49 protein-coding genes, 2 tRNA genes and 1 pseudogene (2 of these 52 only partly in view) are annotated in these 57,671 nt (G+C 65.6%); 22 read left to right on the forward strand and 30 right to left on the reverse strand.

Going from position 1 to position 57,671, the window contains the following annotated elements:
• Together AC4ELS_RS29625 and AC4ELS_RS29630 are read left to right on the forward strand one after the other, a co-directional pair.
• Positions 1 to 312: the final stretch of a serine hydrolase domain-containing protein gene (locus AC4ELS_RS29625; RefSeq protein WP_064957421.1), read on the forward strand. Its footprint begins 870 nt before the window's first position; the window shows 312 of its 1,182 coding nt (coding positions 871-1,182); the start codon falls outside the window, past its left edge; the stop codon is at positions 310 to 312.
• Positions 313 to 363: 51 nt separating this feature from the next.
• A complete protein-coding gene (locus AC4ELS_RS29630; protein ID WP_055115627.1) occupies positions 364 to 1,191 on the forward strand; it encodes a hypothetical protein in 828 nt (275 codons plus the stop codon).
• Between the two features lie 24 nt (positions 1,192 to 1,215).
• On the opposite strand, the gene AC4ELS_RS29635 is transcribed toward AC4ELS_RS29630, so the two are convergent.
• From AC4ELS_RS29635 to AC4ELS_RS29650, 4 genes are read right to left on the reverse strand one after another with little or no spacing between them, the layout of a single operon-like run.
• The gene (locus tag AC4ELS_RS29635; protein WP_498886913.1) at positions 1,216 to 2,892 is read right to left on the reverse strand and encodes a cation:proton antiporter; all 1,677 of its coding nucleotides are present in this window, start codon (positions 2,890 to 2,892) and stop codon (positions 1,216 to 1,218) included.
• 37 nt (positions 2,893 to 2,929) lie between these two features.
• Positions 2,930 to 3,724, reverse strand: coding sequence for an Fpg/Nei family DNA glycosylase (locus tag AC4ELS_RS29640; RefSeq protein WP_064885551.1), 795 nt, complete (start codon positions 3,722 to 3,724; stop codon positions 2,930 to 2,932).
• A gap of 3 nt (positions 3,725 to 3,727) precedes the next feature.
• Complete coding sequence (locus AC4ELS_RS29645) at positions 3,728 to 4,207, reverse strand: ribose-5-phosphate isomerase (RefSeq protein ID WP_055115633.1); 480 nt, start codon at positions 4,205 to 4,207, stop codon at positions 3,728 to 3,730.
• A gap of 21 nt (positions 4,208 to 4,228) precedes the next feature.
• Positions 4,229 to 4,783: a TetR/AcrR family transcriptional regulator gene (locus AC4ELS_RS29650; protein WP_448449048.1), complete on the reverse strand. Its 555-nt coding sequence runs from the start codon at positions 4,781 to 4,783 to the stop codon at positions 4,229 to 4,231.
• An 84-nt stretch (positions 4,784 to 4,867) separates the two neighbouring features.
• Between AC4ELS_RS29650 and AC4ELS_RS29655 the strand changes: the two genes are divergently transcribed.
• Complete coding sequence (locus tag AC4ELS_RS29655; protein ID WP_448449049.1) at positions 4,868 to 5,794, forward strand: aldo/keto reductase; 927 nt, start codon at positions 4,868 to 4,870, stop codon at positions 5,792 to 5,794.
• On the opposite strand, the gene AC4ELS_RS29660 is transcribed toward AC4ELS_RS29655, so the two are convergent.
• The 4 genes from AC4ELS_RS29660 to AC4ELS_RS29675 form a co-directional block, all read right to left on the reverse strand.
• Positions 5,747 to 6,706, reverse strand: coding sequence for an isopenicillin N synthase family dioxygenase (locus AC4ELS_RS29660; protein ID WP_448449050.1), 960 nt, complete (start codon positions 6,704 to 6,706; stop codon positions 5,747 to 5,749). The two genes, AC4ELS_RS29655 and AC4ELS_RS29660, sit on opposite strands and share 48 nt — an antisense overlap.
• Positions 6,703 to 7,143, reverse strand: a complete 441-nt coding sequence (locus AC4ELS_RS29665) for a nucleoside deaminase (protein WP_448449051.1) — start codon at positions 7,141 to 7,143, stop codon at positions 6,703 to 6,705. The genes AC4ELS_RS29660 and AC4ELS_RS29665 overlap by 4 nt, the downstream gene beginning before the upstream one ends.
• Positions 7,140 to 8,537, reverse strand: a complete 1,398-nt coding sequence (locus AC4ELS_RS29670; protein ID WP_448449052.1) for a purine-cytosine permease family protein — start codon at positions 8,535 to 8,537, stop codon at positions 7,140 to 7,142. The genes AC4ELS_RS29665 and AC4ELS_RS29670 overlap by 4 nt, the downstream gene beginning before the upstream one ends.
• Before the next feature lie 66 nt (positions 8,538 to 8,603).
• Complete coding sequence (locus tag AC4ELS_RS29675) at positions 8,604 to 9,233, reverse strand: mycothiol-dependent nitroreductase Rv2466c family protein (protein ID WP_064885539.1); 630 nt, start codon at positions 9,231 to 9,233, stop codon at positions 8,604 to 8,606.
• 281 nt (positions 9,234 to 9,514) lie between these two features.
• Between AC4ELS_RS29675 and AC4ELS_RS29680 the strand changes: the two genes are divergently transcribed.
• The 3 genes from AC4ELS_RS29680 (at position 9,515) to AC4ELS_RS29690 (ending at position 12,983) form a co-directional block, all read left to right on the forward strand.
• On the forward strand, positions 9,515 to 9,919 hold the full coding sequence (locus AC4ELS_RS29680) for a DUF732 domain-containing protein (protein WP_064885537.1): 405 nt from the start codon (positions 9,515 to 9,517) through the stop codon (positions 9,917 to 9,919).
• Between the two features lie 38 nt (positions 9,920 to 9,957).
• Entirely contained in the window at positions 9,958 to 12,549 is a 2,592-nt protein-coding gene (gene pepN / locus AC4ELS_RS29685; protein ID WP_498886905.1) for an aminopeptidase N, read from the forward strand.
• Between the two features lie 95 nt (positions 12,550 to 12,644).
• Positions 12,645 to 12,983, forward strand: coding sequence for an HNH endonuclease (locus AC4ELS_RS29690; RefSeq protein WP_064885557.1), 339 nt, complete (start codon positions 12,645 to 12,647; stop codon positions 12,981 to 12,983).
• Positions 12,984 to 13,069: 86 nt separating this feature from the next.
• Here the strand turns inward: AC4ELS_RS29690 and AC4ELS_RS29695 are convergent, their stop codons facing one another.
• From AC4ELS_RS29695 to AC4ELS_RS29705, 3 genes are read right to left on the reverse strand one after another with little or no spacing between them, the layout of a single operon-like run.
• Complete coding sequence (locus AC4ELS_RS29695) at positions 13,070 to 13,540, reverse strand: DUF5130 domain-containing protein (RefSeq protein ID WP_055115660.1); 471 nt, start codon at positions 13,538 to 13,540, stop codon at positions 13,070 to 13,072.
• The gene (gene ctaJ / locus AC4ELS_RS29700; protein ID WP_055115662.1) at positions 13,527 to 13,760 is read right to left on the reverse strand and encodes an aa3-type cytochrome oxidase subunit CtaJ; all 234 of its coding nucleotides are present in this window, start codon (positions 13,758 to 13,760) and stop codon (positions 13,527 to 13,529) included. The genes AC4ELS_RS29695 and ctaJ overlap by 14 nt, the downstream gene beginning before the upstream one ends.
• A 59-nt stretch (positions 13,761 to 13,819) precedes the next feature.
• Entirely contained in the window at positions 13,820 to 14,464 is a 645-nt protein-coding gene (locus tag AC4ELS_RS29705) for an HNH endonuclease (protein ID WP_064930599.1), read from the reverse strand.
• A 162-nt stretch (positions 14,465 to 14,626) separates the two neighbouring features.
• On the opposite strand from AC4ELS_RS29705, the gene AC4ELS_RS29710 reads away from it, so the two are divergent.
• From AC4ELS_RS29710 to AC4ELS_RS29725, 4 genes are all read left to right on the forward strand, one after another.
• On the forward strand, positions 14,627 to 15,013 hold the full coding sequence (locus AC4ELS_RS29710) for a globin (RefSeq protein ID WP_169618815.1): 387 nt from the start codon (positions 14,627 to 14,629) through the stop codon (positions 15,011 to 15,013).
• Between the two features lies 1 nt (position 15,014).
• Positions 15,015 to 16,565 (forward strand): glycoside hydrolase family 13 protein, encoded by a 1,551-nt coding sequence (locus AC4ELS_RS29715; RefSeq protein WP_448448269.1) that lies wholly within the window; start codon positions 15,015 to 15,017, stop codon positions 16,563 to 16,565.
• A gap of 98 nt (positions 16,566 to 16,663) precedes the next feature.
• Positions 16,664 to 17,008, forward strand: coding sequence for a hypothetical protein (locus tag AC4ELS_RS29720; RefSeq protein ID WP_064880412.1), 345 nt, complete (start codon positions 16,664 to 16,666; stop codon positions 17,006 to 17,008).
• 56 nt (positions 17,009 to 17,064) lie between these two features.
• The gene (locus AC4ELS_RS29725; protein WP_064880414.1) at positions 17,065 to 17,535 is read left to right on the forward strand and encodes an AbfB domain-containing protein; all 471 of its coding nucleotides are present in this window, start codon (positions 17,065 to 17,067) and stop codon (positions 17,533 to 17,535) included.
• 7 nt (positions 17,536 to 17,542) lie between these two features.
• Here AC4ELS_RS29725 and AC4ELS_RS29730 read toward each other — a convergent pair whose 3' ends face one another.
• The 9 genes from AC4ELS_RS29730 to AC4ELS_RS29770 form a co-directional block, all read right to left on the reverse strand.
• Positions 17,543 to 18,202 (reverse strand): DUF8185 domain-containing protein, encoded by a 660-nt coding sequence (locus AC4ELS_RS29730; RefSeq protein WP_064880416.1) that lies wholly within the window; start codon positions 18,200 to 18,202, stop codon positions 17,543 to 17,545.
• Entirely contained in the window at positions 18,199 to 18,606 is a 408-nt protein-coding gene (locus tag AC4ELS_RS29735) for an acyl-CoA thioesterase (RefSeq protein ID WP_082449025.1), read from the reverse strand. The genes AC4ELS_RS29730 and AC4ELS_RS29735 overlap by 4 nt, the downstream gene beginning before the upstream one ends.
• On the reverse strand, positions 18,603 to 23,444 hold the full coding sequence (locus AC4ELS_RS29740) for an NAD-glutamate dehydrogenase (protein ID WP_448448268.1): 4,842 nt from the start codon (positions 23,442 to 23,444) through the stop codon (positions 18,603 to 18,605). Before AC4ELS_RS29740 ends, AC4ELS_RS29735 begins: the two co-directional genes overlap by 4 nt.
• A gap of 99 nt (positions 23,445 to 23,543) precedes the next feature.
• On the reverse strand, positions 23,544 to 25,217 hold the full coding sequence (gene ettA / locus AC4ELS_RS29745; protein WP_064880420.1) for an energy-dependent translational throttle protein EttA: 1,674 nt from the start codon (positions 25,215 to 25,217) through the stop codon (positions 23,544 to 23,546).
• A gap of 110 nt (positions 25,218 to 25,327) precedes the next feature.
• Positions 25,328 to 25,777, reverse strand: coding sequence for a single-stranded DNA-binding protein (locus AC4ELS_RS29750; protein WP_064880422.1), 450 nt, complete (start codon positions 25,775 to 25,777; stop codon positions 25,328 to 25,330).
• Between the two features lie 164 nt (positions 25,778 to 25,941).
• Positions 25,942 to 27,978 carry a bifunctional copper resistance protein CopD/cytochrome c oxidase assembly protein gene (locus AC4ELS_RS29755; protein WP_064957430.1) on the reverse strand — a complete coding sequence of 679 codons (2,037 nt, stop codon included), beginning with the start codon at positions 27,976 to 27,978 and terminating at the stop codon, positions 25,942 to 25,944.
• Between the two features lie 64 nt (positions 27,979 to 28,042).
• Complete coding sequence (locus AC4ELS_RS29760; protein ID WP_448448267.1) at positions 28,043 to 30,418, reverse strand: glycerol-3-phosphate 1-O-acyltransferase; 2,376 nt, start codon at positions 30,416 to 30,418, stop codon at positions 28,043 to 28,045.
• Positions 30,415 to 32,031, reverse strand: a complete 1,617-nt coding sequence (locus tag AC4ELS_RS29765; RefSeq protein WP_064880428.1) for an HAD-IB family hydrolase/lysophospholipid acyltransferase family protein — start codon at positions 32,029 to 32,031, stop codon at positions 30,415 to 30,417. Before AC4ELS_RS29765 ends, AC4ELS_RS29760 begins: the two co-directional genes overlap by 4 nt.
• 41 nt (positions 32,032 to 32,072) lie before the next feature.
• Positions 32,073 to 33,542 carry a wax ester/triacylglycerol synthase family O-acyltransferase gene (locus AC4ELS_RS29770; RefSeq protein WP_064880430.1) on the reverse strand — a complete coding sequence of 490 codons (1,470 nt, stop codon included), beginning with the start codon at positions 33,540 to 33,542 and terminating at the stop codon, positions 32,073 to 32,075.
• A gap of 136 nt (positions 33,543 to 33,678) precedes the next feature.
• Between AC4ELS_RS29770 and AC4ELS_RS29775 the strand changes: the two genes are divergently transcribed.
• Positions 33,679 to 33,752, forward strand: a tRNA-Arg gene (locus tag AC4ELS_RS29775).
• A gap of 121 nt (positions 33,753 to 33,873) precedes the next feature.
• Positions 33,874 to 34,274 (forward strand): annotated as a pseudogene (locus AC4ELS_RS29780) (helix-turn-helix domain-containing protein); the annotation flags it as partial.
• Between the two features lie 49 nt (positions 34,275 to 34,323).
• On the opposite strand, the gene AC4ELS_RS29785 reads toward AC4ELS_RS29780, so the two are convergent.
• Both AC4ELS_RS29785 and AC4ELS_RS29790 read right to left on the reverse strand, forming a co-directional pair.
• On the reverse strand, positions 34,324 to 38,523 hold the full coding sequence (locus AC4ELS_RS29785; protein ID WP_418025014.1) for an NACHT domain-containing protein: 4,200 nt from the start codon (positions 38,521 to 38,523) through the stop codon (positions 34,324 to 34,326).
• A gap of 281 nt (positions 38,524 to 38,804) precedes the next feature.
• Complete coding sequence (locus AC4ELS_RS29790) at positions 38,805 to 39,950, reverse strand: Fic family protein (protein WP_418010332.1); 1,146 nt, start codon at positions 39,948 to 39,950, stop codon at positions 38,805 to 38,807.
• A 231-nt stretch (positions 39,951 to 40,181) separates the two neighbouring features.
• Here AC4ELS_RS29790 and AC4ELS_RS29795 point away from each other — a divergent pair.
• Together AC4ELS_RS29795 and AC4ELS_RS29800 are read left to right on the forward strand one after the other, a co-directional pair.
• A tRNA-Arg gene (locus AC4ELS_RS29795) sits at positions 40,182 to 40,256 on the forward strand.
• Between the two features lie 140 nt (positions 40,257 to 40,396).
• Positions 40,397 to 40,885, forward strand: a complete 489-nt coding sequence (locus AC4ELS_RS29800; protein WP_064880434.1) for a universal stress protein — start codon at positions 40,397 to 40,399, stop codon at positions 40,883 to 40,885.
• 10 nt (positions 40,886 to 40,895) lie between these two features.
• Here AC4ELS_RS29800 and AC4ELS_RS29805 read toward each other — a convergent pair whose 3' ends face one another.
• Complete coding sequence (locus AC4ELS_RS29805; protein ID WP_499050546.1) at positions 40,896 to 41,729, reverse strand: MBL fold metallo-hydrolase; 834 nt, start codon at positions 41,727 to 41,729, stop codon at positions 40,896 to 40,898.
• A gap of 83 nt (positions 41,730 to 41,812) precedes the next feature.
• On the opposite strand from AC4ELS_RS29805, the gene AC4ELS_RS29810 reads away from it, so the two are divergent.
• From AC4ELS_RS29810 to AC4ELS_RS29845, 8 genes are all read left to right on the forward strand, one after another.
• The gene (locus AC4ELS_RS29810) at positions 41,813 to 42,595 is read left to right on the forward strand and encodes a FadR/GntR family transcriptional regulator (RefSeq protein ID WP_499050548.1); all 783 of its coding nucleotides are present in this window, start codon (positions 41,813 to 41,815) and stop codon (positions 42,593 to 42,595) included.
• Positions 42,596 to 42,652: 57 nt separating this feature from the next.
• The gene (locus AC4ELS_RS29815; RefSeq protein WP_499050551.1) at positions 42,653 to 44,242 is read left to right on the forward strand and encodes a class I adenylate-forming enzyme family protein; all 1,590 of its coding nucleotides are present in this window, start codon (positions 42,653 to 42,655) and stop codon (positions 44,240 to 44,242) included.
• Positions 44,229 to 45,002 carry a class II aldolase/adducin family protein gene (locus tag AC4ELS_RS29820; RefSeq protein ID WP_499050553.1) on the forward strand — a complete coding sequence of 258 codons (774 nt, stop codon included), beginning with the start codon at positions 44,229 to 44,231 and terminating at the stop codon, positions 45,000 to 45,002. Before AC4ELS_RS29815 ends, AC4ELS_RS29820 begins: the two co-directional genes overlap by 14 nt.
• Before the next feature lie 21 nt (positions 45,003 to 45,023).
• On the forward strand, positions 45,024 to 46,292 hold the full coding sequence (locus AC4ELS_RS29825) for an amidohydrolase family protein (protein ID WP_498887844.1): 1,269 nt from the start codon (positions 45,024 to 45,026) through the stop codon (positions 46,290 to 46,292).
• A gap of 3 nt (positions 46,293 to 46,295) precedes the next feature.
• Positions 46,296 to 47,255 (forward strand): D-2-hydroxyacid dehydrogenase family protein, encoded by a 960-nt coding sequence (locus AC4ELS_RS29830; protein WP_207549035.1) that lies wholly within the window; start codon positions 46,296 to 46,298, stop codon positions 47,253 to 47,255.
• 306 nt (positions 47,256 to 47,561) lie between these two features.
• A complete protein-coding gene (locus AC4ELS_RS29835) occupies positions 47,562 to 48,002 on the forward strand; it encodes an MmpS family transport accessory protein (RefSeq protein WP_413784897.1) in 441 nt (146 codons plus the stop codon).
• The gene (locus AC4ELS_RS29840) at positions 48,002 to 50,878 is read left to right on the forward strand and encodes an MMPL/RND family transporter (RefSeq protein ID WP_498887850.1); all 2,877 of its coding nucleotides are present in this window, start codon (positions 48,002 to 48,004) and stop codon (positions 50,876 to 50,878) included. Before AC4ELS_RS29835 ends, AC4ELS_RS29840 begins: the two co-directional genes overlap by 1 nt.
• Positions 50,879 to 50,900: 22 nt before the next feature.
• A complete protein-coding gene (locus AC4ELS_RS29845; RefSeq protein WP_082941552.1) occupies positions 50,901 to 51,467 on the forward strand; it encodes a TetR/AcrR family transcriptional regulator in 567 nt (188 codons plus the stop codon).
• 1 nt (position 51,468) lies between these two features.
• On the opposite strand, the gene AC4ELS_RS29850 is transcribed toward AC4ELS_RS29845, so the two are convergent.
• The 7 genes from AC4ELS_RS29850 to AC4ELS_RS29880 all read right to left on the reverse strand — a co-directional run.
• Positions 51,469 to 52,332, reverse strand: coding sequence for an alpha/beta fold hydrolase (locus AC4ELS_RS29850; protein ID WP_499050557.1), 864 nt, complete (start codon positions 52,330 to 52,332; stop codon positions 51,469 to 51,471).
• 100 nt (positions 52,333 to 52,432) lie between these two features.
• Positions 52,433 to 53,083 (reverse strand): dihydrofolate reductase family protein, encoded by a 651-nt coding sequence (locus AC4ELS_RS29855; RefSeq protein WP_499050559.1) that lies wholly within the window; start codon positions 53,081 to 53,083, stop codon positions 52,433 to 52,435.
• A gap of 78 nt (positions 53,084 to 53,161) precedes the next feature.
• Positions 53,162 to 54,736 (reverse strand): long-chain-fatty acid--ACP ligase MbtM, encoded by a 1,575-nt coding sequence (gene mbtM, locus AC4ELS_RS29860; protein ID WP_499050562.1) that lies wholly within the window; start codon positions 54,734 to 54,736, stop codon positions 53,162 to 53,164.
• Complete coding sequence (locus AC4ELS_RS29865) at positions 54,733 to 55,032, reverse strand: acyl carrier protein (protein ID WP_269085837.1); 300 nt, start codon at positions 55,030 to 55,032, stop codon at positions 54,733 to 54,735. Before AC4ELS_RS29865 ends, mbtM begins: the two co-directional genes overlap by 4 nt.
• 45 nt (positions 55,033 to 55,077) lie before the next feature.
• Entirely contained in the window at positions 55,078 to 55,701 is a 624-nt protein-coding gene (locus AC4ELS_RS29870; RefSeq protein ID WP_418010969.1) for a GNAT family N-acetyltransferase, read from the reverse strand.
• A 559-nt stretch (positions 55,702 to 56,260) separates the two neighbouring features.
• Positions 56,261 to 57,046 (reverse strand): dihydropteroate synthase, encoded by a 786-nt coding sequence (gene folP / locus AC4ELS_RS29875; protein WP_499050563.1) that lies wholly within the window; start codon positions 57,044 to 57,046, stop codon positions 56,261 to 56,263.
• Positions 57,047 to 57,056: 10 nt separating this feature from the next.
• Positions 57,057 to 57,671, reverse strand: partial view of a mycobacterial-type methylenetetrahydrofolate reductase gene (locus tag AC4ELS_RS29880; RefSeq protein WP_499050566.1) — the 3' portion only. The gene runs 276 nt beyond the window's last position; the window shows 615 of its 891 coding nt (coding positions 277-891); its start codon lies off the right edge, out of view; its stop codon occupies positions 57,057 to 57,059.

Below are 57,671 nucleotides of genomic sequence, written 5' to 3' on the forward strand. Positions count from 1 at the left end.
CTGCTCACCCGGGAGCACATGGAGCGCTGCCGCGTCTCGCAAGGCGGTTTCGACGCCGACGTGGTGTTGGGTGCGCGGGTCGCCGACCATGGCTGGGGTCTGGGCTACATGCTCAACCAGCGCGGGGTGGCCGGACCCAACACCGGCATCTTCGGGCACGGTGGGTCGGGGGGTTCGTTCGCCTTCGTCGACCTGGAGCACCGGATCGGATACGCGTACGTGATGAACTATTTCGACGCCACCAAGTGCAATGCCGACCCTCGTACGGTCGCCCTGTCGAACGAGGTTTACTCCGCTCTCGGCGTAATTTGAGTTCCCTTCGAGAACCCGGAAGCACTGGTTCACGTCGGTACGCTGGACGCCATGAACAGCGTTTTGCTGGTACTCATCGTCCTGGTCATCGCTGCGATCGCGTTCGCTGTCTACAGCTCGTCGCAGGCCAACGGTCGCCGCTCCGCGGAGTCACTGGCCGACGCCAAGGCTGACGCCCGCCGGCTGATCGAGCGTCTCGGCGGGCAGGTGCTCAACCTGACCGGCTCCGACGACGCGTCCAAGCAGGCGCTGGCCGACGCCTCCGAGCGCTACACCGCGGCGTCCTCCCAGATCGATCAGGCCACCACTGCCAAACAGGCCGCGCTGGCCAAGGAGAGCGCCATCGAGGGGCTCTACTACGTGCGCGCGGCTCGCACCGCGATGGGCATGGATCCGGGTCCGGAGCTGGAGTCGTTGACCGGGCAGCGCGCGGCCGGCGAGGTCACCGAGGACCGCCGGGTCAACTTCGAGGGTCGTGAGATCGAGGCCTCCCCCACCCCGTCGCAGCGCACCCCGAACTACTACCCGGGCGGCCGGGTGGCCGGACGCCCGGTGCCCGCCGGCTGGTACTCCGAGCCGTGGTGGAAGCCGGCGCTGGTGGCCGGCGCCTGGGGCCTGGGCTCGGTCCTGCTGTTCGACGCGATGTTCTCGGGTATGCACGGAGTCGGCTACGGCGCCCAGGGATTCGAAAATGGTTACGGTGACGGCTATTCCGATGGTTTCGCGGCCGGCCAGGACGGTGGCGGCTTCGACGGTGGCGACACCGGCGGAGCCGACGGCGGCGGTGACTGGGGCGGCACCGATGCCAGCGGCTGGGACAGCGGCGGTTTCGACGGTGGCGGCTTCGGCGACTTCGGTGGAGACTTCGGGGGCTTCTGACCCGTCCGCCGAGCAGAATCTCTTTTAGAGACGGCTCTCCAGACGTGCCGACACACCGGCCTCCTGCAGATCCAGACGCTCCAGCATGGCCCGCACCGCTTCGTCTTCGATCCGGCCCTCGTCGCGCTCGGTGATGAGCGCCCCGCGTTGCGCCGCAAGCACATCCCGGTAGAGGCCCGAGAACACCGCGGCCCGTTTGGTGAGCGCCTCGGGGTCCGGCATCTCGTCGGCGTCTTGTGAATGCCGGGCGATCACCGCGCGAATCTCGGTCACCAGATGGGGATCCAATCCATCCGGCGGGTCTGCCTCGAAAGCGTCGAGCACCTCGTCGGCCGCATCGTGCACCACCCGTTCGGCCTTGATTTCCTCTTCCCGGTCGGCGGCATGGTCGTCACAGAACCGGGACAGGTTCAGCCGGCGGATCAACAGTGGCAGGGTCCAGCCCTGGATCAGCAGGGTGCCCACACTCACCACGAATGCGATCGCCTGGATGGTGGCGCGTTCCGGAAACGGTTCGCCGCTGGCGGTGGTGGCCGGGATCGCCGCAGCCGCAGCCAATGTGACCACGCCGCGCATCCCGGTCCAGGACACCACGAGGTTCTCCCGCCAACTCAGCGAGCGGCGGTCGATCATCCTGCGCCAGCGCGCCTTGGGCTTTCGTCTGCGCAGACCAACGGAGCCGTCGGGAACGGCCGTGCTGAACTTGCTTTCGACGTGCCGGGACAGCTTGTTGCGGCCGAACATCAGGAAGACCGACAGCGGCCGGATGAACAGCACGATCACCAACACGATGATCGAGGCGATCGCCACCTCGGCCAGCGACTCGTGGGCCTCGTTCAGGTGTTCCAGGACGAACCGCAGATGCAGCCCGATGTAGGCGAACACGAACGCCTCGAGCAGCACGTCCAACGAGTTCCAGACGTACCGCTCCTGCAGCCGGGTCTGGTACCCCGCGCCCATCGCACCGTTGCCGACGACGAAGCCGGCGACCACCACCGCCAGCACCCCGGAGGCGTGCAGTTCCTCGGCGGTGATGAACGCCGCGAACGGGACCACCAGGCCCTGCACGGTTTCCAGGCCCGGATTGTCCAGATGCTTGCGGATCCACAGCGTCAGATATCCGAGCAGGGCCCCGACCAGCGGACCGATGGTGGCGCTGTAACCGAACAGCAGGAACGGGTTCTCGATGAAGGTGTGGCTGCCTGCCACCTGGGCCACTGCGATGGAGAACAGGGTCAGCGCGGCCGCGTCGTTGATCAGGCTCTCACCGGTGAGGATCGCCATCACCCGTTTGGGCAGACCGAGCTTGCGCCCGACCGCGACGGCGGTCACCGCGTCGGGCGGCGCGACGATCGCACCGAGCACCAACGCGAGCCCGAAGGTCAACGGCACCAACACCAGCCAGGACGACACCGCTGCGACGGCGAAGGCCGTCACCACGACGAGCCCGACACCGAGGCCAAGGATCGGGCGGATGTTGCGGAAGAACGTCGGGAACGAGAAGTCCAATGCCGCTGAATACAGCAGCGGTGGCAACACCACCGTCAGCAGAATGTGGGAATCGAGTTCGGGAGGTTCGAAGCCGGGAAGGAACGAGACCAGGCTGCCGATGACAACGATGATCAGGGCGGGTTCCTGGCCACGCCGATGCGCGGCTGCGGTGACGAGAATGGCTCCGACGACGACGAGGATCAATTCCACCCGGAGATTGTCCCGTGCCGGTGACGCCGGCGCGCACTCACACCTGGCAGTCGGGGCACCAGAACAGGTTGCGGGCCTCCAGTTCTGCGGTGCGCACGCCTGTGCCGCACACCCGGCACGCCTCCCCTGCCCGGCGATACACGTAGGTGCGGGGCCGGCCAGGACCGTAGGACGGTGCCCCGTGATCGTGCTCGGGGCGGACGACGACGATCTTGCCCCGCCGTACACCGACCTTCATCAGCTCGACGAGATCGGTCCACATGTCGATGAATTCGGTCTGGCCCAAGTGCGTACCCGGCCGGTACGGGTCGATGTGATGACGGAACAGCAGCTCGCTGCGGTACACGTTTCCGACGCCGGCGATCACGGACTGGTCCATCAACAACGCACCAATTGACCTGCGCGACTTGCTGATCCGCGTCCAGGCCAACGAAGGGTCGGCGTCTTTGCGCAGCGGGTCGGGACCGAGCCGCGCGACCACATCGGCGATCTCGGGCTCGGCGATCACCTCACACACCGTGGGGCCACGCAGATCGGTGCCGTACTCGGTGCCGACGATCCGCATCCGGACCTGGCCGACCGGCAGTCCCAGCGGAATCGGTGCCTCGGTGAAGGTCCCGTACAGACCGAGATGGATGTGCACGACGTGTCCGCCGGCGTAGTGGTGGAACAGGTGCTTGCCCCAGGCGTCGGCCTGTTTGAACACCTGGCCGTTGACCGCGGCCGCACCGTCGGTGAAGCGGCCCTGCGGGCTGGACACCACCACCGGCGCCCGGCCGAACCGCTTCTGGTGCAGCCGGGCCAACCGGTGCAGGGTGTGCCCTTCGGGCATGGGTCAGGCAGGCGCGCCGGGAACCGGCGGGGCCACGTGGTCCTTCTCGTACTCGGCCAGGATGTCGATGCGGCGCTGGTGGCGCTCGGCTTCCGACCACGGCGTCGACAGGAACGCGTCGACGATGGCCAACGCCTCCTCCTCGCTGTGCATGCGGCCGCCCAGGCCCATCAGCTGGGCGTTGTTGTGCTCGCGGGCCAGCTTGGCGGTCTCGACGCTCCAGGCCAGGGCACAGCGGGCACCGGGCACCTTGTTCGCGGCGATCTGCTCGCCGTTGCCCGAGCCGCCGAGCACGATGCCCAGGCTGCCCGGATCGGCGACTGTCTTGACCGCGGCGTCGATGCAGAACGCCGGGTAGTCGTCGTCGGCGTCGTAGGTGTAGGCACCGCAGTCGATCGGCTCGTGGCCGGTCTTCTTGAGGTGCTCGATGATGGTCTGCTTGAACTCGAATCCGGCATGGTCGGCACCGATGTAGACGCGCATGTCGGTAACCCTAACTGGTCATCACCTCTTCACAGCACCAGCTCGGATACCTGCCAGGAGCAGATCGAGCATTCGCTGCGCCTGCTCGGCCGAGCCGCCGGCCAGGAAGATTCCGAGCAGGCTGGCCACCACGTCCTCCGCCCGCACATCAGCATTCAGGCTGCCATCGGCGACACCGGCATCGAGCAGGGTCTGGACCGCACCGGTCACGCTCGCCTTGGTGTCGCGGTGGTCGACCGCGCCGGATTCGAAGATGGTGCGTAGCGATTCGGCCATGCCCTTCTTGGCGGCCACGAACGTCGCGTAGCGGTCCATCCACCGGCGCAGCGCCGCCGGCGGTGGGTACCGGCTGGACAGGTCGGCCGCGGACGCGGAGACCTCGGCCAGTTCGGCGCGGTAGACGGCCTCGATGAGGGCCTCGCGGCTGGGGAAGTGACGGTAGAGCGTCCCGATGCCGACACCGGCCTCCCGGGCGATGGCCTCCAGCGAGACAGGACCGTCCGACGTGGCGAACGCTGCCGCGGCGGCCGCAAGCAGGCGTTCCCTGTTGCGTCGCGCGTCGGCCCGTTCAGCCATAGCGGAGGACCCTCCGTTTTGTTAGCGTGGTGAAACGGAGGTCCCTCCGCATCGCTTTCGAGTATGACATCCCAGGAGCTCACCATGACCACATCGCATCCCGGCGGCACCGGCACCATCGGCGGACACAGCGTGGCTCGGATCGGCTACGGCGCCATGGGTCTCGGACGCGAGCTCCCCCACGACGACGCGACTGCCGTGTTGCACCGCGCCGTCGAGCTCGGCGTCAACCACATCGACACCGCATCGTTCTACGACGACGGCGTGGTGAACCGGCGCATCCGGGACGCGCTCGCCCCGTACCGGGACGATCTGCTCATCGTCAGCAAGGTCGGGGCCCGGCCCGCCACCGGACCGATACCTCTCGCACTGGCCCAGCACCCCGCGGACCTGCGCCGCGCCGTCGAACTGGACCTGGCCGGCCTCGGGCTGGATCAGATTCCGGTCGTGAACCTGCGGCGCGCCGACATCGGCCCCGGGTTGGTCGCCGAGGGCGAGCAGATCGTCGATCTGGACGATCAGTTGGCCGAGATGATCGCGCTGCGCGACGAAGGCAAGATCGGGGCGATCGGGATCAGCAACGTCGGCCTGGAGACCCTGCGCCGTGCGCTGCCCGCCGGGATCGTGTGCGTGCAGAATGCCTACAGCCTGCTCAACCGCAGCCATGAGGACGAACTGGCACTGTGCAGTGAACAGGGCATCGCCTGGGTGCCGTTCTTTCCCCTCGGCTCGGCGTTCCCGGGCTTTCCGAAGGTCGCCGAAAACGCTGTGGTGCAACGGATCGCCGCGGACCTCGGCGTCAGCGGCGCACAGATCGGGCTGGCCTGGTTACTCGCGCACGCGCCCAACACCCTGCTCATCGCCGGGACCACGTCGGTCGCCCACCTCGAGGAGAACCTGGCGGCAGGCGACCTCGTGCTCAACGAGCAACAACTCGCCGATCTCGATGCCGCCCACACAGAGCTACCCCAGGGTGATGGCGTCCAGGCGTTCCTTGATGAAGGACGCTGACGTCACCGGCTCCAGACCCGAGACCGTGCCGATCGGCGGCTCCAGCGGAGTGACGAGCGCGTCGTGGTTGGCCTCGTAGAAGTAGATCAGCGAGACCAGGTCCTCCTCGGGGGCGTGCGGCTGGGGCGGCAACACGCGGTGCCGGCCCGACGGCCACCGGCGCCCGCTCCAATACTCCAGCAGGTCACCGATGTTGACCGTGAGCGATCCCGGCTCCCACGGAGCGTCCTCCCACCCCTCCTGCTCGGAGTACACCTGCAGCCCGCCGGCACCGGGCTCGCGGTCCAGGATCGTGACGGTGCCGAAGTCGGTGTGCGGCCCGATCCGGAACTGTCCGGGCTCGGGCTCTCCCACCACGCTGACCGGCGGATAGTGGTTGATGTTCATCGTCCACGTCGGCCGGTCCGCAAGTGCGACAAAGGGATTGACCGTCAGTCCGAGGGCGTGGGCGAACAACGCCAACAGTTCGTCGGAGACCTTGCGCATCGCAGCGGTGTACTCGTCGACCAATGCCTGCAACGCGGGCACCTCGGCCGGCCACACGTTGGGGGCGAACCAGATCCGGTCCACCTCGGGGTCCCCGGTCGCGGTCTCGGCACCCAGGCTGTAACTCTCCTTGAGATCGGGCGGGGTCTCGGTGCCCTCGGCGTAGCCGTTGGCCTCGGCCCCGGGTCCGATCCAGCCGTGCCCGCCGACCGGTACCGAGTAGCGCTGTTTGACCCCGTCGGGCAAGGCGAAGAACTCGCGGCTGGCCGCACGCACCTTGCTCGCCAGGTCGGTGTCGACGCCGTGTCCGGTGACCACGATGAACCCGGCGCGCTGCAGGCCGGCGTCGACCTCGGCGGCCACCGCGTCGGCCTCGACCCCACCGGCGTACCAGCGAGACATGTCCACAGTTGCGATGGCGCTCATTCGCCGATGTCCTCCGCCCACAGATCCGGCCGCTCGGCGATGAAGTCCTCCATCATCGCCACGCAGCGTTCGTCATCGAGCAGGGTGACAGCGACGCCGTGCTCGGCCAGCCAGTCGTGCCCACCGGTGAAGGTCCGGCTCTCTCCGATCACCAGGGCGCCGATGTTGAACTGACGGACCAGCCCGCTGCAGTACCAGCACGGCGAGAGGGTGGTCACCATGATGGTGGACCGGTAGCCGCGCTGGCGCCCAGCGGCCCGGAAGGCGTCGGTCTCGGCATGGATCGACGGATCGTCGTTCTGCACGCGCCGGTTGTGCCCGGCGCCCAGCAGTGTTCCGTCCGAGCTGAACAGCGCCGCGCCGATCGGAATGCCGCCCTCGGCCAACCCTTTTCGCGCCTCGTCGACAGCGACGTCGAGCATCTGCTCGGGGGTCATGCCGCCACCTTCCGTTCCGCGGTGAGCTGGGATCGGCACAACAGCAGATAACTTGCCCCGGCGATGAGGAAGCCGACGAAGAACGTGATGTCACCCAACTGCGGAACCTCCCGCGCGATGTAGCCGACGAACTTCGTCTGGTTGCAGAACAGCGTCACCGAGACCACCAGGCCGAGCAGGAACGACGCCAGGCCGGGCCAGTTGGTGTAGGACCGGTCGTAGAGGAAGTGCGCCACGGGCTGATCGCCGCGCAGGTACTCGTCGGCGAACATCACGCCCAGCCAAGGTCCGATCCAGTAGGCGATGATCAACAGGAACGCCTCGTAGCTCGCCGCCGCGTCGGCCAGCGCCCACCAGGCGATGAGAAATCCGACGATCCCGAAGAAAGCGGTCGCCAGGGCCCGCGCGATGTGATGCGGCAGCTTGATCCCGATGGTCACGAAAGCCATTGCGCCCGAATAGATGTTGATTGCATTGGCGGCAATCGCCCCGATCGCGATGGCCAGCAGGGTCAGACTGGCCAGCCACGGCGCCAGCTCCGCGGTGAACGCGGAGGTGGGGTTGTCCGAGACGGCGGGACCGATGGTCACCGACGCGGCACCGACCGTCTGCAACAGCATGCAGGATACGAACAGCCCTGCGGCGGCGAAGAATCCGGTGCGTGGGCCGGCCTCGGACCGTGGGAGGTAGCGGGTGTAGTCAGCGGCATACGGCGCCCACCCCGCGACGTAGCCGAACGCGGTGCCCACGGTGAGCAGGAAGCCGCCCGTGCCTCCGACACCGCCCGTGACCGCCGGGGCGCCCAGGTTCGCCTTGCTCAGTATCACCACCGAGGTGATGGCGAAGATGACGGCGAGTACCGGGAACGCCCAGCGTTCGAAGGCCTGCACCAGGTTGTGCCCGAACACCGCCAGCGCGGTCTGCACCACGACGACGAGCACCAGGGCCAGCACCGGTGCGATGCCGAACAACGTGGACAACGCGAATGCCCCACTGACGCTGTTGGTGGCGAACCATCCGATGCCCGCGGTCACCGTCATCAGCAGCGAGGGCACGGCGTTGCCCCGGAAGCCAAACGCCAGCCGGCCCAGCACCATCTGCGGAACACCGTGCAGCGGCCCGCGTTTGGACAGGAAGTAATGCGCAAGCGCGCCGAGTCCGGTGCCGAGCCCCAGGCCGGCCACCGCTTGCCAGAACGTCATGCCGTAGACGGAGACCGCCAGCACACCCAGGAAGATGGTGGCGAACTCCAGGTTCGGCGACGTCCAGGTCCAGAACAACTGGCTGGGTTTTCCGTGCCGGTCGGCGTCGGCGATGTGCTCGTTGCCGCCCGGTTCCACGGCGGCGATTCGGTCCCGGTACGAGCCGTCGGTGCTGGGCTCAGCCGCTGTCATCCGTACACCGTGGCGTGAGCCACGGTGTACGCAACCGGAATCGCGATTTTGGGTGAAGTTCACCCGTCACTCGAACTGCGGCGCCTCGGTACGCGACCGCTTGAGCTCCCAGAAATGCGGGTATGACGCGAACGTCACCGACGCGTCCCAGAGTTTGCCGGCCTCTTCGCCGCGCGGGATCTTGGACAGCACCGGGCCGAAGAACGCGACGCCGTTGACGTGGATGGTCGGGGTGCCGACGTCCTCACCGACGGCGTCCATGCCGGCGTGGTGGCTCTTGCGCAACGCCTCGTCGTACTTGTCGGTGTCGGCTGCCTCGGCCAGTTCGGCGGGCAGGCCGACTTCCTCGAGTGCCTGCGCGATGACGGTGTCGAGGTCCTTGTTGTCCTGGTTGTGGATCCGGAAGCCCATCGCGGTGTAGAGCGGGCCGAGGATCTCCGGGCCCTTGAGCTGCTCGGCGGCGATGGCGACCCGGACGGGGCCCCACGCCTTCTTCATCAGTTCCTGATAGTTCTCGGGCAGGTCGCGGCCTTCGTTGAGCACCGCGAGGCTCATGACGTGGAATTGCACGTCGATATCCCGGACCTTCTCGACTTCGAGGATCCAGCGCGAGGTGATCCAGCACCACGGGCACAGCGGGTCGAACCAAAACCCGGCGGTGTCTTTCTGGCCTGCGTTCTGATCTTGGGGAGCCATCTAGGTGTTCCTCTCGATGTGGTTCAAGGCACAACTGCGTTCAACACAACTGTGCACCCGTATCGAGATGTTCCCGACGCGAGTAACTATCCGGAGATCGATTACGACAAGCTTGGTGGCACGCATGCCGACATGCATGCTGGAATCACGGCAGCGGCACAGGAAACGCATAGTGCGCGAACCTTTATGGAAACGTGTTGTTCCTGTGACCCTGGTAAACCACTGTTGCCCAAGTGAGCAGAGCGATCTAGGAGTTCTGCGTGATAGCTGAGGAGCTCAATATGGCCGCTCGCGCCCTCCTGACCGCCGTAGGTGTCGTTTCCGTCGCCCTCGCGTTGGCCGTCCCGGCACAGGCCGATCCGGCCCCGGTCCCCGATCCGACGACCGACACCTCGTTCCTGAACGCCCTGAACGACGCCGGGGTGGGCTACGGCGATCCCGGCGCGGCCGTGCAGATGGGGCAGGAGGTCTGTCCGATGCTGGTCGAGCCCGGCAAGGACTTCGCGTCGGTGGCCTCCCAGATGCGCGGCGACGGCGGCATGTCGCCCCAGATGGCGTCGTTCTTCACCGGCATCGCCATCCAGATGTACTGCCCGCAGATGATGTCGTCGATCGGCGACGGCTCGATCCTGAACAACCTCGGCGCGCTCAACGGACTCGCCGGGATCGCCGGCTTCCCCCAGTAGGCCGACTCCAGCCGGCGTCCAGCCACTAGGTTGGACGCGTGGCACTTCCGAATCTCACCCGCGATCAGGCCGTAGAGCGCGCAGCTCTGGTGACCGTCGACAACTACCACGTCGTCCTCGACCTCACCGACGGCAACGGCCAACCCGGCGAACGCACCTTCCGGTCCACCACCACCGTGAAGTTCGATGCCCTCGCCGGCGCCGACACCTTCATCGATCTGGCGGCCGATACCGTCCACAGCGCGACGCTCAACGGCGTCGCGCTCGATGTGTCGGGCTACGACGAATCAACCGGTATCGCGCTCACCGGGCTGGCCGCGCACAACGTCCTGGTGGTCGACGCCGACTGCCTGTACTCCAACACCGGTGAAGGCCTGCACCGGTTCGTCGACCCTGTCGACAACGAGGTCTACCTGTATTCGCAGTTCGAGACCGCCGACGCCAAGCGGATGTTTGCCTGCTTCGACCAGCCCGACCTGAAGGCCACGTTCGACGTTCAGGTCACCGCGCCGTCGCACTGGCAGGTGATCTCCAATGGCGCCACCACCTCCGCCGAGCCCAATGGCTCGGGCTCTGTGCACACCTTCGCCACCACCCCGAAGATGAGCACGTATCTGGCGGCGCTCATCGCCGGGCCGTACGCGGTGTGGCGCGACTCGTACTCCGACGAGCACGGCGAGATCCCGCTGGGCATCTTCTGCCGGGCCTCACTGGCCGAGTTCATGGATGCCGAGCGGCTTTTCACCGAGACCAAGCAGGGCTTCGGTTTCTACCACGCCAACTTCGGCACGCCGTACGCCTTCGGCAAGTACGACCAGCTGTTCGTGCCCGAGTTCAATGCGGGGGCCATGGAGAACGCCGGCGCGGTGACGTTCCTGGAGGACTACGTCTTCCGGTCGAAGGTCACCCGGGCCTCCTACGAGCGGCGCGCCGAGACCGTGCTGCACGAGATGGCACACATGTGGTTCGGCGATCTGGTCACCATGCAGTGGTGGGATGACCTGTGGCTCAACGAGTCCTTTGCGACGTTCGCGTCGGTGCTGTGCCAGGCCGAGGCCACCGAATACGACACCGCCTGGACCACCTTCGCCAACGTCGAGAAGTCGTGGGCCTACCGCCAGGACCAGCTGCCTTCGACCCACCCGGTCGCCGCCGACATCCCTGATCTGGCCGCCGTGGAGGTCAACTTCGACGGCATCACGTACGCCAAGGGCGCCTCGGTGCTCAAGCAGCTGGTGGCCTACGTCGGGCTCGAGCAGTTCCTGGCCGGATTGCGCGACTACTTCCGCGACCACGCCTTCGCCAACGCCACGTTCGGCGACCTGCTGGGCGCTCTCGAGAAGTCCTCGGGCCGTGATCTGTCCGGCTGGGGCCAACAGTGGCTCAAGACAACGGGTTTGAACACGCTGCGGGCGGACTTCGACGTGGACGATTCGGGTGCGTTCACCCGGTTCGCCGTCGCGCAGTCCGGGGCCGCCCCGGGCGCCGGGGAGACCCGCGTGCACCGGCTGGCCGTCGGTATCTATGACGACGACCCGGCCGGCTCAGGCAAGCTCGTGAGGGTACACCGCGAGGAGCTCGACGTCGAAGGACCGATCACGGAAGTTCCTGCCCTGGTAGGCATTTCGCGGGGAAAGCTGATCCTCGTCAACGACGATGACCTGACCTACTGCTCGCTGCGGCTGGATCCGGCGTCACTGTCGACCGTGGTGTCACGGATCGCCGACATCGCCGATCCTCTCCCCCGGACGCTGGCCTGGTCGGCAGCCTGGGAGATGACCCGCGAAGCCGAGATGAAAGCCCGCGACTTCGTCGCGCTGGTGATGAGCGGCATCCACGCCGAAACCGAGGTCGGCGTCGCGCAGCGGCTGCTGATGCAGGCCCAGACCGCGCTGAGCTCCTACGCCGATCCGGGCTGGGCCACCGAAATCGGCTGGCCTGCGTTCGGCGATGCTCTGCTCGACCGGGCGCGCGAGTCCGCTCCCGGTTCTGATCACCAGCTCGCTTTCGTGAACGCGCTGTGCACCTCGGTGCTGTCGCCCAACCACGTCGCCGTGCTGTCGACTCTGCTCGACAACGAACCCGCCGCGGTGAACATGGCCGGCCTGGTGATCGACACCGATCTGCGCTGGCGGATCGTCACGGCGCTGGCCCGCAACGGGCAGATCGACGCCGACGGCCCCGACACGCCGTTCATCGAGGCCGAGGCCGAGGCCGACCCGACCGCGGCCGGCAAGCGGCACGCTGCTGCGGCCTCGGCCGCTCGCCCGCAGGACGAGGTGAAGTCCGCGGCGTGGGAGCAGGTCATCGAGGACGACACGATCGCCAACATCACCACCCGCGCGATCGTCGGCGGCTTCGTGCAGCCCGGCCAGTCCGAGTTGCTGGCGCCGTTCACCACCCGCTACTTCGCCGCGATCTCCGGGGTCTGGGAGCGGCGGTCGAGCGAGGTCGCGCAGACCGTGGTGATCGGTCTGTATCCGTCGTGGGACATCAGCCAGAACGGGCTCGACGCGGCGGACGCGTTCCTGTCCGATCCAGAGGTGCCGCCCGCGCTGCGCCGTCTGGTGATCGAGGGACGCGCCGGTGTGGAGCGCTCCCTGCGCGCCCGCGCCTTCGACGTCAGCTAGTTCCCCCAACCTGCACCGCGAGCGTGCGTGTCTGCTGCCCGACACACCGGGTCTGGACAGCATTCTGCGCACGCTCGCGGTCATACGCTGTGGCGATGGCGGTCAGTCGAACCCGCGCGGCACGGGCCGCCCGCAAACGCAAGCGACGGATGGACCTCGTCGAGCACGACCTCACCGACGAACAATGGGAAGCCATCAAGTCGGCGTGGGACGGGTGCGCCTACTGCCGCAGCACCACGGGCCCGTTCCAGAAGGACTGCGTCATGGCCATCTCACGTGGCGGGCGCTACACCGTGGACAACGTCGTGCCGGCGTGCGGTTCATGCAATGCCAGCAAGTGCAACTTCGAGGTCAGCACCTGGATGCGGCGCAAGCGGCTGGACGAGCGTGCGTTCCTGACGCGCTATGTGGAGATCCGTGCCGGTCTGACCTGACGCTCGCCAGTCCGCGACCGTGCGGAAAAAGCACACCGCGAGCGGCGTGTCCGACAGCAGACACGCACGCTCGCGGTGTGAAAGAACTAGGCGGGAGAAACGCCGGCCGACAGCACGCGTACGGCGCTGATCAGACCGTCGATCAAGTTGCCTTCCTTGAAGGAGGCGGCGGCCGCCGAGACGCCCAGCGGGGCAGCCTCTTCGATGCCACGGCCCTTGACGTCGGCGCCGTAGACCACCTCGATCGCGTGCTGATCGGGTGAGACCGCGAGCAGCACCGCGTTGTCGGGGGTCGGCACCTTGGCCAGGATCGTGCGCGCCGTGGCCGCGGTGTCCGCGCCCAGGTCGCCGATGTAGATCGCGAACCGGGCCTTGGCCGCCCGCGAACCGTACTTCAGCGCGTCGTCGAGGACGACGAGATCCATCGTCGGGAACGGGTAGTGCACCGACAGCTCACCGGGCTCGGTGACTCCCGAGATCCGACCGCTGTAGGTCAGGGCGTAGCCGTAGGGCAGGTCCAGGTCCTGCGTGGCAGTCGCCAGTTCACCACTTGCCACTTGCGCCGCCTCCGATCGTCACGCCGTGTGAATCATGCCCGCCGTGCCCGTGATCCTGTGGCTCCTCGGCAGCCCACAGGATGGGCTCGTGGGTCCACGGCTCGGACATCTTGTAGGTAGCCGGGTGCGGTCCCTTGCGGGTCATGAAGATCAACGCCAGGACCACGAACAACAACAGCGGAACCCCTCCGAGGAGGGAATGGGTAAGTGCTGTGCTCACGCGCAAACCGTATCAGCCGCGATGCGCCGGCGCGCCGAGTGTGCCCAGCAAGTCGGGCATCATGCCGCGCCCTCGCCGAGATAGCGCACCCAGGCCGGGTCCAGCTCCTTGATCGTCGACAGCAACCGCCAGTGCTGTCCCTTCGGCGGCATCGGCGCACACCGCAGTGACCAGCCCAGTTCGGCCAGCAGCCGGTCGGCCTTGCGGTGGTTGCACGGCCCGCAGGCCGCCACGCAGTTCTCCCAGGAGTGCTCGCCACCGCGACTGCGCGGGATGACGTGGTCGACCGTGTCGGCCCGGCCACCGCAGTACGCGCAGCGGAAGCGGTCGCGGTGCATGAGTGCCGCGCGGGTCATCGGGACGCGGGCCCGGTACGGCACCCGGACGAAGGTGCGCAGCCGGATCACCGAGGGCACCACGATGGTGCGGGTGGCCGAGTGAATGACGGGCCCCGAGGGGTCGTCGTGTACGACGTCGGCTTTGCCGCACATCACCATGATCACCGCGCGCCGCAGTGGAAGTGCGGTCAGCGGTTCATAGGTGGAGTTGAGGAGCAGGACGCGACGGCGGCCCCACAGGGACGCATCGGGCGCGGCGGAGGGAAGGACCTCGACGCTGTGGAGGGGGCGGTTGGGCACATGGGGTCCCGATGGGCCGGGAATGTGGCCGGTCCGTCGTATATGGCCTTTTTTGCTGTGCGCCATGGAGCCTCCGAGGAGACAGTCCACCACGGATCCCGGCAATACGCACGAAAATTCTTCGGGTGTTCGCAGGTCAGTCCAATGAACATGAGGTGACCAGACCTCCGTGACCGGCCCCGACGGCCTCTCGGGTCACAATGGACCACAATGAGTGACGTGACGGCTGTGCAGCGATCTTTCTACGACGAAGTCGGGGGCCACGAGACATTCGCAGCGATCGTGTCGCGGTTCTACCAACTGGTGCGCGAGGACGAGATCCTGCTGCCGTTGTATCCCGAGGACGACATCGACGGCGCCGAGGAGCGGCTGCGGATGTTCCTTGAGCAGTACTGGGGCGGGCCAAGGACGTACTCCGACCAGCGCGGCCACCCCCGGCTACGGATGCGGCACGCCCCGTTCCGGATCGGGTACCTCGAGCGGGACGCCTGGCTGCGCTGCATGCACACCGCGGTGGCCTCGATCGATTCGGAGACGCTCGACGAACCGCACCGCCGCGCGCTGCTGGACTACTTGAACATGGCCGCTGACTCGATGGTCAATTCGGCGTTCTGACATGCGCCGGTGGTGGGCGGACGCGGTTTTCTACCAGGTCTATCCCCGCTCGTTCGCCGACAGCAATGGCGACGGGGTCGGCGATCTCGACGGGGTGAGCGCCGGGCTCGATTACCTCGCGGCACTCGGCGTCGACGCCCTGTGGCTCAACCCGGTCATGGTCTCGCCGATGGCCGACCATGGCTACGACGTCGCCGACCCGCGTGATGTCGACCCCCTGTTCGGTGGTCTCGATGCTTTGGACCGCCTGCTCGATGCCGCTCACGGCCGCGGCATCCGGGTCACCATGGACCTGGTGCCCAACCACACCAGCTCGGCGCACCCGTGGTTCGTCGAGGCGCTGGCGGATCCGCGGCGGCGTGACCGCTACATCTTCCGCGACGGCCGCGGCCTCGGTGGTGACGCACCGCCCAACAACTGGGTGTCGGTGTTCGGCGGGCCGGCCTGGACCCGCGTCACCGAGCCCGACGGCACACCGGGTCAGTGGTATCTGCACCTGTTCGATCCGGCCCAGCCCGACCTGAACTGGAACCACCCCGAGGTGTTCGAGGATCTGGAGAAGACACTGCGGTTCTGGCTCGACCGCGGAGTCGACGGGTTCCGCATCGATGTGGCCCACGGCATGGCCAAACCACCCGAACTGCCCGACATGGCGGTCACCGACACAGCGCTACTACGCAACAGTGAGGACGACCCGCGATTCGACAACGACAGCGTGCATGACATCCACCGGTTCATCCGCACGGTGTTGGACGACTATCCCGACGCCGTGGCCATCGGCGAGGTGTGGGTGCACGGCAACGAACGCTTCGCCAGGTATCTGCGCCCCGATGAGTTGCACCTGGGCTTCAATTTCCGTCTGGTGCAAGCCGATTTCGACGCCCGCGACGTACACGACGCGATCGACAACGCGATGGCAGCGGCCAACCTCGCCGGGGCGACACCGACGTGGACACTGTCCAACCACGACGTCGAACGCGAGGTCACCCGATACGGCGGCGGTGCCCGCGGGTTGGCGCGGGCCCGGGCAATGGCCCTGGTGATGCTGGCCCTGCCGGGCGCGGTGTTCGTCTACAACGGCGAGGAACTCGGGCTGCCCAATGTCGATCTGCCCGATGACGTGCTCCAGGATCCGGTGTGGGAGCGCTCCGGTCACACCGAACGGGGACGTGACGGGTGCCGGGTGCCGATGCCGTGGTCGGGTGACACACCGCCGTTCGGGTTCTCCTCCAGCGCCGACACTTGGCTGCCGATGCCTGACGAGTGGACACCGTTGACGGTGGAGTGCCAGCAGGCCGATCCGGCGTCGACGCTGGAGTTCTACCGGCAGGCCATCCAATTACGTTCCAGCCGTGCGGAATTCACCGACGGAATCGGGCTGACTACCGCCGATGGCCTGCTGACATTGCGGCGCGAAGGTGGCTTGACATGCGTGCTCAACACGGGCACCGCTGCGGCGCCATTGCCACCTGGTGAAGTTCTGCTGAGCAGCGCAGAGTTGATCGCCGGCAGCCTGCCGCCGGACGCCGCCGTCTGGATTTCCGGGAGCTGACCGAAAGTCGAGTAGCGAACTACTCATGTGCAGCGCCACGTCGTCATCGCAGTATCGAGACAGTCACCGAACCGAACTCGATACCTCCGGAGGACGACATGGGCGATGCCAACTACGCCAAAATGCTGTGGCTGCAGGCGAACACGGTGCGGGACCACGACGGCGCCGACGAAATTCAAGTCAGCAGGGCCGACGGCGTCATCTTCGAACGGCTCCGGATGAGGCCCGGTGACGTCTATTCGTTCGACGATGACCGCCTGCTGCCATTCAACAGATCCCAGGCTCCCATCGACATCGAATTGTTCGAGGTGGATGAGACCGGACCGGACGACCGCAGAATCGGGGCGGCGAGGATCACCGCCGCCGAGCTGGGCCGGGGCGAGCGCACTCAGCGAATCGCCGGCGCCGGATCCGTGTACTCCCTCACCTACAAGGTGATCTGACGTCCGGTCCACGACCGGATCAGAATCAAAACACAAGTACAACAGAAGGATTCATCATGCCTTTACTCTCGCTGTATTCCAACAATCTTCCTGACTTCTACATCGTCGAACGGAGCGGGCTCGCCGATATCGCCAAGATAGAGACCGACACCGACCGCGGCGACGCGACCTTCGAATGGACCGGGCCCCATCTGCGCATCGGCGAAACCGGCCAACTACGCCGGGCCGCCGCACCTCTCGGCTTCGTCCTGCAGATCGCGACGTTCGACGACTACCGCATTCACGGCAAGTACTTCGACGGCATCATCGACCCTGACGTCGCGGCAGAGGTCCGGGAGGATTCGACGTTCGTGCTGGAGAAGGGCGTCATCGATCCCAATCAGTTCTCGTTCCGGTCGGTGAAGTTCCCGGACCTTTACATCCGGCACCAGAACTTCCAGCTGTTCGCGACACCTGTCAACACCCCGGCCGAACTGCAGGCCGCGACGTTCCGGCCCGCGGCACCGTTGCAACCGGCCAACCCCTAGGGCGCGCTCAGCCCAGGATCAGGGCGGCGCTCTCGCGGCGGCGGTACACCGAACCGAACCGGGCGTCGATGCGCAGCCACGACGGGTGTGCGCGGACCCGGACGATCTCCTCTTCGCTCACCTCGTTGCCGGTCTGCGGCAGAAAACCCATGGCGGTCAATGCGAATACACATCGCATGGGCACTCCGACAGCCTCGTCACCGGAGCTGACCGCGATGACCTCTTGGTCCATCAGGGACGCCGGCGGCCCGTGTGCACTGCCGTGTTCGCGGGCCAGCGCACCACCTTGCTGAGCCAGGTCGAGCATCACCCGCGCCGGGACGTCGTCGAGGTGGACGAATCCGTCCTCGGGCGGCAGACCACCGCGCCAGGCCGAGTCCATCGGGAAGCCTGGGTCCACGTATCCGTCTGCGGCAGAGGACAACCCGGCCACCAGAGCGTCGGCTCCCGCGGACAGATCCGACGGCCGCACCTGACCGGTCACCACCCGGCTGGCCAGCACCTCCAGCCCGGTGGCCACCCAGGCCACGGCCGCATGGGTACCGGATCGCTCCCGCAATCGGACCACCGCGGCATCGTCCAACCGCAGGGCACGGTCGAGGAACGTCGCGAGATCCTCACGGTCACGCGGATCGTCGATCCACAGACCGCGCTCGGGTGCGGTCATCGCAGGTGGCTCTCCAGATAGCTGCGCTGCTCGGGCGTCAGGCGCTCCAGCCGTTGCTCGGCGATGTGCACCGCGGCCAGCTGGGTCTCGCCGATCACCGACGGCTTGGAGTCAGGGGCGGCGTGCAGCGAGCGCACCTCGTAGCCGATGGTGAAATCCACGGCCCGCACCCGTTTGGACCACATGGTCACCTGCAGGGGTGAGTCCACGAGCCGCAACTGGCCCTTATAGGCGATGCTGACGTCGGCGATCAGCAGGCCGATGGTCTCGATCGTGGCGCCGAACGGTTCACGCAGAAACGGAATCCGGGCCTCTTCGAGCAGCGTCACCATCGTGGCGTGATTGATGTGCTGGTACATGTCGATGTCCGACCAGCGCACGTGCACCGGCGTTGTAAAACTCACGCAGTCGTTCCCGTTCCACTCGTTCGTGTCATGCTGCGGATCTGCCGCGCCGCCACAGACAGCGTCGCCAGGTCCTGCTCACCATCTTCGTATATCTCGGCCAGCGTGCGACGAGCGCGGGTCACCCGGGAGCTGTTGGTCAGCTCCCACTCGGCGATCTTCTCCTCACCGGTCTCGTTGGGTTCGCCGACGGCGAGCACATCGAAGCACAGGGCCCGCAGTGAACCGTAGATGTCGTCACGAATAGCCAGCCGCGCCAACGAATGCCAGCGATCGTCGCGGCTCAGCCGGGAGACCGCAGTGAGCAGCCCGTCGGAGCTGAGGTGGTCCATCAACGCGAAGTAGGTGTCGGCCACTTCGGTGGGCTCACGGTCCACGATGTCGGAGATGTCGATCACGTCGAGCAGGCTGTACTGGTAGAGCCCGGTCGCCACCGCATAGGCCAAGTCGTTGGGCACGCCCTGTGCGGCGAACTCGCCGGCTTCTTTGGCCACGATCGCCTTGTCATCCCCGCGCAGCCACTGCGCCATGTCGGGACGCAGAGCGGCCACCTTCGCGGCGAACCGGTTGATCTCGGCGCCGACGGCCAACGGCTGCGGCCGGTAGTTGAGCAGCCAGCGCCCGGCCCGGTCGACCAGGCGGCGCAGATCCAGGGTCATCCGGTCGGTGACGGACACCGGCACCCCGGCTTCTCCGGCAGCCTGGATCTGGCGCCACACGTTGCCGATCCCGAAGATGGCGTCGGTGGCGACATAGCTGCGCACCGCGTCGACCGGACCGACGCCGACGTCCTCGGTGATTCGGTAGGCGTAGCTGATCCCGCTCGTGTCGACGAGATCGTTGACCAGCATGGTGGTGGTGATCTCCCGCCGCAGCTGGTGCGACCGGATCTCGCCGGGGAACTGTTCGCGCAGCTTCTCCGGGAAGTACTGCGGCAGCCGGGCGGCGAACACCTCCTGATCGGGCAGATCACTGGCCAGCACGTCGGCTTTGAGCTCGAGCTTGACGTGCGCCATCAGCGTGGCCAATTCCGGTGAGGTCAAACCGATTCCGGCGTCGGCTCGGCGTCGGATCTCCTTCTCCGAGGGCAACGCCTCCAGCTCGCGGTTGAGCCCGCGGTTGGCCACGAACTCCTTGATCATCCGGGCGTGCACCGAAAGCATGCTCGCGGCGTTGGCCCGGCTGGTGCCCATCAGATCGTTCTGGTGCTTGTTGTCGGTCAGCACCAGCGCGCCGACCTCGTCGGTCATCGACAGCAACAGACCCGTTCGTTCCTGCGCACTGACCTTCTCGGCGGTCACCAGTGAGTCGATCAGGATCTTGATGTTGACCTCGTGGTCCGAGCAGTCGACGCCCGCGGAGTTGTCCAACGCATCGGTGTTGATCCGTCCGCCGGCCAGATCGAATTCGATCCGCCCCAGCGATGTCACGCCGAGGTTGCCGCCCTCGCCGATCACCTTGGCGCGCACCTCGTTACCGCACACCCGGATCTGGTCGTTGGCACGATCACCGACGTCGGCCTCGGTCTCGGCTTTCACATACGTGCCGATGCCGCCGTTCCACAGCAGGTCCACCGGAGCCTTGAGGATGGACTTCATCAGCGCTGGCGGCGTGAGTTCCTCGATGTCGTCGTCGATCCCGAGTGCCGCCCGGGCCTGCGGGCTGATCGGGATGGACTTCTGCTGACGGCTGTAGACACCGCCGCCCTCGCTGATCAGCGTGGCGTCGTAGTCTTCCCAGCTGGATCGCGGCAGTTCGAACAGGCGCTTGCGTTCCACCCAGGATGCGGCGGCGTCAGGGTTGGGATCGACGAAGATGTGCCGGTGGTCGAAGGCCGCGATCAGCCGGATGTGCTTCGAGAGGAGCATGCCGTTGCCGAACACATCGCCGCTCATGTCGCCGACGCCGACGACGGTGAAGTCCTGGCTCTGGGTGTCCACCCCCATCTCGCGGAAGTGCCGTTTCACCGACTCCCAGGCGCCCTTGGCGGTGATGCCCATGGCCTTGTGGTCGTAGCCGATGGACCCGCCGGAGGCGAACGCGTCACCCAGCCAGAACCCGTAGGACTTGGCGACTTCGTTGGCGATGTCGGAGAACGTGGCCGTGCCCTTGTCGGCCGCCACCACCAGATAGGCGTCCTCCCCGTCGCGGCGCACCACCTGCGGTGGGGTGACGACGGCGCCGGTTCCCTTGTCGACGTTGTCTGTCACGTCGAGCAGCCCGGAGATGAAAAGTTGGTAGCAGGCAACGCCTTCGGCGCGGGTGGCTTCGCGGTCGACGGCGGCGTCGCCGGTCGGCTCGGGCGGCCGTTTGACCACGAACCCGCCCTTGGCGCCGACCGGCACGATGACGGCGTTCTTCACGGCCTGCGCCTTGACCAGGCCGAGGATCTCGGTGCGGAAGTCTTCGCGACGGTCCGACCAGCGCAACCCGCCGCGTGCCACGAACCCGAACCGCAGGTGCACGCCCTCCACCCGGGGCGAGTAGACAAAGATCTCGAACTTGGGCCGTGGCAGCGGCAGTTCGTTGATCAGGCCGGGGTTGAGCTTCATCGCCACGACCCCGCGTTGCCGCGCTGACTTCGGGTCCTGCACAAAATAGTTGGTGCGCAGCGTGGCCTGGATGAGGGTCGCGAAGGCACGCAGTACCCGGTCGGTGTCCAGACTCACCAGGGCATCGATGTCTTCGGCCACCGCCGCGGCGGCTCCCTGTGCGTCGCGAGTTCCCGAGGTGTCCTCGGACGGGTCGAACAGCGCCTCGAACAGCTGCAGCAGCGACTGTGTGGTGTGCGGATTCTCGTTGACCACCGATTCGATGTGCGACTGGCTGTACGGGAAACCGGCCTGCCGTAGGTATTTCGCGTAGGCGCGCAGGATCACGACCTGCTGCCAGGTCAGGCCCGCGCGCAACACCAGTTCGTTGAACCGGTCGACTTCGACCCATCCGTGCCAGATCGCGGTCACCGCGTCGGCGAACCGTTGGGCGGTGGCCTCCCGCGACGCCGCGTCGGGCGCGTCGGGGATGCTGCGCTGGCGGACGACCTTGAACTGGTAGATCCAGACCGGCAGGCCGTCGGCCCTGGTCACCGTGTAGGGGCGTTCTTCGAGCACCACCACGCCCATCGACTGCAGCATCGGCAGGAGTTCGCTCAGCGACGCCGACTGGCCGCCCAGGTACCAGGTGAGCTGGGCGAGGCCGTCGTCCTGACCTTCCCTGAACACCAGCTTTACTGAATTGTCCTGCAGCGCTTCGATGATCGCGATGTCGGCGATGGCATCCGCTGGAGCCACGGCTTGCTTGTAGTCCTCCGGAAAGGCCGAGGCATAGTGCTCGACGGCTGCCGGGGTGAGCTCCGCGTTTGCTGCCGCACTGGTCATGCGGTCACCCCAGTTGCGAGTGGCCTCAGTCAGCAGGTTCTGGATCCGGTTCTCGTTCTCCGTGGAGGTGTCCACGGCGTGCGAGACCGCACCGTCGGGCAGGCGCACGATGAAATGGACTACTGCCCAAGGTGATTCACTGACCCTGGCCGAGTAGTCGATGCTCTCCCCGCCGAGTTCGCGCACCAGGATGTCCTGCATCTCCAGCCGCACCGCGGTGGTGTAGCGGTCGCGGGGCAGGTACACCAGGCAGGATACGAAGTGCGCCAACTGATCCGCGCGCAGAAACAGCAGGGTACGGCGGCGCGACCCGAGGTCCACCACGGTCAGCGCCATGTCCAACAGCTGTTTGGAACTCAACGCGAACAGTTCTGGGCGCGGGATGGTCTGGACGATGTCACGCAGCAGCTGCGCCGGGTGGCTGGGGTCGCGCCGGGCCATGGCCAACGCCTCCTCGACACGCCGCGAGATCAACGGGATCTCCAGCACGTTGGCGTTCATCGCGGCCACGGTGAACAGGCCGACAAACCGGTGCTCGATGACCTGCTCGCCGCTGTCGCGGACCACGACGATGTACGGGTTGGCGCCGTAGCGCACATAGCTCGGCATGGTGGCCTGAGCCAGCACCATCAGATCGTCGGAGGCGGTCAGCGGCGGCAGCACATCCTCGCGTAGCTTGAGCACACCGAGGCGACTCGACGGATCGACCGTGGCCTGCCCGTCGCCGATCGCGCACTGCTGGTAACCCAGCAGCACGAAATGCCCGTCGGAGAGCCAGCGCAACAGCGCGGCGACGTCCTTGCGGTCGGTGTTGGGAAACCGGCCCTCGACATCGGTGGCGACGTCGTTGGCCAGGGCGTGCAGCGCGGCGCCCATGGCAGCGGCGTCCAGACCGATCTGTCGCGCCTGGGCCAGGACATCCGGTACCAGGCCGACCACTTCGGTCAGTGCCGGACCGTCAGCCGCGCCGTGGACCGGCACCAGGATCCAGCACTCGTCGACGCCGTCGACGCCGGTGGCCTCGGCGGCGGGTTGGAAATCCTGCAGTACCCCGTCCGCGTCGCGGTGCACCCGGAAGACCGGGTTCATGATGGCCGGATACGCGATGCCGTGCCGGTGCAACAACACCGTCACCGAATCGACCAGCATCGCCGCCTGCTCGGTGACGATCTGCAGGGCCGGACCGGAGTCGCTGTCTCCCGGGTAGACCATGACCTTGGTCTCCCCCGGCGCCCGCTGACCGCCCAACGCGTAGTGGGCGGCCACCGTGGCATCGGAAACGAGGCGCTCGGCCACCGCGGCCTGAGGGCCGGTGGCGGCCACTCCCGGCGCGCCGGCCTGCGGAGCCCGGTAGGTGGACAGGAAGGCTTTCGCGAGCCGGTGGATCACCTCAGGCGGCGCCTGTGAGCGATCCCGGTCGCTAATTCCCTGTCCCCGAAGAGCTCCCGGTTCGGCCGTCATACGGATCACTCCCTACTCACGCCCACGCACCGGCATTGGTGCATAGCTGCGACATTAGTGGCGCCACCGAGCCCGCTGCGCTGTTTATCCCGTCACGGGTCAGTCCCGGGTCAGTCTCCGGTGGGTCACCCGGTGCGGACGTGCCGCTTCGGCACCGAGACGTTGGATCTTGTTCTCCTCGTAGGCACCGAAGTTGCCCTCGAACCAGAACCACTTGGCCTCGTTGTCGTCGTCGCCCTCCCACGCCAGGATGTGCGTGCAGGTGCGATCCAGGAACCAGCGGTCGTGGCTGATCACCACGGCGCAGCCGGGGAACTGCTCCAGCGCGTTCTCCAGTGAGGACAGCGTCTCGACGTCGAGGTCGTTGGTCGGCTCGTCGAGCAGGATCAGGTTGCCGCCCTCTTTGAGGGTCAGGGCGAGGTTGAGCCGGTTGCGCTCACCGCCGGACAGCACGCCCGCCGGCTTCTGCTGATCCGGTCCCTTGAACCCGAACGCGGACACGTAGGCCCGCGACGGGATCTCGTTCTGGCCGACCTCGATGTAGTCGAGCTTGTCGGAGACGACCTCCCAGACCGTCTTCTTGGGGTCGATGCCGGCACGGCTCTGGTCGACATAGGACAGCTTGACCGTGTCGCCGACCTTGACGGTGCCGCTGTCGGGCTGTTCCAGCCCGACGATGGTCTTGAACAGTGTCGTCTTGCCGACGCCGTTGGGGCCGATGACGCCGACGATGCCGTTGCGCGGCAGCGTGAAGGAGAGGTCCTTGATCAGCGTGCGGCCTTCGAAACCCTTGTCGAGGTGCTCGACCTCGACAACCACGTTGCCCAGCCGCGGCGGGGTCGGGATCTGGATCTCCTCGAAGTCGAGCTTCCGGGTCTTCTCGGCTTCGGCGACCATCTCCTCGTAGCGGCCGAGGCGGGCCTTGTTCTTGGCCTGCCGGGCCTTGGCCCCCGAGCGGACCCAGGCCAGCTCGTCCTTGAGCCGCTTCTGCAGCTTCTGGTCCTTCTTGCCCTGGACTTCGAGGCGCTCGGCCTTCTTCTCCAGGTAGGTCGAGTAGTTGCCCTCGTACGGGTAGGCGCGGCCGCGGTCGAGTTCGAGGATCCACTCGGCGACGTTGTCCAGGAAGTACCGGTCGTGGGTGACGGCCAGGATGGCGCCCTTGTAGCTGGCCAGGTGCTGCTCCAGCCACAGCACGCTCTCGGCGTCGAGGTGGTTGGTGGGCTCGTCGAGCAGCAGCAGGTCAGGCTTGGACAGCAGCAGCTTGCACAGGGCCACGCGGCGACGCTCACCACCCGAGAGGTGGGTGACCGGTTCGTCCGGCGGCGGGCAGCGCAGCGCGTCCATGGCCTGCTCGAGCTGGGAGTCGATGTCCCACGCGTCGGCCGCGTCCAGTTCTTCCTGCAGATGGCCCATTTCCTCCATGAGCTCATCGGAGTAGTCGGTGGCCATCAACTCGGCGACCTCGTTGTACCGGTTGAGCTTGCCCTTGATGGCCACGCCGGCCTCGACGTTCTCGCGGACGGTCTTGGTCTCGTCGAGCTGCGGCTCCTGCATCAGGATGCCGACGGAGGCGCCGGGTGCGAGCAGCGCGTCGCCGTTGTTGGCATGGTCGATGCCGGCCATGATCTTCAGCACACTCGACTTACCAGCCCCGTTGGGACCGACGACGCCGATCTTCGCGCCGGGCAGGAAGTTCAGGCTGACGTCGTCAAGGATGACCTTGTCGCCGTGCGCCTTGCGAACCTTGCGCATCGTGTAGATGAATTCGGCCATGCCGTGATGTGCCTTTCTGAAACTCTTCGGGGATATCGGATGGGCGCTCGCGCGAAAGGTTGCGTCAAGCCCAACTCACTCGCGCCCATCCTATGCGCGCCCGAAACCCGCTAAGCCGACAGTGGCAGCTCACCCTCGTCGGGCTCGGTTTCCGCGTCGTGGGAGTCGACGGATTCGGGCTCGGGCGCCGGGCCGGCCGCAGGTTTGGGCAGGGGCGCGACCCTGGCGGTGCAGCGGGACAGGTCGGGCCCGACCGCGGTGGCACGCACCTCGACCGACGACCTGCGTACACCCTCTTTGTCCTCGTACTCGTCGGTGTGGACATGCCCCACCACGATCACTGCGTCGCCCTTCATCAGAGAGGCGCTGGTACCCGTGGCGAGATTTCCCCAGCAGTTGACCGTGACGTAGAGCGAGTTGCCGTGCTCCCAGTTGCCCTCAGGCGTGCGGCGCCGCGAATTGCTGGCCACCCGGAACTTGTACAGCTCCTGATCGCCGAATCGCCGCCGGACCGGGTCGGTGATGATGTTGCCCACGATCGTGAACGGGGTCTCGAACATTTCTGATTCCTTTCGCTTCATCCATTCCGGTGGCCGACACCGAGCAGCGCGGCCGCCTTACGCAGCCATTGACCGCCAGAACCCCGACGCGCGGCCGGTATGCGGACCCGACGACGCCGTCGGCTGTGGATGAAACGCGGGCTGGGGATGAATCCCCGAAAGTCCTATCCGGAAGGGTGGTCGCGACGCGCCATCTCGGCCAGCATCGCGTTGTAGGCCGCCAGATCGGCGTCGTCATCGCGATCCGCGGCCCGGTCCAACCGCTTGGCGGTGCGTTGATCGCTGCGCCGCCACTGGATCAGCAGCGCCAGCATCACGATCACCAGCGGGACTTCCCCGGCCGCCCAGGCGATGCCGCCGCCGAGGTGCTGGTCTCCGATCAGGTCGGTATGCCACGGCAACTGCAGTGACCGGTAGAAGCTTTCGCCCAGCACGGTCTGCATGCCCATCATCACCACACCGAAGAATGCGTGCAGCGGCAGCGAGGCGAACACCATCCCGATCTTGACCAGGTGCGGGACCGGCCTCGGGGTGGGGTCTACGCCGATGACCACCCAGTAGAAGAGGTAGCCCGACAGCAGGAAGTGCACGTTCATCAGGATGTGCGCGGCATGGTTGCTGACCGCGGCGTCGAAGATGCCGCCGAAGTACAGACCGTAGAACCCCGCCACGAACAGCACGGTCGCGACGATGGGCTGGGTCAGGAACTGCGACACCCTGGAATGCAGCGCCGCGAGCAGCCATTCCCGCGGGCCTGGCGGCGATCCTCGGCCCACCGCGGGTAGCGCCCGTAGCGCCAGGGTCACCGGGGCGCCGAGCACCAGCAGAACGGGCACCAGCATCGACAGCAGCATGTGGGCGATCATGTGCATGCTGAACATCGCCGGCATGTAGCGACCGAGCCCCGACGAGGTGGTGAACAGCAGCGCCGCACAGCCCAGCAGCCAGGCGAACGTGCGGCCCACCGGCCAGGCGTCACCGCGTCTCCGCAGCCGGTACACCGCGGCCAGGTACGCCGCCGCAGCGATGATCGCCGCGGTCCCGAACAGCAGGTCGAACCGCCAGTCGAACAACACCCGGGCGACCGTCGGCGGCCCGGCGAAGTCGTATCCGATCGCGACCTCGGTGGGGCTCGGGATCCGCGGTTCCGGCGGCGGTGGGGTACGGCCCAGGCCGACGGCGATACCGAACGTGACGCCGAACAGCGCAGCCTCGGTCAGAGCCAACCGGATCAACGGTGTGCGTGCACCGGGATCGCCGGCCAGGGCGGTCAGGCTGACCCGGCGCTGTCGCCAACCCAGCACACCGAGCAGGCTCAGCGCGATGACCTTGCCGACCAGCAGCCAGCCGTAGTTCGTGCGCACCAGATCGGGAAGCTGGATCCGCACCAGGGCGTTGAGCACCCCGCTGATGGCCATCGCGACGAAACACCACAGCGCCAGTGCCGAGAAGCGTCGCGCGGCCAGGGCGGTGTTGGCGCCGTCAGAGGCGCCCCCGCCCCCGGCCCGGATGGCGTGAGCCAACAACGCCAGCAGTCCGCCGGCCCACAGCGCCGCCGCCACCAGATGGATGAAGAGGCTGTTGGTGGCCAGATCGTGAGCTCCGCCGGCCGACGAGTGTCCGGTCAGTACCAGCGGCATCAGTGTGAGCAGTGATCCGGCCAGCAGCACCGGCGTCCACCCCCACCGGAGCACCGGCAGGCTCGCGATGGTGACACCGGCGGCCAGGATCGCCGTCCAGCGCCAGGCCGCCGAGACCTCGACCAGGCTCGCAGCCGACCACACGTCCACCGGGCCGAGATGATCGAGCAGCGGCTGGCCGGACACGTCGGAGATCGTCAGCGGGACCAGCAGCGCGGCGCACACCGTCCACACGCCCGAGGCGGCCGTACCGAGCCGCAGTGCCCGGTATCCGGCCACGTCGAGCACGCCGTTGGTCTGGGGTGCCACCAGGAACGCGGCGAACAGGAAGGACCCGACTGCGACGACGGCGGCGATCTCGCCGGCGGCCCGGACGAACGGCAGGCCGTAGGTGGTCACGGGGCCGGGGTCGGGCAGTCCGGTGGCGGTCAGGGCGTCGGCCAGCGACAACGCCCCGATGCCTGCGGCCACTGCCCCCGCCAGCAGCCCCACGCCCACCAGCACAGGCCACACCACGCTGCTGCGCACGCTGGACGCGGTCACCTGGCCGGCAGAAGTCATGGTCCAAGGGTATGGCGTGGGCGCCACCACATCCCGGCTGCCAGACGAAAGGTGAGTCCGGCGGCTAGTCCGACTGGTCCGACTCGGCGCGGCGCTGCTTGTCCCGGTAGTAGAACTGCTCGCGTGCGATCTCGTCGACCTTGTCCATATCGGCGACGATCCCGCGCAGTTCATCGCGGAAAGCGTTGCGACGCTCTTGCAGATCCGGACCGCTGACCAGCAGGTTCTGATCGGCTGCCACCTGTCGCGCCGTGGCGAACAGCAACGCCGACACGGACTCGTTGCTGCCCACCCGGCCCTGGGCGACGTACTGCCGTCCCACGCCCAGCGCCCGCTTGGTCAGATCTCGCTCACTGATCTCGGCCGGTGCGTCGCGCAGCACGTCGGCGACGATCCCGTAGGCCTCGAAGAACGGACGGAGCATCGCGCCCACCAACAGCGGTCGCTTGCTGCGCAACATCTGATAGATCTCGTCGCCCCCGGCGGAGACCTTCGCTTCCCAGCCTCCGGCCGCCTGCCCTTCGGGCGTGCGGTCGTACCACGACAGCTCCTCGGCGACGTTGTCGCGGAAGGCCGCCGAATCGGCGAAGTAGAAATCGAACTTGAGCAGGTCACGCAGCCGCATCACCTGGTCCCAGAACGCCTGCAGCGGATCGGTCGCCGCACGGGCGGAATACGCCAGGGCCAGCTCCACGATCGAGGTCTCCTGGAAGGCGTGGATCAGGGAGTTGCGGTAGAACGCCGCCTCCAGTTCATCCTCGGGGGCGATCCGCCACACGGGCTCGCGCCCGCTGTCCACCAGCGTCACCGGGTGCCCGCCGGAGAGCGCATCGACGGCCGAACGCACGCCCTCGGCGGTCCGTAGCCGCAGCGCACTGTTGGTCATCGGGGTGTTCTTACGCTCCAGGTAGTCCAGCGAGTCCTGCAGAGTGTGGTGCAGTTGATCGAGCGTCAGGGCGACGCCACGGGCGCCCAGCAGCAACGCCGAGACCAGGTTGGTCGCGTTGACCGGGGTGACCCGCAGGATCCGCCAGGCCACCTCGAAGGCCATCTTCTGCATCGCCAGGCGTTTGGCTGCCTCGTCGTAGGCCATCTCACCGTTCGGCTCACCGAGATGTTCGCGCATCGAAACCGCTTCTGGGAAGCGGACATAGATCTTGCCGTAGTTGCGTTCGCCCTGCGCCTTGATGAAGTTGTACAGCCAGCTCAGACCCTCCGGGGTCTTCTCGCCACCCCGGGCGTACGCGGCGTACTCGGCGGTCTCGTGCAGCTGGTCGAAGCTGATCGACACCGGCTGCAGCAGGATGTCCTCACTGCGGCCGTCGAGATAGGCGTTGGCGACGTAGGCGAGCAACCCGAGCTTGGGCGGCAACATCTTTCCGGTCCGGGACCGGGTGCCCTCGATGGACCAGTTCAGGTTGAACCGCTTCTCCACGATGTAGCCGACGTACTGCCGCAGCACGTACTTGTACAGCGGGTCGTCAAGCTTGCGGCGCAGGAAGATGACACCGGAATGCCGGAACAACGGACCCATCAGGCCGAACGAGAGGTTTATCCCGGCGAACGTGTACACCGGGGGAAGTCGGTTCTCCTGCATGGCCACCGGGACGATGACCCCGTCGAGATACGACCGGTGGGAGAACAGCAACACCGCCGGATGCTGTTCCAGGGCATGGCGCATCGACTCGATCTCGGAGCGGTCGTAGTCGATACGCGGATCGAAGCCACGACTGAAGATGGCCCGGCCCATTGTGGGGATCAGGTCCACCGAGAACCGGCTCCACCCCGTGGAGAGCTCGTCGAGCATCTCCCCGGCCTTCTCCACCGTCGCCCCCGGAATCTGCTCCAGGCCTTGGCGGAATCGTGCCGAGTCCAGCATCTCCGGCTTGACCAGCCGCGGCGACTTGTACTCGGGGCCCAGCAGCCGAAGCTCCACCCGCTCGATGGCCAGTACCGCCCGCCGAAGGACGAATCGGGCGAATTCCCTGGGGTTTTCCGCGACCGTGGTCTCACTCCACTGCTTACGCAGTTCCGATACCTTGGCCGGTTCACCGGCGACGATCCGGGCGCGCGACGGGTCCTTGCGCAGGATGCGTCGCTGCAGGATCTCCGGCGGCCGGTAGGTGTCGCGGCCGGAGATCAACCCCACCACTTTCAACCGGGTGGGTAACCCGCCGGGCACCCAGAACACCCGGACCGGAACGACCAGCCGGTCCTCGTCCGATTCCAGTTCCTCGACCAACCGGGCCACCGCCCCGGGGGCGGGTTCGTCGGTGGCCGGCAGCTGCAGTACCTCGACGGTCGTGTCGGGATGTTCACGCCGCTGCGTCTTGAGCCAGTCGTTGAGCAGCTCGAGCTCGGCCGGTGACGAGGCCGATGCGAGCACCAGCGCGTCGTCGGTGGTGCTGAAGCTGGGGTAATCGTCGATACCTGTGGTCACGGTCGGCCCTTGGGGGTCGACCGCGAGGATGAGCCGGAGGGTGCGGTATCCGGTTCGGGGGCAGCCTTTTTCGCCGGGGCTTTCTTCGCGGGAGCCTTCTTGGCGGGTGCCTTCTTGGCCGCCCGGCGCGGAGCGGCCTGCTCCGCCGGCGCGCGGGTGTAGATGTCGAAGGTGGGCAACTCGTCCTCCGGCCAGGATCTCAGGGTGTCGAGATAGATCTGGCGGACCTCGGCGATGCGGTCGGAGATGTTCTCGACGGTCCAGTCGTCCACCGAAATCGGTGGATACACCGCGATGTCCACCTTGCCCGGGTTGAACGTGCTGGAATCGCGGGCCGCGATCACCTCGGCGTTGCGGATCACGATCGGCACGATCGGCACACCTGCGGCCATGGCGATGCGGAACGGCCCCTTCTTGAACGGTCCCACCTCGGTGGTGTCCAGCCGGGTGCCCTCGGGGGCGATCAGGATCGACAGACCCTTGCGGGCAAGCTCTTCCACGCGGTGCAGGCTTTCGACGGCCTTCTCCGGGTCATCGCGGTCGATGAATGCCGCATCCATGACCTTCCCGAGCGGACCCATCAGCGGGTTGCGCTCCAGCTCCTTCTTCCCGACGCCGGTGAAGTCGACCCCGACCAGCCGGCCCGCGATCATCGGGTCGGCCTGATTGCGGTGATTGAAGATGAAGACCGCGGGGCGTTGCGCGGTCAGATTCTCCTCGCCGAGGACGTTGAGCTCGATGCCCGTCGTGAGCATGAGCAGCTTGCTCCAGTTCGAGGTGAAGAAGTTGACCCCGGTGCGCTTGTTGCGAGTCAACAACCCGAGGCCGATCGCGCCGGCGGCGACGGTCGGGATGGTGGCCAGACTGGCCAGCGTACGCAGTTGCGAGACCGGGCTGCTGCCGCTGCGGCTGCTGAACTTCAGCACCGGCCAGCCACGCTTGGCGGCGACGGCGGCCAGCTTGCCTGCCGGATTCGTCGGCCGCGGATGGCCCACCAGATACATCAGGGCGACGTCCTCGTCGCCGTCGGCGTAGAAGTAACTTTTCGCCAGGTCCACCCCGTTGGCGGACGAGAAGTTCTGCACCGCACGGGCTTTGCCGGCACCCCAGATGACCGGTCTCTCGACTTCGCCGGTGATCAGGCCGTCCTCGTCCGTCTCGAACTTGTTGCACAGCACGTTGTCGATGCCGAGAAAGCGGGCTACCGGCTCGACTTGAACCGTCAGCGCCGAGGAACTCAGCACCACGGTGTGGCCGCGGGCCATGTGCGCACGCACCATGGCCCGCATCTCCGGGTACATGCGTCCCTGCACATGCTGGACGAACAACCGCTCGCCGAGCTCGTCGAGATCGCTGAGCGAGTTGCCCCGCAGCATCCGGGCGCCCTTACCGATCAAGTCCTCGAACTCCGAACGCCCCAACTGGTGGTTGAGCCCGGCCTGCACCATCCCGATGAACTCGCCGACACCCATCTGACCGCGACGCAACCGGTCCCGGGTCATGATCACTCCGGTGAAGCCGGCCACCAGGGTCCCGTCCAGGTCGAAGAACGCGCCGATCTCCGGGCCCTCGGGGCTGCCCTCGATCTCTGCCAGGGTGCCGGGCAGCCGCATCTGCCTGGTGCCGCGGGGTTTCGGGGACGGGTCTTTCGAAGTCACTGTGCAGCACTCCCGTTCGTCGCCGAAGTGTCATCGCTGAACGAGGCCGGCTCCGCGCGGCCGTCGCCACCGAGCGCCAGCACCTCGTCGAATCCCGCGAGCAGACACCGGGCGAACAGCTGATCGTCGGTGATGGCGGCGCGGTCGTAGCGGGTGGTTACCGTGATATATCCCGATCTCGAGATCAACACCACCATCATCGCAACGCCGGGCAACGGACCTATTCCGTAGTGGCGCAATATCTTTGCCCCGGCGATGAAGGTGTCCCCCGGCCAGACCGGGACATTGCTGGCCTGCACGTCGGAGTTCACCACCGAACCGGCCACCGTCTCCAGTACGGCATCTGGCAGCAGGCTCAGCACGGGCGCGATCGAGCCGACCACGTCGATGGCGCGTTCCTCGCGCTTGCTCGTCATCTGCGACCGGACGGCCTTGATCCGGGTCTCCGGGTCGACGATTCCGACGGGCGCGGCGAGGTTGATCCCGGCGAAGCGGTTGCCGCCGGCCGGGTCGTCCTGTGAGCGCAGGTTGACCGGTACGGCCATGGGCAACGTCTCGATCGAGATGCCTTTGGCTTCGTGGTAGAGCCGCAGGGCGCCGCACAGCCCGGCCAGGTAGGCATCGTTGATCGAACCGCCGGCGGCCTTGGCTGCCCGGTGCAGGTCGGAGAACGGAATGTCGATCGCCTCCGTGCGCGACGACAGGCTTCGGCGGCGCAGCAGCGGCGAGGGGTGCGCAGCCGGACCCATCACCCGGGCACCGGACATCGCGTAGTCGACCACCCCGCTGACCGCCGACACCGGGTCGCGCACCACCTTGGTCACCGTCCGGGCCGCCTGTCCGAGCGCACCCAGCACGCCGCCGGCAATCGATCCGGGGAGCCGGTTGATGCCCTCCCGCATCAGGTCGTTGGGCGAGAGGTCCTGCGGGATGGGTAACGGTGCAGCGGCGGCCGGTTCGGGATCACGCTCGAGGTCGTAGATGTTGGCGAACATCTCGACCATCCCGACGCCGTCGGAGACCGCGTGGCTCAGATGGAGAATGGTCGCCGCCCGGCCGTCGGCCAGCCCCTCGACCAAGGTGGCGTTCCACAACGGCCGGTTGATGTCCATCGGCGACTGCAGCGCGACCTCGGCCAGATCGAACACGTCGCGCAACGTGCCGGGCGCAGGAACCCGCACCCGTCGCACGTGGTAGTCGAGATTGAAGTCGGGGTCGACGACCCAACGCGGAGCTGCCGTCGGCAGGGTGGGCATGACGACCTTCTGGCGCAGCCGCAGAACCTTGCGCGACGCGTGATCCAGACGGGCCCGGAATCGGTCCCAATCCGGTGTGGTGTCGAGGATCTCGACGCCGAGGATCCCGGACCGGGTGCGCGGGTTTGCCTCTCCCCGATGCAACAGCTGATCGACTGCGCTCAGTTCTTCGGGTAGTCCCGCCGCGTCCAACTCGGGCACGTCGCTCATAGCGTGGTCCCTCTCCCCTCCCCATGGCCGCCAGTGCAGCGTCCACGCTAGTCCGCCACCGGCCCCTCGGGTCCGCTTTGCCGCTGACACGGTTTGCGTGGTGTTGGGCACAGGCAAGATAGACTGTCCGCGCGTTGCCTCCGTAGCTCAGTTGGATAGAGCAAGAGCCTTCTAATCTCTAGGTCGCAGGTTCGATTCCTGCCGGGGGCGCTCTTGTTTGTATGACGTCGAGTGATGCTTGACGTTTGTCTCCGGTTGATGGGTGACGTTTCGGCTGATGCTTAACAGCTACTTCGGTTGATCCTTGACACTCCCTGTATGAGGGACTTGCTTGAGCGTGGTCGAGCAGAGGTATCAGGCCGTGCTGGCGGTGGTCAGTAACGGTCTGTCGGTATCGCACGTGCCGGCAAAGTTGGGGTGTCGCGGCAGACGCTGCATGCCTGGTTGACTCGGTATGAGGCCCAGGGTCTGGAGGGTTTGGCGGATCGATCGCATCGGCCGGTGTTGTGTCCGCATCAGATGCTTGCGCAGGTGGAAGCGGTGGCGCTGGAGCTACGGCGGCCTCGGCCGTACTACGGGCCGCGGCGATTGGTGTTCGAACTGGCCAAACGCCGGGTGGCCCCGGTGCCCTCGGCCTCGGCAGTGTGTCGAGCGTTGTTGCGGGCCGGGTTGATCGATCCGACGGTGCGGGACCGGCGTTATCGCAAGTGGCAACACTGGGAACGCGGCGCGGTACGAACCGACCCAGACGAGGATCAGCAGTGTTGCCCCATACATGCGCTTAGCCCGTTTGACGGACATCCCATTCGACGGGTTTAGGATCCCCACCGGGATAACGTCGGCACTTCCACGCGTTTGCCGAAATTTGTTCAACTGTCTCAATGGTCATCAGATACGACGCACTGGCACTCATCCACTTGTAGTTCGGTCCAGGTGCGCTGAAGGTGTGATCGTGCCGGAGCTTGTTGAGCAGCACTGTCCAGAAGAGGGTGTAGCCCGCCTCGCCGAGTCGGTGGCCTAAGTCCCGGCGCATAACCAGCGTTGAGGCCTCGTCCATGCCAGCGGTGGGATCTTGGACGGCCAACCCTTCGGCATCGATCCATCGGAAATCATCCTCACGACGTAGGTCAAGGAGGTCGATCAACATCCGGCTGGGGACATAGCCTGTTGGTTCGTCGATGCCAGCGCGCCCACGCGAGGTGCCAGTCCCGCCGTACCACGCGATTGGCTGGTAAAAATTTGCTGGCAACTCCTCATCGAGAGGCCCACGCGGCTCGGCATTGCCGTCGGCCCAGTCCCAATCCGGCGATCTCGGGTGCGCGGCAAGCAATCTGTTGTGTACCTCGGCGTTTTCAGGCATCCAACGACCGTCCCAGTTCTTCCCTACCGCCCAGGTTCGAATCGCTTCTGCTTTCGCTACAGGTATTAGGTAACCGCGGACTTGCATCCATGCATGGAGGCTGGGCGCGTCGAGCGCAGCTATCTCGGGCGGAAGCTCCTGGGTCCAGCCTGCGTGCCGTATGAGCGACAGCCACTCGATGCCGTCTGGCGACTTCAGGCTGATAAGGTCCAGCGGGTCTGGCACGCCGTCAAGATCAACGGGGTAATCCGCCGGCGCATCGGGGAAGATTGCTTGAACCGGGGCGAACCAAGCCCTTTCTTCACCCTTGGGATCCTCGACCCCACCCGGTACCAGAACACATGGGTCGATATCCCTGTACACGAGTTGCTCGGCATACTCGTAAGTGAAGGGCTCGTCATCACCCCATCGATCTCGCAGGTCGAGGTTGTCAGCGATGCGGCCAAGAGTCTCGTAGAGGCCGATCCATTGATACTTCTTGCCGTAGCGCTCAACTGCGCCATCGTTGCCCCGCCGCCCACGTTCGATGCGCTTGAATCGTTCAGGTGTCCAGCCAAGCTCGAGTACACGGGCGAAGATGACTCGCTCGGCCAACGCACGGAGCTTTTGATGGTCTGAATGCTCGAAATGATCTAAGGCCGGCTCAAGCACATAACGGCCGAAGTCGCCCGTCATGCCGTTCAGCGAGAACCAAATCGATGAATAGTCGTAATCCGGCGGCTTGACCATGCCTTCAATGGTTTTGACGGACAGAGCTTTTATGGGCCACTTCGCCCCGTATGGAGGCTGCCAGGCAGGTCCACTCCAGCCGCGTTGACGCGCCACTGCAGACGTGCGCCGCAGACAGTCACGCGTCAACAAATGCAGGGGCCACCCGTCAGCGACCAATTCGACAGCAGCATCCGCAATTTCGAGTATTACAGCGGCGTCGGAAGCGCGAAGGGCAACGGCGCAAAGTGCGGCCGAAAGCCGTTCCACGACATAGGGATCGTCACAGCCTCGGAATAGCTTCACGCCAGATGTGAAGCCTTCCGGTCCACGTTCTCCGATGCTTACGAGCGCCTTCGTGGCACGGTCACGCACACGGCGGTCCGGGGTGGTTAGCATCCATCCCAGCACCAGGGTAGCCAGGTGAGCAACGTCCGGCGACAGCGGCGAGGTATCTCGGGCTCTTCGGCGAGGGTTCCAGCCCCAGTCGAGTAGAGCCATAATAGCGTTGTCATTCTCATATGCGGTAGACCTGACGAGCCACTCAGACCAGCTGATTTCTCGGTCCGGCAACGCTTTCGACGACAGCCGCCGATGGATCCACTCTGCGTTGACCGCGTGCCCGGGTATGCAGGACACGCGAATAAGGTTCTCCCATAGGTCGTCAGTCCAGTCTTCGTAGTTGGCGAGCTGCTCAACGATGCGAATGGTCCGATCACTCGTGTGATTTGGAGCTCGTAACGCGATGCTCTGCACGAAAGCGTCGATCACCGCGCGGTCAACGCGATTCTCGTCGTCCTTGAACAGATCAATGATCTCGATGCCCAATTTCTCGGGTGCAACGACAGCGAGTGCACCGATAGTGCCAGCTTCTTCCCAGCAGTCATCGCCAAGTGCCGCATACCACCCGGTGAGATCCTTGCAAGACTGCTCCGCGAGGAGGACAGCACGCAGAACGTCCCCAAGGCGTTGATATCCGAATGCGATTTGGGTGTCGTAGGTCTGTATCAGGACGCCCTCGCGGAACAGCCCAAGCAGGAGGCTTGTGGACCAAGGCCGGCCTGGTAGTAGCAGCTCAGAAATCCTGTCAACATCGGCGCGTTCGTAGGGGCCTGGGCCGAGGATTGCGAGTTCACGCGCTAATCGCTGCACCAGGTTCGACGTCTCGTCGTAGTCGCAACGCGTTGGCGCGCTGAGGCGCTTATTGACCGTGTCCATAAATGCGTTACACACGGTAGCGAGTCCTGCAGTTCCCAAGATGAAGCGATCCTCGCCTAGGGTGGCGAGTGCCTCGCAGGCGAGTTTGAGAAAGAGTGGATTTTCAAACTCGGGATTGAGTGTGGGAAATGTCAATCGCTCGAGGTTGTATTCGCTTGTATAGCGGTCGATCGCATCGCTCGTGGCTTCGGCGAACCCGTAATGCTCGACTTGGGGGAACCTGGTTGCATTACCGACCACAGGCCCGACGAATTCGGTTCGGCAAGACACCACCAGACCAACGTTCGGGTATCGATCGACTGCTGCGGCAAGAGCTGGTAGCTCATCGATCCATCGCTCAGCGTTAGTGCCCTCATTAAGAGCATCGAGCATCAATAGCGCAAGGTGACCTGATGCCTCACCTGCCGCGTTGAGAAGTGCGAGGACCTCGTCAAGTGAGCCGTCGACCTCGACAAGCTGCCCGATCTGAAGTTGCAGATTCCTCGCGTCAAAGTCCTGCCCGAGTGCGATGAGTGTCGGCAAGCCGTCCTCGATCCGCCGCTTTGCGATGTCGCAGAACAGATGTGTTTTCCCAACACCAGCTCGACCCGTCATGAGAAGTCGACCCGAGTCGGCGGCTTGCGCCGCCGGGGAACGAAGCAGCGAACGAGCACGGTACAGTGCTTCGCGCGCTTTTTGAACGTTACTGTGCAAAGTTCCAGAATTTCCGATGTAATACCGGTAGTCGGGCTCGTCGCCATTACCGTGGCTAGCCTTCAGGTGGCGCTCCCGCAATAGTTCGCCAATTGCATCAAGGCCGGCCTCAGGACTCCTGAGATCGTCGACAATCGTCGGCAGGTCGCTAGTTGTCCGGACCGCTTCTAAGTACCTCTGAACGGCGACTTCAGCCTGCATCAACTTCTCGACCGAGGCTTCGATAGAAGCCCTGAATGTAGCCTCATCGCCCTCGGGTGCAGGCCACCAGCTGCATCGGGCCTTCCGAATTTCAGCGAGAGTTACCTGGACTTTGCGAACGTATTCCGAAGTACGCCCGAGCCCCTGCAATGCGCTCACGGCATCGACTTCTACATGCAGGGAAGGACTATATCGACGACCAGCTTTAGCGATGACGTCGTCGAGTCGACGCTTGAGATCGTCAGGCGAAAGAGCCGAGGCGTTGAACCAGTACCGCACCCGACCCGCATGCTGCGGCTTCGTCAACTCGCTTGTAAGGTCGTGTAGGCCCACGTAGACAAATTCAACCGTCATGCCCTTATCGGCTGCGGCGCTCTCCCATTCAATCTTCTTCTCTGCCCACTTCGTAGACGCGGACCTCCTAGGTCTCGGACCGCTGGTATCGCCGGCCGGCAGATCGTAGGGCAGCGCGATGAAATACCGCTTCAAGTTCGGCTCAGTTTCAAGGACACGCATGACTGACTCTTGAATCTGGCCAATCTCGTTGTCGCGAAACGCAAACAAATACTTTGCCTGCCATGCCCACACATCGCCGTTTGGCAGGATGCCCTTTCCCTCTCTTCCGCCATCAGGATTTCCGAACCTGAGGAAGGCGACGCCTTCGGGCCATTCGACCAATTGATCCCGCATGAGCAGCGACGCCAGTTCTTCGAACGCATCCGCTCGGGATGGCGGCGATCCGTAAGGCCGAATCTGATGGAAGTCGATATCAGGCAGTGCGCGGTGAGCGCTTCGCGTCATCCAGAAACTCCGATCCTGTTCAATATGTGCCGGCTCAAATCAAGCTAGCCCTGCGCTCCTCGAGTTGTGTCGGCGTTGGATTTCTTTGTTCCACCATCCTGCTGTCAGCCCAATCTCGCGCCTGTGAGTTGAGCCTCCCGCTGGGTCGTGGCCGGATCAACAGTCAGCCGATGTCAACAACCGCGTCGAGTAGATCGCAGACTTTGGCAACCGCCCCCGCCCAATCTCCGGCTGCCGGGATGGGCCTGTGGGCTCCGCCCGACGGTGGCGGCAAGCTGAACTCAGCTTCGCCGCCCGGCGCGTTCGGCGAAAGCATCAAGCGCAGCAAGCACTTCAGGTGCGCGCCAGGCGCGATTTCGCGACTGGTCTGTGAATTCGACGATGATCCCTGCCTTGATCAATGGGTCCAGATAGCGGTAGACGTTGCTCATCGGGATGTTCAGTTCACGGGTCAATAGTTTTGCGTTGATGACAGGACGTTTGATCAGCAGGTCGGCAATACGGTGTACAGCGGAATCCCGGCGAGCGGTGATTTTGGATGCCCAGAATTCCCTGATGGTTCGTAAGTCGCTCACGAGGTGGCGGCCGTTGTCGACTGCGAGTATCGATGCAGCAGAGAGCCTTTCGACGATCGGGGTAGGGTCACCCTCGCGGTATGCGGTCAGCGCTTGGAAATAGGAATCGGTATCAGTAAGCAGGCCCGCCGAGACTGGGACCGTGACCTGACGAGTCAGCCGCTTGTTGCGCAACATCGCCTGGATGAGCGCTCTGCCGGTGCGGCCATTTCCGTCCGGAAACGGGTGAATAGTCTCGAACTGCGCGTGCGCGATAGCGATCTGAGGAAGAACGGGGATATCGTCGCGCCCGGCGAACCGGATCAAGTCGTCGATGGCGCCTGGGACCCGACTGTGCTGCGGTGCGATGAAGTCTGCGCCACGCGGACCGAAGTCGCCGCCACCAATCCATACCTGCTCGGTTCGCCACCTGCCGGCGATGTCCGGATTGCTGGCGTTCATTAGCGCAGCATGCATCGCAAGGATGGCGGTACCGTCGATGCGATCGGCTAGTGCGACGGCGGCCTGCATGGCCTCGGTGTTTGCGACGATCACCGAGGCATTGCGACGGCGGGAATGTCCGAGAGTCTCGGCTTCGGCGATGGCGCGCGCTGAAGCGGTCAGATTCTCGATCTTGGAGCTGGCAGCCGATTCTGACCGGAGCAGCACCGAGGCGAAGGGTGCAATCTCGTCACCGAGTTCCGCGTCGAAGCGGGCGATCTCCTGGCTGGCCTCCTCTGCATCGGCAAGGATGCGAGAGGGAAGGGAGACTTCAAGATTTTCGACCTCGGCAGGAATCGCTGCCTGGTAATCACCAGACTGCCGCAGCGCTGCCCGCACATTCTGGCGCCCGTATCCAGCCTCGGTCGGCATACCCCATGTCAGGGTCTCGTACCCGACGGCGGTTGTAGCGCCATGTGATGACACCCGATCAGAGTATCATCACTTAGATTATTAACTGATAATAAGGAGATCTTTGTTATCACTTCGCGTGGCCCTCACCCGTCAGCCCGCAACGTATCGCTGCAGCCATGGAAGCGTCGTAGGTGGCGACGTTCGCGTGCTGCTTATTCGCCGCTTACGACCACGAATCGACCGGATTCGGCCAGCTTGAGGCTGGAAACAGCCAGGAGCCGATTCCTAATCCCTCGGTCGCAGGTTCGATTCCTGCCGAGGGCGCTTTCCGTGTCAGACGTCGGGCGATGCTTCACACCTGTGTCGGTTGATCCTTGACGCGGCACGAAGCCCAATCTCCACAAGCTGAAGATTGACGTGCATTAAGGTCTGTCTGTCCTGGTACCCGACAGTTCGGAGACAACATGAGCACCTATCGGACGATCGTTGTCGGGACCGACGGCTCCGACTCGTCGCTACGCGCGGTCCACCGCGCCGCCGAGATCGCCGCGCAGGAGAACGCGAAACTGATCATCGCGAGCGCTCATCAACCCGTGGCCGAAAAGGGCGGCTGGTCGCGACCACCGTCGCCCGATCATGTGGTCGATACCCGTGCGGAAGACAGCCTCAAGAGCGAGGGCTACCGGATGCACGGCGCTGCCCCGGTCTACGAGATCCTCCAGGTGGCGCGCGACCGGGCGAAGGCCGCCGGTGCCGGGGATATCGTCGAGCGGGCGGTCGAAGGTGCCCCGGTCGATGCCCTGGTGAAACTCGCCAAAGAGGTCGACGCGGATCTGATCGTCGTCGGTGACATCGGGCTGGACTCGGTCGCCGGGCGCCTGTTGGGTTCGGTGCCCGCGACCATCGCCCGTCGAGTGAAGATCGACATCCTCATCGTCCACACCGCGACCTAGGACGCGTCGCCTACATCGCCACCCACATCAGCTGGTCGTCATCGGCGACGACGGTGCCTGCGGTCGGGGCGGCGAAGTGGGTGCCGAGCAGCAGAGCCTGTTCGTCGGCGACGCTCTGCAGCAGCCGGGCGCGGGTCACCGCAGCCGCGTCCGGATCGTCGTCGGGCAGCGCCTGTACGTCCGGATGGGTGATCTGCAGTGGATGGTGAATGACATCCCCGCTGATCACCGCCACCTCGCCGCCGGACTCGAGCCGCACCGCGGTGTGCCCCGGTGTGTGACCGGGCGTCGCGATCAGCCGGATCTCGTCGGTGATCACGTGGTCCATCTCGGTGAGCCGCAGAACATCGTGTGCGACAAGCGGTTCGACGGTCTCGTCGGCCGCGCGGTTCGGCGCCGAGGACTGCCGCCACGACGTGTACTCGTCGGCGGTGAGCAGGTAGGTTGCGTTCGGATAAGTGGGGACCCAGGCGCCGTCGCGCCGGGTCGTGTGGCGTCCGGCATGGTCGAGGTGCAGATGGGTGCAGACGACGGTGGTCACGTCGTCGGGGGTGAATCCTGCTGCGGCCAGCGACTGTCGGTACTGGTCGGGGTCCATGGGGATTTGGTACGGCAGGTCGTGCCCTTCGCCGAAGCAGCAGTCGACCACGACGAGATCATCACCGGATTCGATGAAGAACGACTGGATGGCCACCAGCAGATTGCCGGCGTCATCGACGTAGTGCGGATACAACCAGCGCGGAAGCTCCGACGGCAGCCCGCGAAACACCCGGTCAGGCCGGGTCGGCACCACCGTCTCCAGGACGGAATGAACTGTCAGCGTGCCGATGGTCCACTTCTGCATGGCTCACCGTATGAGACAAATCATTTGGATACAAGGCTCGGCGTGACCTCCTGAACCGTCGGCCATCTGGCACACTCGGATGCGTGGCGCAGCCAAACGTCCGGTTCCAGCGACTCGCCGAACAGGTCGCCGACCAGTTGCGGCGCCAGATCCTCACCGGGGAACTCGCCGACGGCAGCATCCTGCCCAAGGAGGACGAACTTCTTGTCGAGTACCCGGTCAGCAAGCCGTCCCTGCGCGAGGCGATGCGCATCCTCGAGGCCGAGGGGCTGCTGACGGTACGACGCGGCAAGCTCGGCGGCGCAGTGGTTCACCGACCCGATTCCGCAAACCTCGCCTACACCATGGGACTGGTGCTGGGCGCCGGGCAGGTCGGACTCGCCGACGTGGGTACCGCGCTGCTGCAGGTCGAGCCGGCCTGCGCCGCACTCTGCGCCCAGCGCGCCGACCGCAAACGCACCGTCGTCCCGATTCTGCGTGAGCTACACGAAGAATCGGTCCGGTCCGTATCGGATCTGCTGCAGGCCACCTCGGCAAGTCGGCGGTATCACGAGGCGCTGGTGCGCCACTGCGGCAACGAGACGATGATCATCCTCGCCGGCGCGCTGGAGGCATTGTGGTCCGCCCACGAGCAAAACTGGTCGGCCCAGGTGACGGATCACTCGACCGTGCCGGTCGAGGAACGCAGAGCGGTCCTGGAAGATCACCGGCAGGTGATCGACGCGATCGACATGGGCGACGCCCAACGGGCCCGCGATCTTGCCGCGGCGCATCTGGTCAGTGCCCAGCAGTACCCCGGCGTCGACGGCATCGTCGACCCGACCATGGTGCGCAGCTGGGCACAGTCGAGCCCACGGCGACCGTGAACGGGGGCGCCTCGATGCGACCGTTGACAGAGGGTCTTATTTTCATATGATTTGGTGATGAAGGCTGGCGACGCCGCCCATGCTGCCGACGCAGCCCACTACCGCACAGCCGGTTGGTGGTCGGACCGCACACTCTCGCAGACCGTGCGCGAACACGCCCTGGCCCAACCTGACAAGCCGGCCTATGTCGACTACCCCAACACCACGTTCACCTGGCGCGAATTCGACCGTGCCGCATCGCTACTCGCTGCCCAGCTGGCCGGCCTTGGTGTCACGCTCGGTGATCGCGTCGCGGTCTGGCATGGCGACACCACAGCCATCCATGTGTTGTTCGTGGCGATCGAACGGTGCGGCGCGGTCGTCGTGGGGATCGGCGCCCGCGCCGGGACCCGCGAGGCCACCCAGATCCTGCGGACCACCGAGCCGCGTCTGCTGATCAGTGACGCAAGGCGGCACGCGTCGGCGCAAAGCACCGTGTCCGGACTGACCGATGAGATCAGCGCGCTGGTGTTGGACGGTTTGTCCCTCGACACCGACACCCCACCTCGACCACCCGCCGCGGGTGTCGGCGCCGACGACGTATTCCTGATCAACTCCACCTCGGGCACCACGGGCCTACCCAAATGCGTTGTGCACACCCAGAACCGGTGGCACTACTTCCACCAGCAGGCGGTCGCCAACGGCGCCCTGACATCGGATGACATCTTTCTGCCCGTCATCCCGGCACCGTTCGGGTTCGGCATCTGGACCGCCCACACCACCCCGATCTACCTCGGCGCCACCACGATCCTGCTGGAAAAGTTCGACGCGAAGGCCGCGTGTGAGGCGATCGCACGCCACCGGGTCAGCGTGTTGTGCTGTGTCAGTACCCAATTGATGATGATCATGGCCGACCCGGCAGCCCGAGAGAACGACCTGAGCTCGCTGCGCGTGGTCTTCACCGGCGGCGAGGCACTGCCGTACCGGCGCGCCGCCGACTTCGAGGAACTCACCGGCGCCACCATCCTGCAGTTCTACGGCTCCAACGAAACCGGTCTGCTCAGCGGGACGACACTGCAGGATTCCCGGGAACGCAGGCTGCGCACCGCCGGCCGACTGGTGCCCGAGATGGCGGTGCGCCTGTTCGACGGCGACGACGACGTGACCTCGACCGGGCGTGGGCAACCGGCGTGCCGCGGACCGGCCACCAGCCTCGGTTATCTGGGCGGGGTGGACCACGACAAGCTCTACACCCCGGACGGCTGGATGCGGATGGGCGACGTCTGTGAGGTCGACGCCGAAGGCTATCTGTCGGTCACCGGCCGCACCTCGGATTTCATCGTGCGCGGCGGCAAGAACATCAGTGCGGGTGAGGTCGAGGATGCGGTGACGACGCATCCGGCCGTGGCAGTCGCAGCCGCGGTGGCCATGCCCGACCCGGTCTTCGGCGAGAAGGTCTGCATCTACGTAGAACCTGCCAATGGGCAGGCGATCGATCTCCCTGGACTCGTCGAGTACCTCCTGGCCGAGGGCATGTCGAAGGAACTGCTTCCCGAGCAGCTCATCGTGCTCGATGAGCTGCCCCGGTCATCGGGCGGAAAGATCGCCAAAGGACAACTCCGCGAAGATATCCGGACGCGGTTGGGAGACGGCTATGAGCGTCGGTGAGATGCGCGAGGGCGGGCTGAAAGTATGGTCTCCGTCGGTGACCCCGCCGATCGGGGTCGACCTGACCGAGAAGCAGACGCTGGCCGTGGCGTTCCGGCACCTTGCCGGCATCGGATTCGCCGAGAACATGGCAGGCCACATCACCTGGCAGCCCGAAGAGCGCACCGAGATGCTGGTCAATCCATGGGGCCTATGGTGGCAGGAGCTCACCGCATCCGACATCTGCGTCGTCGACGAGGACGCGCACGTGGTGCGGGGACGCTGGGATGTCACCCCGGCCATCCACATCCACACCGAACTGCACCGCAGACGCGACGACGCCCGCGTCGTCATCCACAACCATCCCTATTACGTGAGCCTCATCGCCGCTTTGGGCAAGCTGCCGGACCTGGTGCACCAGACCGGCTCGCTGTTCCTCGACGACATGTGTCTGGTCGAAACCTATGACGGTGAGGTCGATTCGGCACCGCGGGCCAGTGAACTCGCCGAGCGGATCGGCGCGGCCAACCTCACCATCCTGGCCAACCACGGCGTCATCACCACGGGAGGCACCGTGGCCGAGGCGGTGTACCGGGCCGCATCGATCGATCGGGTGTGCAAGCTGGCCTACCAGGTGATGCTGACCGGCCGCCAGCCCACCGCGATGAATCGCTCCGACATGTACGGCATGCAGGCCTCGCTCATCGAGCGGGCCGCCGACGTGTACTGGGCTGGAGCGGCCCGCATGACCATCAAGGCCGACCCAGAAGTCCTGACCTGAGGCAGCAAGGAGATTCAGCCCATGAAGTCCATCGACGAACTCGCAGGCAATCTCGACTTCACCACCGCCCAGAAGGGTGCCGAGCGCACGGTCACATTTCTTCCGGAACCCGAACGGGCCGAACGCCTCTACACCGTGATCTCGGTCGACGATCACATCGTCGAGCCGCCCGACACCTTCACCGGCCGCGTGCCCCGCAAGTTCGCCGACCGTGCCCCGAAGGTGGTCGATACCGAGAACGGGGGGCAGACCTGGATGTACGACGGGCAGTCGCTGCCCAACGTGGGATTCAACGCCGTTGTAGGACGGCCCGTGGACGAATACGGTTTCGAGCCCGCCCGTTTCGACGAGATGCGCCGCGGCGCCTGGGACATTCACGAACGCGTCAGGGACATGGACCTCAACGGCGTGTACGCCTCGCTCAACTTCCCGTCGTTCCTGCCCGGGTTCGCCGGCCAACGGCTGCAGCAGGTGACCAAGGACCGGGACCTGGCGATGGCGGCCGTGCGGGCCTGGAACGACTGGCACCTCGAAGCGTGGGCGGGGGCATATCCCGAGCGGATCATCCCGTGCCAGCTACCGTGGCTGCTCGACCCCGAGGTCGGCGCGCAGATGATCTACGAGAACGCCGAACGCGGCTTCCACGCCGTGACCTTCAGCGAGAACCCAGCCATGCTCGGCCTGCCGACCATCCACTCCGGGTACTGGGAACCGATGATGGCGGCGTGCGCCGAGACGGGCACCGTGGTCAACCTGCACATCGGCTCCTCCGGTTCGGCGCCGTCCACCACCGACGACGCCCCACCGGACGTGCAGGGTGTGCTGTTCTTCGCCTACGCCATCACCGCCGCGGTGGACTGGTTGTACTCAGGTCTGCCCAGCCGGTACCCCGATCTCAAGATCTGCCTGTCGGAGGGCGGAATCGGCTGGGTCGCAGGGCTACTCGACCGGCTCGACCACATGCTCAGCTACCACCAGATGTACGGAACATGGAAAGCGCTGGGCGAAACCCTCTCCCCCGCCGAGGTGTTCACCAGGAACTTCTGGTTCTGCGCGGTCGAGGACCAGTCGTCGTTCATCCAGCACGAACGGATCGGCACCGGCAACATCCTGCTCGAAGCCGACTACCCGCACTGTGATTCAACCTGGCCACACACCCAACGCATCATCCACGAACAGATCCAGGGCCTGCCCGCCGAGGTGATCCGGAAGATCACCTGGGAGAACGCCTCCCAGCTCTACCAGCATCCGGTGCCGTCGGCCGTGCAGAACGATCCGAACGCCTACTGATCCATGACCGAACCGCTGCGCGTCGCCGTCCTCGACGACTACCAGGGCATCGCCGACACCGTCGACTGGTCACCGATACCTGGTCCCGTGCAGATCACCGCCCTCAGGGAACACATCGCACCCGGTCCGGCACTGGTCGAGACCCTGGCCGGACACGAGGTCGTCGTCGCGATGCGGGAACGCACCCCGCTCGACGGAGCACTGCTCGCCGAGCTGCCCGCGCTGAAACTGCTCGTGACGACCGGGCCCTTCAACGCCGCCATCGACGTCGCCGCGGCACAGCGCCTCGGCATCACCGTCTCGGGCACCGGCGGTGCCGTCACTCCGACCGTCGAACACACCTGGGCGCTGATCCTGGGGCTGCAGCGCCACCTGACCACCGAGGATCAGCGCATCCGTGACGGGCGGTGGCAGAGCACCATCGGCACCGACCTGCACGGGGCCACCCTCGGCCTGGTCGGGGTGGGCCGGATCGGCAGCCGGGTCGCCGCGATCGGCAAGGCCTTCGGCATGGACGTCATCGCATGGAGCCCCAACCTCACCGACGAGCGCGCCGCCAAGGCCGGTGTCGCGCGGGTGGATCGCGACACCCTGTTCACCGGCGCCGACGTAGTGTCGCTGCACATGGTGCTGGCCGATTCGACGCGTGGACTGGTGGGCAGCGCCGAGCTGGCCGCGATGAAGCCGACGGCGATCCTGGTGAACACCTCGCGAGGCGGCCTCATCGATGAGCCGGCCCTCGTCGAAGCCCTGCGCAGCAACCAGATTCGCGGTGCGGCGCTCGACGTCTACCAGCACGAGCCACTGCCGGCGGGCAACCCACTGGCATCCCTGCCCAACACGCTGCTGACACCGCACCTCGGCTACGTCACCCAGACCGTCATGTCCATCTTCTACCGCGACATCGTCGAGGACATCGCCGCCTACTGTGCCGGCGCACCGGTGCGCCTGGTCACCGCGTAGGGGTAGCACAGGTCCGAGGCGGCTCTCGATTGCGGTGGCAAACCGCGAACAGTGTCGACGTGTTCCCGGGGCCGCAGACTTCGATGCCCAAACTTGTTCGCTGGAGCCAGATCCCAGTGGCCGTGTGCGCTGCACACTGACTCGCGGGGAGCTAAAAATTCCGTTTGGGAAGTAACTGTGAGGAAGATCAACATTCCTTAATGGAACGTTGTCGATCCACTAAGGGCCTGTTACGTTCAGCCGATCAAACGCGGTCGGATGGGGTTTTCCGTCGGCATGCGCCGAACCGGAGAGGTGGATTTTGCCGTGGCTACGCTGTTTCGGCTCGCCAAACGCTTCTGGATTCCTTTGGTGTTGGTGGCGGCGCTTGCCGTCAGCGGCTTCGCGATGAACCGGATGCACGGCATCTTCGGGACCCACATCAACACCGATCCGGGCCAGTCGGCCGGGGACGACATCGTCGAGTTCAACCCCAAGCGCGTCGTCTATGAGATCGAGGGGCCCAGCGGCACCAGCGGTCATGTCAGCTACCTCGACGCCGACGCCCAGCCGCACACCGAGAGCTTCACGTCGCTGCCATGGCGACACGAGGTTGTCACCACCCTGCCGACGGTGTTCGCCAATGTCGTTGCCCAAGGAGATAGCGAAGTGATCAGCTGCCGGATCGTCGTCAACGGCGAAGTCCGAGACGAGCAGACCGTGAACCAGCATGACGCGCAGGCCTTCTGCCTGGACAAGGCCGCCTGATGGGCAACCACGAGCACAACGGCTCCGAACTCAAGGACACCAACCACAAGGGAGTCGCCCGCGTCATCCGCGTGGCTGCGATCCCCATCATCCTGGCGTGGATCATCCTCGTCGTCGTCCTGAACGCACTGGTCCCCCAGCTCGAGGTCGTCGGACACGAGCACGCCGTGTCGCTTTCGCCACAGGACGCACCGGCGTTGGTGGCGATGAAGAAGATCGGCGAGCGCTTCGACCAATTCGACTCGGACACCATCGCGATGGTGGTGCTGGAGGGCGACCAGCCGCTGGGCACCGAAGCCCATCACTACTACGATGAGCTGGTCCGCACGCTTCAGGCCGATACCGAACACGTTCAGCACGTACAGAACTACTGGGGCGACCTGATCACCGCTGCCGGCTCGCAGAGCACCGACGGCAAGGCCGCCTACGTCCAGGTCAACCTCGCCGGCAACCAGGGTGAGACGCTGGCCAACGAATCGGTGGCTGCAGTACGCAAGATCATCGACGACTCGCACCCGCCTGCGGGGGTGAAAGCCTATGTCACCGGCCAAGGTCCGCTCACCACGGACATGAACGAGGCCGGCGACAAGAGCATGGTCAAGATCACCTTCGTCACCATCGCAGTGATCGCGGTGATGCTGATCGTCGTCTACCGGTCGTTCGCCACCATGCTGCTGATGCTGATCGTGGTGCTGTTGGAGATGTCCGCCGCGCGTGGTGTGGTGGCCGCGATCGGCCACGCCGGGATGCTCGGTTTGTCGACGTTCTCGGTGAGCTTGCTGACCTCGTTGGCCATCGCGGCGGGAACCGACTACGCCATCTTCCTCGTCGGCCGTTATCAGGAGGCCAGACAAAAGGGCCAAGAGCGAGAAAATGCCTATTACACGGCATTTCACGGTGTCGGCCATGTCATCCTCGGTTCCGGTCTCACCGTTGCCGGCGCCATGCTCTGCCTGCACTTCACCCGCTTGAACTACTTCAGCTCCATGGGTGTCCCCAGCGCCATCGGCATGTCCGTGGTGGTGCTGGCTTCTCTCACGCTCGCGCCGGCGATGCTGGTGGTCGGTAGCCGGTTCGGCTTGCTCGACGCCAAGCGCGAGATCCGCTCGCGGGGTTGGCGCAGGCTCGGCACCTCGGTGGTGCGCTGGCCGGTGCCGATCCTCGCCGCCGCCATCGCCGTGGCGCTCGTCGGGCTGCTGGCGCTGCCCGGCTACAAGACGTCCTACAACGAGCGGCTCTACATCCCCAAGGATCTGCCGTCCAACGTCGGATATGCCGCCGCGGAACGCCATTTCACGGCTGCCCGGATGAATCCAGATCTGCTGCTCGTCGATGCGGGACGGGACCTGCGCAACCCAGCCGACATGATCGTGCTGGACAAGATCGCCCGTGAGCTGATCCGCGTACCCGGCGTCGCCCGCGTGCAGAGCATCACCCGGCCGCTGGGCCGTCCCATCGCGCACAGCTCGGTGCCCTTCCAGGTGAGCATGCAATCGGTGTCGATGACCGAGAACCTGCAGTTCCTCCGCGAGCGCATGGGCGACATGAACACGCTGACCGATGATCTCGGCCGGATGATCGTGATCATGGAGAACATGCTGGGTCTGATGAACCGGATGACCGGTATCACCCACGAACTCACCGCGAGCATGAACGACATGCAGGCCAGCACCAACGAAATGCGGGATCACATGGCTGATTTCGATGATTTCATGCGGCCGATGCGGAACTACCTGTACTGGGAACCGCACTGCTACGACATCCCGATGTGCCAATCCATGCGCTCACTGTTCGACGGGCTCGACGGCATCGACACCATGACCGAGACCCTCTCGGAATCGGTGAAGAACATGAACGAGATGGACCAGCTGATGCCTCAGCTGGTGGCGCAGCTACCACCGATGATCGCCATCTCGAAGTCCATGCAGGGCACCATGAAGACGATGTTCAGCACGTTCAACGGGCTGGTCGACCAGATCGGCAAGATGACCGACACGGCATCGGTGATGGGCCAGGCATTCGACGACGCACGCAACGACGACTCGTTCTACCTGCCGCCCGAGGCGTTCGACAACCCGGACTTCAAGCGCGGGCTTGACCTGATGGTCTCGCCGGATGGTCAGGCCGCGCAGTTCATCATCACCCACGACGTGGATCCGGCCACCTCCGAAGGAATTTCGCACGTCGACCCGATCCTGAAGACGGCGCGCGAGGCCATCAAGACGACGCCGCTGGCCGACGCCAAGATCTACCTCGGCGGCACCGCGGCCACCTACAAGGACATCCAGGTCGGCGCCCAGTGGGATCTGCTGATCTCGGCCTGCGGCGCAATCACGTTGATCTTCATCGTGATGCTGTTGATCACCCGCGCCCTGATCGCGTCATTCGTGATCGTCGGCACCGTGATCCTTTCTCTGGCAGCATCGTTCGGCCTGTCGGTCCTGGTGTGGCAGTACCTGCTCGGAATCGACCTGCACTGGATGACGCTGGCGTTCTCGGTCATCATCCTGCTGGCGGTCGGATCCGACTACAACCTGCTGGTGGTCTCACGGATGAAGGAAGAGGTCAGCGCTGGCATCAACACCGGCATCATCCGGGCCATGGGAGCCACGGGTGGCGTGGTCACCGCGGCCGGCCTCGTGTTCGCCTTCACCATGGCTTCGATGGCCACCAGTGATCTGATCGCGATCGGCCAGGGCGGCACCACCATCGGCCTGGGCCTGCTGTTCGACACCCTTGTCGTTCGCTCGCTGATGACTCCCACAATTGCCGCGATCCTGGGCCGCTGGTTCTGGTGGCCGCTACCGATACGCCAGCGGCCGGCGCGTTTTCTCTCCGATCGGACCACACCGATACCGGTGGCGAGAATGTCGTGACCCGCGTCGATACCATCGACGCATGAGCACAGGCGAGCTCTCGGCCACCCAGGCGCGCACCCGTGGTGCGATCATCGAGGCCGCCGCCGCGGTCCTAGCTGACGACCGGACCGCGACGTTGCCCGATATCGCCAACGCGGCCGGGGTCGGCCGCACCACCGTGCACCGCTACTTCCCCGACCGGGAATCTCTGATCAACGCGACGATTGTCGACTCGGTACAGGTCGTGACCAACGCCGTGGCCGCTGCCGCACCTGAGGACGGCTGCGCGGTCGAGGCCATGCGGCGCGTCATCAACGCGATGATCTCCGTCGGCAACCGACTGCTGTTCCTGTTCGACGACCCGAATGTTCTCCGCGGCCTGCCACCCGAGGCGGTGCCGGACAACAGATATCTCACCAGCCTGATCGAACGCGGCCAGGCCGAGGGCGTGTTCGATCCGGAGTCGAGCACCCAGTGGCTCGAACACGCGCTCTACGGTCTGGTGATGTGGGCCTGTCAGGACTCCAAGGACGGCCTCATGCCGCAACACGCGGCCGCACCCGCCGTCATCCGCACCTTCGAGCGCGGCGTGCGTTGCCGCGACTGACTCAGCGCACCCCTCGATGCGCCCCGAACTCCTCGGCGAGGAACGCCAGCAGCACGTCGTTGAACTCGCCGGCATGGCTGATCGGGATTCCGTGGGGCCCACCGGCGATGACGTGTAGGCGGCTGTCGCGCAACGCCTCGTGGGTGCGTAGCCCGGACCCCTCGAACGGCACAGTCGTGTCGGCATCCCCGTGAATCACCAGACTGGGCACCGTGACTCGTGGCAGGTCCTCGCGGAAGTCGGTATTGCCGAAGGCGGTGAGACAGGCGAGCGCGGCGTGCTTGTTGGCCTGGCCACACATCGCCAGCGTCTCCCGGCGCCGATCCTCGCTGATCACCAGTTCTCCGTTGACCGAGAAGACATCGGTCATCAACTGGTCGTAGAACCCATCCTGATTCTTCGTCAGCGACATCGCCATCTGGGCCGCCTCCGCCTTACCCAGCGGCCCGGCGGGATTGTCGCGAGAATGCAGCATGCAGGGAGTCACCGACGACGCAAACACCGCGCTGCGGACCCGTGCGGTGCCTTTGCGGGCGCAATAACTGGCCACTTCTCCCCCACCCATCGAGAAGCCGACCAGTGTCGCATCATGCAGGTCCATTTCCTCCATCAATGCCGACAGGTCATCCGACAGGGATTCGTAGGTGTATCCCACCAACGATGTGTCGCTGCGACCGAAGCCTCGGCGGTCATAGGTGATCACCCGGTAGCCGGCGGCTGTCAGCGCCTCGACCTGTGGAGCCCAGGACTCCCCGGTGAGCGGCCAGCCATGGATCAACACCACGGGCCGTCCGTCACCACCGGTGTCCTCGACGTGCAGATCGATCGATCGAAGCAGACCGCGATATGCGGTGATCGCCGTCATGGGCAGCATCCCTCCAGCCGTGTCGGTATCCGGTCAGCTCAGTGCATTACCCAGACACCTCCGGCCGAAACCTGCTCGGACTACCGGCTTCGCTGAGCGGTCACCGCCGCCAGAACAGATGATGGGTGACCGCGCCGCCGGGGCTCGGCACCACGTCATGGTGGAACCGGTCGTTCAGCTCATCGGGCGACTCCCACAGCCGCGACCCGCTGCCCAACTCGATCGGCGACACCGCCACATGCAGGGTGTCGATCAGGTCGGCGTCGAGGAACTCCCGGATGGTGCTCGCTCCCCCGCCCAATCGGACGTCCTTGCCCTGCGCGGCGCTGCGGGCCTGCTCCAGAACCGTCGCCGGATCCGCGTCTACGAAATGGAAGGTGGTGTCGGACAGGGTCAACGACGGCCGCTCGTAGTGGGTCATGACGAACACCGGAGTGTGGAACGGCGGCTCCCCGCCCCACCAGCCCTGCCAGTCGGCGTGATCCTCCCACGGACCGCGGTACGGACTGAACTTGTTGCGGCCCATGATCTCGGCGCCGATGTTGTGGTGGAAGTCCCTCGTGAGGTAGTCGTCCAGGCCGCGACTGCCGCCCGGCTCCGTCCGGTTGGGCCAGCTCGCCGTGGCACCGGCCCAGGCGAACATCTCGCCCGGTTCGGCATGACCGAACGGTCGCTCGAAACTCTGGTTCTCGCCGGCGCCGAACCCGTCGCCGGAGACGTTGAAGTTCTGGACCTTGAGCAGCTGGGCCACGCGTTCTCTCCCGTTCAGTCAACAATGGATGCTGATTGGACTTGAGAAGAGAGTAGAACTCATCGCACGCGGCGGACGCTACCGCGTGGCCTCCAATTGACGACGGACTTCGAGGCGACGCAGTTTCCCCGACGAGGTGCGTGGCAACGACCCCGGTGACATCAACACCACGTCTGCGGGCGTGACACCGCACACGGACACCACGCGCCGGATCACGGCGCTGCGGGTGGTGTCCTGTTCGGTCCCGATGAACTCCGCAGCCACCAGCAGACGCGATTGCGCGGCGCCGGATTCCGTGCCGACGGCGACGACCGCCCCTTCGCGGACACCGTCCACCTCGCCGACGACCTGTTCGATCTCGGTGGGAAAAATGTTGCGCCCGGCGATCGTGATGACCTCCTTGGAGCGTCCACAGATCACCAATGCACCGTCAACGAGGTAGCCGATGTCGCCGGTCGGGAACCACTGGCCGCTGCTCCCGGCATCGACCGGTGTGTTCCCCAAATAGGACGTCATCATCGAGGAACCACGGATCTCGACCTCGCCAGACGCGCCGGTCTCATCGTGCGCAGACGGGACGATGCGGATCTCCATGCCCGGCACCGGACGCCCCAGCAACGCGTAGCGTCGGCCGGTGGCAGGGGTGTCTTGGGCCACGGGGGCACTGATGCGCAGGCCTTCCCCGGGCGCGGGAATGGTCACCGCACAGGTTGCCTCGGCCATCCCGTACGCGGGCGCCATGGCTCGCGCGTCGAATCCGAACCTGCTCATTCCGACGGCAAACCGATCGACACCGGCACAGTCGACGGGCTCACCACCGTTGATCGCGATGCGCACCGCACCGAGGTCGACGTCGGAGACGCGGTTGGCGAAACGGCCGAGTACCGAGTAGCCGAAGTTCGGTCCGGCGGTGAACGTCGCGCACGATTCGGACAGCCATTCCGCCCACCGCAGTGGCGCAGCCGAGAAGGCGCCCGTGGGCGCCAGCCACAGCGGCATACCCGACATCGTCGACGCCAACACCATCGCCAGGCCCATGTCGTGATAGACCGGCAGCCAGGAACATCCGACATCGTTGCGGCTCAACGACAATCGCTGCGTGACGGCCAGAATGTTGTTGAGCACCGCCTCGGGCGCCAGCATCGCAGTCCGCGGCGTGCCGGTGGACCCGGCTGTGCCCTGCAGGATCGCCACCTCCGCGTTATCGGGATACCGAAGCTGTCCCGATGTCGATGTCCGTGCGGCATCGGCGACATCGCACACGGTCAGCGGTGAGCCGGCATCCCGCAACAGCTGCAGGGTGGTGCCGTAACTGAACACCGTCGTCACGCCGATGCTGCTGAACCGGGACATCGTGGCTCGTGCCCACTCGGACGGTTCGGCACCACGCTGGGGACGGGGCAGCAGCGATACACCCGAACCCGCCAGCCACGAGCCCTGTATGGCGGCAATCAATTCCACCGTCGGTTCGCCCACGAGACCAACCGCGCCCGGCTGGTCACGGCCCAGCAGGTAGGCCGCAATGTGCTCGGCGAGCCCGTGTACTTCCGGCCAGGGGCGGCGCTGCCAGGTATCGGTGTCGCGATCCAGGACCACCAGATCATGCGGTGAGCCGACCATCGCCTCCCGCAGAGCACCTGCGAGCGGGTTCACGCTGCACTCCTCTGGTCGATCACCGACTGCAGATCGCCCACGGTGCTGCAGGTGATGAGGTCCTCCTCGCTGAGCTGCACACCGAACTTCTCCTCGATGGTCACCAGTCCCACCGCGAAAGAAACCGAATCCATGCCGAGGTCGTCGACGAGACGCGTACTGGCACTAAGTGTTTGACATGGGAGTTCGAGATCGTCGCGCAGAATCGAGACCAGCCCGTCGGATACGGCGGTCGATGCGGATGAATCGGTAGTGGTCATGTGTGATACCCGGCCGGCCGAAGCGGCCGGCCTCACCTTTCGTTTGCGTACTGGAGCGGTAGATTCGGATGGAATCGACTGTCAGTCAGTCGGTTTGACAAAACTCGGTGCGGGCCAGCGCGTGCGGGCAGTGTCCCGGTCAAGTTGGTAGAGCGCCATCCTGCGGTTGGACATCTCGTGTTCTCCGAGGAACCGACAACCGGCGAACTCGCACAACCCACGCACGGTGGTGTTGCGGTGGTCAGGGTCGAACATGATCCGCTCACAATCGGGATCGGCGGCCAGGACACTGGTGACAATCTTGGGCAGCAGCATCGGGCCGAGGCCCCGGTTGACAAGCTCTTCGTCGGCTATCGCCCCGTGCAGGCCGAGATCGTGCGGTTCACTATCATATCGGTCGGCAATGGAATCCTTGGCAGCACGATAGATTTCGAGATATCCACGCGCCACGCCGCCGATGCTCAGGACGAGCGGCAGTGAATAATCGCCCTCTAGTTGGGCTTTCAGATGTTTACGCCAGCGCTGCACCGGCCAGTCATATTCCCAGGTCTTCGCCAGGTGCGGACGGTTCATCCACTCTGCGATCATTCCGGCATCGTCACCGGTAGCTACCCGAATCTTGCTCGGTGGCAACAGCCGCGGAACCGGCGGTCCCGGTGCGCGCCGCACCGCCTCGGAAACATTCTTGAGTTCCCTTGGCAGCACCGGGTAGTCATCCAGCCGCGACGCGTTGGTCACGCCGTTCGCCGTGGCCGAGTCAATGAAATACCAGTTGCGCTGTGCTGCAGCACTTCATCACACGTCAAAGCCCATCCCCCTGTCTCGGGCGCAGGTCGGGGGCGCCACGTCAGTGGGGCGCCACGCTCAAACCCGCAGCCTCCTTCGATCAGCGAGGCGAGCCTAACCAATGAATTTCCTATGATGGGGCCTCCCCTTTTCGGAGCGTGCACCCCCTCATCGGCGGCCTGAAACAGCCGTCAATATTCGGCGCGAACTTCAAAAGTGCCGAGCAACAGTATTTTTCGCGCTCTCAGCAACCGGTGCACTGCCTCCAGGCGCGGCGAGTAATTTGACGTTGACGATACGGGCCGCTGCGACCCGATCGGTCCGTCACGGCGAACAGCGCTGCCACGTGGCCGGAGTGGTTATGGTCGACTTTCCTCATCGCCGGGCTCATCGCAGCCAAGTCTGCGCGTCGCCGGCCAGCACCGAACACAGCCGAAATCCAGAAAACAACCGTTGTGGGCCCGTTCGGTGGCGGCGGTCAACCCCAGATCGCCTGCAGCATCGTGATGGTGTCCAGTGTCTCGACGACGTCGTGCACCCGGATGACATCGACGCCGGCGGCCCAGGCCGGCGCGATCACGGCCAGCGAGCCGGCCAGCCGATCAACGACTTCGCGGCTGGTGACGCGGCCGATGAATGTTTTTCGACTGACACCGAGCAGCACCGGAAATCCGTAGGTGCACAGTTCAGGGAGCCGCCGCAGCAATTCCAGACTGTGCTCGGTCGATTTCCCGAATCCGATGCCCGGGTCGATCCACACCGGCCCGGCACCACCGGCGGTGGCCGTTTGTGCGACCCCGGTGACCAGGCTCGCCACCTCACTGACCACATCCTCATACTCGGGGAACACTCCGGCGAGGACGGGCACCGTGTGCGAGTGCATGCTCACGTACCCGACGCCGAGCCTCCCGGCAAGGTCATAGAGTTTGCCCGAGACGTCGTTGATGATGCCTGCCCCCGCCCGCACCGCTGCCTCGGCCACTTCACGATTGCGGGTGTCCACCGACACCGTGCCCAGATCCGACAACCCGGCGACGACGGGCAGCACACGAGCGAGTTCCTCGTCGACTGAAACCGGCACCGCACCCGGTCTCGTCGATTCACCCCCGACATCCACCGCCCACGCACCGGCTTCGAACATGCGCCGTCCGGCCGCCACCGCGAGTGCGGAGACATCGAATCTGCTGTCGACCCAGAATGAATCGGGCGTGGCATCCAAGACGCCCATCACCCGCATCGGGGTGGGACAGGATCGTGCGTTCATCCCGGTCTGCTCAGGAGGACTGCCTGGGCGACCAGTAAGCCAGCATCTCGGCGAACGTTTCGAACGCGGGTCTCGAAACGCCGTATGGCGCTTCGAAATGCAGACTCACCGGGTAACCCAGGTCGACCACTCCATCGATGACCCGCTTGTAGAGGTCAACCAATTGTCGCCGTTTGGCTGCGGGTTCACCGGCTGCCAACGATCTGACGAAGTCCTGTTCCTGCGCGACGGCTTCATTGCCCGGGTCCTGGATCAGCCAGTCGATGAGGCCGACTCTGGTCTCGACCTTCGGCACGAAACCGAACGACAACAGCACCTCTGGCCGGTGATCGCTCGACCGCGCGAAATCGCCGAGGAAACCGACCACCGCGTCCGAGTACAGCAACTGGGTCATGGCGAAGGTGGCGCCCTTGTCGCATTTGAACGAGAACCGGCTCTCTTCGCCGGCGCGGGTGGGGATGAGGATCACGCCACGGTTGGCGACCAGGCCGTCGAATTTGGCCAAGGCGTCGGCCGGTGCGACACCCGTGCCGTCGCCGTCGTTCATGGAGCGGGGCACGCCGACGAAGATCACGCCGTCGAACCCGGACTCGCCGAGGCCGGTCAACCGCTGACGTAGCGCCGT

This window comes from Mycobacterium shunyiense (assembly GCF_058270035.1).

Excerpts from the sequence above, each read along its gene's own strand:
- AC4ELS_RS29630 (WP_055115627.1), top strand. The coding sequence starts at position 364 with ATGAACAGCGTTTTGCTGGTACTCATCGTCCTGGTCATCGCTGCGATC.
- AC4ELS_RS29640 (WP_064885551.1), bottom strand. The coding sequence starts at position 3,724 with ATGCCCGAAGGGCACACCCTGCACCGGTTGGCCCGGCTGCACCAGAAG.
- AC4ELS_RS29645 (WP_055115633.1), bottom strand. The coding sequence starts at position 4,207 with ATGCGCGTCTACATCGGTGCCGACCATGCCGGATTCGAGTTCAAGCAG.
- AC4ELS_RS29650 (WP_448449048.1), bottom strand. The coding sequence starts at position 4,783 with ATGGCTGAACGGGCCGACGCGCGACGCAACAGGGAACGCCTGCTTGCG.
- AC4ELS_RS29655 (WP_448449049.1), top strand. The coding sequence starts at position 4,868 with ATGACCACATCGCATCCCGGCGGCACCGGCACCATCGGCGGACACAGC.
- AC4ELS_RS29660 (WP_448449050.1), bottom strand. The coding sequence starts at position 6,706 with ATGAGCGCCATCGCAACTGTGGACATGTCTCGCTGGTACGCCGGTGGG.
- AC4ELS_RS29665 (WP_448449051.1), bottom strand. The coding sequence starts at position 7,143 with ATGACCCCCGAGCAGATGCTCGACGTCGCTGTCGACGAGGCGCGAAAA.
- AC4ELS_RS29670 (WP_448449052.1), bottom strand. The coding sequence starts at position 8,537 with ATGACAGCGGCTGAGCCCAGCACCGACGGCTCGTACCGGGACCGAATC.
- AC4ELS_RS29675 (WP_064885539.1), bottom strand. The coding sequence starts at position 9,233 with ATGGCTCCCCAAGATCAGAACGCAGGCCAGAAAGACACCGCCGGGTTT.
- AC4ELS_RS29680 (WP_064885537.1), top strand. The coding sequence starts at position 9,515 with ATGGCCGCTCGCGCCCTCCTGACCGCCGTAGGTGTCGTTTCCGTCGCC.
- AC4ELS_RS29690 (WP_064885557.1), top strand. The coding sequence starts at position 12,645 with ATGGCGGTCAGTCGAACCCGCGCGGCACGGGCCGCCCGCAAACGCAAG.
- AC4ELS_RS29705 (WP_064930599.1), bottom strand. The coding sequence starts at position 14,464 with ATGGCGCACAGCAAAAAAGGCCATATACGACGGACCGGCCACATTCCC.
- AC4ELS_RS29715 (WP_448448269.1), top strand. The coding sequence starts at position 15,015 with ATGCGCCGGTGGTGGGCGGACGCGGTTTTCTACCAGGTCTATCCCCGC.
- AC4ELS_RS29720 (WP_064880412.1), top strand. The coding sequence starts at position 16,664 with ATGGGCGATGCCAACTACGCCAAAATGCTGTGGCTGCAGGCGAACACG.
- AC4ELS_RS29725 (WP_064880414.1), top strand. The coding sequence starts at position 17,065 with ATGCCTTTACTCTCGCTGTATTCCAACAATCTTCCTGACTTCTACATC.
- AC4ELS_RS29730 (WP_064880416.1), bottom strand. The coding sequence starts at position 18,202 with ATGACCGCACCCGAGCGCGGTCTGTGGATCGACGATCCGCGTGACCGT.
- AC4ELS_RS29740 (WP_448448268.1), bottom strand. The coding sequence starts at position 23,444 with ATGACGGCCGAACCGGGAGCTCTTCGGGGACAGGGAATTAGCGACCGG.
- ettA (WP_064880420.1), bottom strand. The coding sequence starts at position 25,217 with ATGGCCGAATTCATCTACACGATGCGCAAGGTTCGCAAGGCGCACGGC.
- AC4ELS_RS29750 (WP_064880422.1), bottom strand. The coding sequence starts at position 25,777 with ATGTTCGAGACCCCGTTCACGATCGTGGGCAACATCATCACCGACCCG.
- AC4ELS_RS29755 (WP_064957430.1), bottom strand. The coding sequence starts at position 27,978 with ATGACTTCTGCCGGCCAGGTGACCGCGTCCAGCGTGCGCAGCAGCGTG.
- AC4ELS_RS29765 (WP_064880428.1), bottom strand. The coding sequence starts at position 32,031 with ATGCGGCTGCCCGGCACCCTGGCAGAGATCGAGGGCAGCCCCGAGGGC.
- AC4ELS_RS29770 (WP_064880430.1), bottom strand. The coding sequence starts at position 33,542 with ATGAGCGACGTGCCCGAGTTGGACGCGGCGGGACTACCCGAAGAACTG.
- AC4ELS_RS29785 (WP_418025014.1), bottom strand. The coding sequence starts at position 38,523 with ATGACGCGAAGCGCTCACCGCGCACTGCCTGATATCGACTTCCATCAG.
- AC4ELS_RS29790 (WP_418010332.1), bottom strand. The coding sequence starts at position 39,950 with ATGCCGACCGAGGCTGGATACGGGCGCCAGAATGTGCGGGCAGCGCTG.
- AC4ELS_RS29800 (WP_064880434.1), top strand. The coding sequence starts at position 40,397 with ATGAGCACCTATCGGACGATCGTTGTCGGGACCGACGGCTCCGACTCG.
- AC4ELS_RS29805 (WP_499050546.1), bottom strand. The coding sequence starts at position 41,729 with ATGCAGAAGTGGACCATCGGCACGCTGACAGTTCATTCCGTCCTGGAG.
- AC4ELS_RS29815 (WP_499050551.1), top strand. The coding sequence starts at position 42,653 with ATGAAGGCTGGCGACGCCGCCCATGCTGCCGACGCAGCCCACTACCGC.
- AC4ELS_RS29820 (WP_499050553.1), top strand. The coding sequence starts at position 44,229 with ATGAGCGTCGGTGAGATGCGCGAGGGCGGGCTGAAAGTATGGTCTCCG.
- AC4ELS_RS29825 (WP_498887844.1), top strand. The coding sequence starts at position 45,024 with ATGAAGTCCATCGACGAACTCGCAGGCAATCTCGACTTCACCACCGCC.
- AC4ELS_RS29830 (WP_207549035.1), top strand. The coding sequence starts at position 46,296 with ATGACCGAACCGCTGCGCGTCGCCGTCCTCGACGACTACCAGGGCATC.
- AC4ELS_RS29840 (WP_498887850.1), top strand. The coding sequence starts at position 48,002 with ATGGGCAACCACGAGCACAACGGCTCCGAACTCAAGGACACCAACCAC.
- AC4ELS_RS29845 (WP_082941552.1), top strand. The coding sequence starts at position 50,901 with ATGAGCACAGGCGAGCTCTCGGCCACCCAGGCGCGCACCCGTGGTGCG.
- AC4ELS_RS29850 (WP_499050557.1), bottom strand. The coding sequence starts at position 52,332 with ATGACGGCGATCACCGCATATCGCGGTCTGCTTCGATCGATCGATCTG.
- folP (WP_499050563.1), bottom strand. The coding sequence starts at position 57,046 with ATGAACGCACGATCCTGTCCCACCCCGATGCGGGTGATGGGCGTCTTG.